We start from the raw sequence: 44,556 nt of genomic DNA, 5'->3' as shown, positions 1-44,556 counted from the left end.
GGCCGGGGGGCGGCCGGGGGGCGTCAGGAGGCGGTGCGCGGCAGTTCGCGGGTGCGGCCGAGGCCGCCGAGCCATACGGCGGACGGCCTGGGCGTGCGCTCGAAGGTGACCCGGTCGACCGCGATGAGACCGAAGGTGGCGGCGAAGGAGCCCCACTCGTAGTTGTCGAGGGCGCTCCAGGCCAGGTAGCCCCGGACGTCGAGGCCGTCCTCGATGGCGGCGGCGACCGCGGCGAGCGCTCCGGTGTAGTAGTCGACACGGCGGCTGTCGTCGCCGGTGGCGATGCCGTTCTCGGTGACGATCAGCGGCATGTCCGGGCCGATGATGTCGGCGGTGTGGCGCAGGGCGTGGCCCACGGCGGCGGGGTAGTACTCCCACTGCGTCAGCGTGCGCTCGGCGTCCTGGGGGGCAGGGATCGGGCCGTCGGGTCCGATCTTGGTGCGGGTGTAGGACTGGACGCCGATGAAGTCGTCGCCGCGGGCTGCCTCGATGAAGACGTCCTCGCGGGGGCGGCGGTAGGCGGCGGTGGCCTCCTCGGCTCCGGGAAGGGCCTGGTAGACCTGGTTGGCGATGGTCCAGCCGACCTGGATGTCCGGGTGGGCGGCCCGGACCGCCTTGACCGCGGCGTGGTGCGCGGCGATCACCGCGTCAGTGGTCTCCTCGTCCGGGAACGGCAGTCCGGCGGGCGGGAAGCCCTGCTCGCCGCGCTTGGCGAGGCCCGCCATCACGGCGATCATGTTGGGCTCGTTGATGGTGCACACATGGCGGACGCCGTCGGCGATGATCGGCGCGCAGTTCTCGACGTACCGGGCGAACAGCTCCACGGCGCCGTCGGCGGTCCAGCCGCCGCGGTCCTCGAACCACTGCGGCACGGTGAAGTGGTGCAGGGTCACCATGGGGCGCAGCCCGCGGGCCAGGGCGCCCTCCACCATGCGGCGGTAGTGCGCGATCTCGGCGCGGGAGAAGGCGCCGGGCGCCGGTTCGATGCGTGCCCACTCGACGCTGAAGCGGTAGTCGGTGAAGCCGAGGCGGGCGAGCAGGTCCATGTCCTGCTCCCAGCGGTGGTAGCTGTCGCAGGCGTCGAGGCTCGGTTCCGCGATCTTGGCCGCCGGGTCGTGTTCCTTGCGCCACCAGTCGCTGTTGACGTTGTTGCCCTCGATCTGGTGGGCGGCGGTGGAGGCGCCCCACAGGAAGCCGTCGGGGAAGGGGAGGGAGGTGTGGGTCATCGTCCGTTTCTGTCTTTGTGATGGTGGAGGGCGGGCCGTCCGCCGTGGTGATCGTGGAGGCGGGCCGGACGCGCGGGCGTGGCACGGTCGGCCCGTTCGCTCAAGGACAGCGCCGGGGGCTACTTCAGTCCGGCGGTCGCGATGCCCTGGGTGAAGTGGCGTTGCAGAAGGGCGAAGACGCCCAGGACGGGCAGTACCACCAGCAGGGAGCCGGCCATGAGCATGCCGTTGCCGCCGGCGACGGTGCGGTTGGGGTCGTTGGCGAAGGTCGCGAGTGCCACCGGCAGCGTGTACTTGCCCGGGTCGTTGGTGGCGACCAGCGGCCAGACGAAGTTGTTCCACGAGCCGAGGAACGTGAAGATCGTCAGCGTGGCGAGGGCGGGTCTGACCAGGGGCAGCACGATGCGCCAGAAGATGTACCACTCGCCGGCGCCGTCGATCCTGGCTGCCTCCAGCAGTTCGTCCGGCACCGTCTGCATGAACTGCCGCATCAGGAAGACACCGAAGGCACCCGCGGCGAACGGCAGGACGAGCCCGGCGTAGGTGTCGATGAGGTTCAGCCCGCTCATCAGCACGTACAGGGGCAGGATCAGCAGGTTGCCCGGCACCATCAGCGCGGCGAGCACGATGCCGAAGACCTTGGAGCGGCCCGCGAAGTCGAGTTTCGCGAGCGCGTAGCCGAGCATCGAGCAGAACAGCAGATTGCAGACGGTCACCATGACGGCCACGATCAGCGAGTTCACGAAGTAGCGCGGCATGTCCAGCTGGTCCAGCAGCGCGCTGAAGTTGCTCAGCGTCCAGTTCGACGGGATCCACACCGGCGGGCTGGCCGTCAGGTCCTGCCTCGACTTGAAGGCGGACAGCGCCATCCACAGGAACGGCGTCGCCATCACCAGCAGGCCCAGCGACGCGAGAACGTACAGCACGGGTCGGCGTACGCGGCCCTCGCGACGTCGGCCGGTCGGTGCGGAGGCGGTCGGGGCGCTCATCGGGTGTTGTCCTTCAGCAGTCGGAGCTGGAGCACCGTGATGGCCATGATCACCACGAACAGGACGTACGCCATGGCGCTCGCATAGCCCATGTGGAACAGGTTGAAGCCCTCCCGGTACATGTCCAGGGACACCGTCAAGGTGGCGTTGTCGGGGCCGCCCTGGGTCATCACGAAGGGCTCCTCGAAGACGTTGAGGTAGCCGATGGTGGTGATGACGGTGGCGTAGAGCATGGTCGGCCGCAGCAGAGGGACGGTGATGCGCCACAGCTCCTGCCAGCCGCCGGCGCCGTCCAGCCGCGCGGCCTCCCGCACATCGGTGGGGATGGCCTGCAGGCCGGCGATGAACAGCACCATGACGGTGCCCAGGTTGCGCCAGACGGCGAGCAGGATCAGCGACGGCATGGCCCAGGTCTCGGAGCCGAGGAAGTCCGGCGCCTTCGTGCCGAGTTCGGTGGCCAGGCCGGCGATCAGGCCGTCCGTCGGGTTGAGCACGAAGCGCCAGACGACGGCGACCGCCACGATGGAGGTGACGACGGGAGCGTAGAAGCCGACCCGGAAGAAGGTGCGGGCCCGGTCGATGCCGTTGTTCAGCAACAGCGCCACCAGCAGGCCGAGCACGATGGTCAGCGGTACGCCGACCACCACGAAGTAGGCGGTGTTGAACAGGGCCGTGCGGAAGGTGTCGTCGTCGAACAGCTTGGTGTAGTTGTCCAGGCCGACGAACTGCGCCTCCAGGGGCTGCCTGACGTCGCGTACCCCGAAGTCGGTGAAGCTCATCCAGAGCGTCGCCACGATCGGGAAGAGCATGAACACGCCGAACAGCACCAGGAAGGGGGTGGAGAACAGCCACCCGTGCAGCGTGTGTCGGCCCCGCGAACGACGTCGGCCGTGCCGCCGCGATCCCGCGGCCGGCGGCTGTGCGCCACCGGACCGCCGGGTCTTCGAGACGGCAGCGTCACCCGCGGCCGATCCGGTCACGAGAGGCATCCGGACTATCCCGCCAGGCTCTCGATCGAGGACTGCGCCTTGTCCAGGGCCGCCTTCGCGGAGGACTTGCCCTGGGTGACCGACCCGATGGCCTCGTCGAGCTTGGAGGTGATCTCGGTGAGTTTGGGGTGGGCGGGCAGAGCCTTGGCGGTTTCCATCTGCTTCCGGAACACCGCCAGGTTCGCGTCGGTGGCGAGCTCACCGCCGTTCCACGCCTGGGTGTTGGCGGGCAGGTCCTTGGTGCGCTCGTACCAGTCGGCCTGGCCCTTGGCGTCGGTGAGGTAGGTGATGAAGTTCTCGGCGGCGGCCTTGTGCGGACTGTCCGCGGAGATCGCGAGGCTGGATCCGCCGGCGTATGAGACCGATGCCTTGTCCGCCGGTACGGGGGCGACGGCCCACTTGCCCTTGATGTCGGGGTAGTTGTCGTTGAGCAGGCCCACTATCCACGGTCCGCTGAAGAACATCGGCACGGCTCCGGTGTTGAAGTCCTTGGTGACGTCGTAGCCGGGCCGGAACGTCTTTTCGCTCAGTCCCTTGCTGTAGTAACTGCCGTAGTTCTCCAGCGCCTTGACGGCAGCAGGGCTGTTGACGACGGGCTTGCCACTGTCGTCGAGGATGGCGCCGCCCGCCGAGTACAGGAAGGGGTAGAAGCTCTGCACGGCGTCCAGCCCGCTCGGCTGGATGGACAGTCCCCACTTGGAGCCGGCCTTGTCGCGGTAGGCCTCGGCCGCCTTCTGCAGGTCCGCCATGGTGCCCGGGGCGCCGCCCAGGCCGGCCTTCTTCGCCAGGTCGGTGCGGTAGTACAGGACGCGGGTGTCGACGTACCAGGGCACTCCATAGGACTTGCCGTCGTAGATCCCCTGATCCCAGGCGGCCGGGAAGAAGTCACCCTCCTTGAAGACCTTGGTGTCGACCGGCTCCAGAGCGCCCATGTCGGCGAACTCGCCCAGATAGCTCGAACCCATCTGCATCACGTCGGGCAGCTTGCTCGCGGCGGCCGCGGCGACCAGCTTCTGGTGCGCCACGTCCCAGCCGACCGGGGTCACCTTGACGGTGATGCCGGGGTGGGCCTTCTCGTAGGCCTTGGCCACGTCGGCGAGCTTCTCGCCCTCCGTGCCCATGGCCCAGACGGTCAGGGTCTGCTTCTCGTCGGCACCCACGTCCGTCTTCCCCGAGCCACCGCACGCGGTGAGGGTGAGAGCGGACGCCGCCACAAGGGCGAGCGAGGTGGTTCTGGCGGCGCGGTGCATGGGTGCTCCTCCTTGAGCATGGCCGAATGTATGCGCTGTCTGTAAGCGCATACAGAACCTTGTGGCACGCGGCGAAAGACTGGCAAGTGGGGTGCTGGTCACGCTCTCGTAACGGACTGGCCGAGGGTTTGCGGAAGCTGTGTGGTGATTTGCCCCAGTCGCACGGTCCCGTCTTCCGCACCCACCACGACAAGTGCCGGGCCCGCGGCAGGACCCACACCCGGGCTCCGCTCCGCCCGGCCCGCCACCGCATCGGTGTCCTGTTCGCGATGCTCCGCGACGGCACCCGCGAGATGCTCGGCTCGCGGGACGGGGACTTCCCGCGGTCTGCCACCCTTGAACGTGTCCCGGTTACTCGGGCACGAGGGCATCGAGAAAGCGGCGGACACGTACGGGCACGTCACCCCAGACTTGACGACTTGGTGCCGGCCGATGCGGCATGATCTAGCGTTCTCGCAGATCGGAGGGGTGGTTGGAGATGTGCGGACGGTATTCGGCGAGTCGTAGGCCAGAGGATCTCGCAGGAATCTTCGAGGTCGAGAAGTGGGAGCCCGAGGAGACGCTGGCGCCCGACTACAACGTGGCTCCCACCAAGGAGGTCTACGCGGTCCTCGACCGCCCTCTCAAGGACGTCGAGGACAAGCGACCGGTCCGCCAGCTCCGCAGGCTGAAGTGGGGCCTCGTCCCCTCCTGGTCCAAGACGCCCGAGGGCGGCGCCCGCATGATCAACGCCCGCGCCGAGACCGTCCACGAGAAGCCCTCGTACCGCCGTGCCTTCGCCGCCCGGCGCTGCATCCTGCCCGCCGACGGCTACTACGAGTGGGTCACCAGCAAGCAGGAGCGCGACCTGGAGGTCGAGGGCAAGAAGAAGCGGCCCCGCAAGCAGCCGTACTTCGTGCTCCCTGCCGACGGCTCGGTGTTCGCGATGGCCGGGCTGTACGAGTTCTGGCGGGACAAGACGCTCCCGGACGAGCACCCGCAGGCGTGGTGGGTCACCTGCTCGGTGATCACGACCGAGGCGGAGAGCACCCCGCTCGCCGTCGCGCCCGCCGACGGCCCGTACGCCCTGGCCGACATCCACCCCCGGATGCCGCTGATGCTCACCCCGGACCGCTGGGACGCCTGGCTGGACCCGGCCCGCACCGGCGTCGACGACCTGCGTGAGCTGCTCGCCCCGCCGCCCGCCGGAATGATGCGGGCGTACCCCGTGACCACCGCCGTCAGCAACGTCCGCAACAACGGCCCGGAGCTGCTGAAGGAGCTGGAGGGGCCCGAGGAGGGCACACTTTTCTGATGTGACTTCCAACGTGACTTCTGATGTGACCGAGATCATCGAGACGATCGAGACGGACGCCGGGACGGCCCGGGTCACCTGGCGCACGGCAGGGAAGGCACGGCTCGTCCTCGCCGTCAGCCACGGCGCCGGCGGCGGCATCGAGGCCCGCGACCTCCAGGCACTCGCCCGGACCCTGCCCAGCCATGGCGTGACCGTCGCCCTCGTCGAGCAGCCCTGGCGGGTGGCGGGCAAGAAGGTCGCGCCCGCCCCGAAGACCCTGGACACGGGCTGGCGGGGCCTGTGGCCCGCGCTGGCGGGGCCCCGGCTGCCCGTGATCGCGGGCGGCCGGAGCGCGGGTGCCCGCGTGGCCTGCCGTACGGCGACGGAACTCGGCGCCGCGGCCGTCCTCGCGCTGAGCTTCCCGCTGCACCCGCCGGGCAGGCCCGAGAAGTCCCGTGCCGACGAACTGCTCGGCGCCGGGGTGCCCACCCTCGTGGTGCAGGGCGGCAATGACCCGTTCGGCCGGCCGGAGGAGTTCCCCGAGGGCGCGCACCAGCTCGTGGAGGTGCCGTACGGCGATCACGGCTTCGCCGTGCCGAAGCGGGCGCCCCTCGGTCAGGACCGGGCGCTGGAGATCGTCACCGACGCCGTCACACAGTGGAGTGCGTCACTCCGCTGAGGGCGGGCGGGAATGCCGGGCCCCGGGTGACTGTTGTGCGGATCAGACAGCGCGGAAACGCGCTGACCCGTTCGTACGAGAGGGAGTCCGCCGCATGGGTTCGACCATCTGCCCGAGCCGTCGCAGCGCCAGTGACCTGGACTGGACGGTGCTGCACGCGGCCAAGACCACCCCTGTTCGGACGGCAGGTGGAACGGAAGTGCAAGCAGTCCCTGCCGAAGGTCGTCTATTCTCCGATTCGAGTGGGATCGGTTTCGGTCCTGCCCAGACTCTGGAGGAGGTGGGTCCGGTCACTGGGACCGACGCAGGGACCGAAAACGGCCAGGCGGAGCAGCCCGAGGGCCGGGGTGGCGGCACGGAGACGACCGCCGAGCGCAGCGCGCGCTTCGAGCGGGACGCGCTCGACTTCCTCGACCAGATGTATTCGGCTGCGCTGCGCATGACGCGCAACCCCGCCGACGCCGAGGACCTGGTGCAGGAGACGTACGCGAAGGCGTACGCGTCCTTCCACCAGTTCCGTGAGGGCACCAATCTGAAGGCGTGGCTGTACCGGATCCTGACCAACACCTTCATCAACTCGTACCGCAAGAAGCAGCGCGAACCTCAGCGCAGCGCGGCCGAGGAGATCGAGGACTGGCAGCTGGCGCGCGCCGAGTCGCACATGTCGACCGGTCTGCGCTCCGCCGAGTCGCAGGCGCTCGACCACCTGCCCGACTCGGACGTCAAGGAAGCGCTGCAGGCGATCCCCGAGGAATTCCGCATCGCCGTCTACCTCGCGGACGTTGAGGGCTTTGCGTACAAGGAGATCGCGGACATCATGGGGACACCCATCGGTACGGTGATGTCCCGCCTCCACCGGGGCCGCCGTCAACTGCGCGGCATGCTGGAGGACTACGCCCGTGACCGTGGGCTGGTCCCGGCCGGCGCCGGGGAGTCGAACGAAGCGAAAGGCTCGGGCTCATGAGCTGCGGAGAGCCGCACGAGACGGATTGCAGCGAGATCCTCGATCATCTCTACGAGTTCCTCGACCGTGAGATGCCCGACGCCGACTGCACCAAGTTCGAGCACCACTTCGAGGAATGCTCGCCCTGCCTGGAGAAGTACGGGCTGGAGCAGGCCGTGAAGAAGCTGGTCAAGCGGTGCTGCGGGCAGGACGACGTGCCGACCGATCTGCGTGCCAAGGTCATGGGGCGGATCGACATGATCCGTTCCGGACAGGCCGTGCCCGAACACGACGTGACGGCGACTCCGCAGGAGTCGTGAACGTCCGGCCCGGAGCCCTGGCTTCCCGGACTCCGGGCCTACTGATCTTCGCGTGATCCCCGTGTGGTCCCGGGGCGATCCCCGTGGACGACGATGTGTGTCCGGGGCCGGGCGCGCCCCGTCAGACGTCCAGGCTGGTCTCGATCCGCTTCAGGCCGTGCCGGGCCAGGGCCAGGTTGCTGCGGGACCGGTCGAGCGCCAGGTAGAGGAAGAGCGTTCCCTTGCTGCTGGTGAGCGGCCGGATCAGGTGGTACTGCTGGCCCAGCGTGATCAGGATGTCCTCGATGACGTCGTTCATGTCCAGCGAGGCCAGCGTGCGCATCTTGGAGCGCACGACCTCGGTGTTTCCCGCCGCCGCGAGTTCCAGGTCGAGGCCCGGGCCACCACCGAGCGTGCCCAGCGACATGCCGCTTTCGTAGTCGACGAGGGCGATACCGAGCGCTCCCTCCAGGGCCATGGCTTCCTTGAGCGCGGTCTCGATGTTCATGGTGTTGCCTCAATTCCTCAGTGCTGCTGACCGGTGACTGTCCGGCCATCTACGATCGAACGTGTGCGACCCTGGGGTCAAAACGCGTCAACTTTGGTGAAGTTGTGGAAGCTGACGCTCAAAGTACTGTGCGACGAAGAAAGTTGGAGGGGGAATGGGGGAAACGACGACGGCACTCCAGGCTTCCCTGGACCGGCTCCTCGATTCCCCCGGGGTCACCGGCGTCGCTCTCGTCGACGCGGTCACCGGCCTGACCTACGGCGTCGCGGGGGACATCGCCGAGGCGGGGGACGGGACGGATGCCTCCGAACTCGCCACGCTCATCGCCGAACGACTGGGGGCGGCGGGGGCCGAGGGGGAGTTGGAGAGCGTGGTCACGACCAGCACGAAGCGCCAGCAGGTGCTCTTCACCGTGGCGCGGCCGACGGGTGATCCTCTGCTGCTGTCGGCGGGACTCGACCGGGACCGGGTCAATGTGGCGCTGGCGCTGCGGAGTCTGGGCGACCGGGTCGGAGAGGTGCTGGCGTGACGGCGCACGCGGCACGCAATGTGCCCGCGCTCCTGCTGGGGCTCCGCGACGAGGGCTTCAGCGGGACGGTACGTGTCTCGGGCCACCCGGGAGGAACGATCCACCTGCGGAACGGGCTGGTGGGCGCGATCGAGACGCCGGGCGCACCGACCGTCACGTCGGCGCTGCTCACCTCGGGCCGGATCGATGACGAGGCCTGGCTGGCCGTGTGCGCCACGGAACCGGACGTGGACCGGTTGGGCGGACACCTCGTGGCCGCAGGGCTGATCGGTGCCGCCGAACTGGAGGTCGTCTGCGCCGCGGCCGTGTTCGACGGCGCGTTCGCCATGGCCCTGAGCCCCCCGGGAAGCTGGGAGTTGAGCGACCGCGAGCCCGCGCTCGTCACCGAGCCGGGCGTGGAGCCGCAGCAACTGACCGAGGAGACCGCCCGGCGTGTGGCGCTGCTGTCCCGTTCCTGGGGCGCGCCGGGCGAATTGACTCGTGTACGTCCCGTGGCTGTGACGGGTTCGGGCCCCCGCCGGCCCGGCGTCCGGCTCACGCGCCGGCACCAGGGCGTCCTCGACCACGTCAACGGGCGCCGTACACCACGGGACCTGGCCTTCGCGCTGGGGCGCGGACTGTACGCCGTCATGCTGGACCTCATCCGCCTGGAGGCGCTCCACCTCGTCCGCTGGGACACCAGGGCCGCACCCGACAGCCGGCCGAGCACCGCCCCCCGCCCCTCACGGACGCCTCCGCCGACCGACGCCCCGGCGCCGAAGGTGGTGCCCCTGCCGAAACGCAGGCCCCGGGGCGGATCCCCCGGGCACGACGCCGCACCGAGGGGTGGGAGTTGAGTCCAGACGACGACCGGGCGGCGAAGGCCCGGCAGCGCACCACGGGTGCTCGATCCCAGCGAGCCCCCACGCGCAAACGCAGAGAGGCCAAGGCCCCCAAGGACCGGGAAGAGGCCGGGGCCGCGCAGGACCGAGCCGGACAGAACCAGGTCGCACAAGACCAAGCGGCGCAGGACCAATTCGCACAGGACCAAGCCGCGCAGGACCAAAAAGAAGCCGCGACACCACAGAACAACGAAGTCGCGCCACCACGGACCAAAGAAGCCGCGTCACCACAGATCGAAGAAGAACAGAACCAAGAAGAAGCGTCGACGGACGCACCCTCCACGCCGGACGTCGACCCCGGTTCCTTACCCGCACCGACAGCGTTACCGGTACGCCGACCGCTGCCCCGCCGCCGTGCGGTACCGGCTCCCGGGAACCCTCGGCCGGAGGCCAAGACCCCGCCTGCGCCGGTGCCCCTACCCGCGCATGCCCTTTTTTCGATGCTGTCGGCCGAAGAGCTGGCAGCCGACCAACCACCTGTCGAAACGCTGCAACGTGTCCGTGCGGCGCTGCGGGCCCTCCCGGAGTCCGACTGACTCCGTCGAGTTCCGTTTGGACCATACCAGTACCGGCATATGCCGGGAACAAGGAGCACCTTAAATGTCCGAAATCCCACCGCCCGAATCCCTGAACGGCATTCTGACCTCGCTGCGTGAACGGGTGATGGGGGTCTCCGAGAGCGTCCTGTCCACCGTGGACGGCCTCCTGGTCGTCGCGGACTCCGACACGGTCCATCCGGAGTCCGTCGCCGCTCTCGCCGCCGCGACCCTCGGTGTCAGCCGTCGTATGGCCGACACCACCGGCGTCGGCGCGCTCCGAGAGGTGGTCGCCCGCTGCGGCTCGGGCCACGTCATCGTCGTGGCCGTCGGTGACCGTGCCCTGCTCACCGTCAAGGGCGACGACGGCCTCGACCTGGCCGCGTTCCAGCGCGAGTCGCCGGCCACGGTGGAGCAGCTCAACAAGGTGCTCGCCTCCGACGTCGCCCACTGAACCATCGTTCCCAACCCGGATGTACGTACGAGCATCGGAGCGTCCGATCACCCGAACGGGGTAACGCGGGTCGCGTGTACCCGCCGATTCCGGCCATAGCCGCCCCCATGTGCCCCGCCCCGCCCTAGGCTCCGGAGCCGGAAAAAGGGAGGAGCACGATGGGGTCGGTTCCGGCATGGGCACGTGTGTACGTCGCCTGTGTCGTCGCAGGTGCTCTGGTCTGCCTCACTCCCGTGCCGGACGTTCACGTTCCGTGGTGGGCGGTGGGGCTGCTCGCGGCGCTGTACGCCGGGTGCGAGCAACTCGCCCGGTGCCGTCTTCTCGGGCGCCACGCGCCCAGGGGCATGGGTACGTTCTTCCCCGTCCTGCTGGCCGGGGCCTTCCTGTTGCCGCCCGCGGCAGCCGCGCTCGTGGCGGTTCCGGGTGCGCTCCTCGCGCGGGTCGAGCAGCGGCCGCGAGGGCTGAGGCGCGTGTGGCGGGCGGCCCGGCTCGGCCTCGCCGTCTGGGCGGCGTCCCGGGTGCACTGGGCGCTGGCCGGCCGGGACGCGGTCGCCCAGCCCGACTTTCCCGACGCGCTGGTGCCCGTGGGCGCCGCCGTCCTGGTGTTCTGCGCGGTCCTGACCGCCCTCGACGGCGGCATCCTGGCCCTGGCCGAGCGGGTGCCCGTACGGAACGCCTGGCGCGGGCTCTTCCTGCGGTCCCTCGCTCCCGTCACCGTGCACGGTCTCGCCGGGCTGATGATGGCGGTGCTGTGGCGCAGCCACTACGGGCCGGTCGCCGCGCTGCTCGTGCTGCTGCCGATGCACGTGTCCTGCTGGGTGTTCGAGCAGTACCACCGGGAGCGGGCGGCCCACCAGGCCACCATCCGCGCCCTGGTGCAGGCCGTCGACATCAAGGACGGGTACACGCGCGGTCACAGCGAGCGGGTCGGCCAGGCCTCCATGATGATCGCCTGTGAACTCGGCATGGACGACGCGCGGGTCGAGGTGCTCCGCTTCGCAGGGATCCTGCACGACGTGGGCAAACTCGGCGTCCCCACCCGGCTGTTGCGCAAGAACGGGCCGCTGACCCCCGAGGAGCGGCGGGTCATCGAGCTGCATCCCGAGTACGGGCACGAGATGGTGCGGGGGATCGGGTTCCTCGGAGAGGCCCGGTCGGCGATCCTGCACCACCACGAACGGCTGGACGGCAGCGGGTATCCCTACGGACTGACAGGTACTCAGATCCCGGAGTGCGCACGGGTGGTGGCCGTCGCCGACGCCTTTGACGCGATGACGTCGACCCGGTGTTACCGGCGGGCCCGCCCGGTCGCGGCCGCGCTGGAGGAGCTGGAGCGGTGCGCGGGAACGCAGTTCGATCCGGAGATGGTCGAGGCGCTCGTGCGGGCCCTCGGGCGGCACGGCTGGCGTCCGGCGGTCACCGCGGACGGTGACGATCAGCGCGGAAACGTCCCGCCACAGAGCGAGCCCCTGCGTGCGGAGGCCGGCTCGTGAGACACCCGATCCTCGTCCTCGTCCACGGAACCGCCGCCCTCGTCGCCGTCACCGGCCTCGCCCGCACCCTCTGGCAGGGCCTCGAAGAACCCGGAGCGGCCCTCGCCTTCGGGCTGCTCGTCGCCGTCGGCGAGCTCTCCCGGTGGCGCGGTACCGAAGGGCGGGAGTCGGCGCCGCTCGGAGCCGCCGGGGCGCTCGCGTACGCGCTGTTCGGGGTGGACGGCGGGGCGCCCACACAGCACGGCACGGCACAGGTCGTCGCCGTGGTCGTCGCGGCCGCGCTCGCCGGGTGCGTACCGCACGTCGCCCGGGGGCAGGGACCCACGGCCGACCACCTCGCCCGGCGCGTCCTCACGGTCGCCTTCGCCGCCGTCTGCTTCCAACCCCTGTGCAGCCGGGGCGCGTTACGGGAGTGGAGCGGGCCCGCGTACGTGCTGCTCGTCGTCGCGCTGCTGGTCCTCACCGTGCTGTGCGACGCCGTGCTCGCCGCGGTACTGGCCCGCTCGCGTACCGGCTGGCCGCTCAGCCCACTGCTGCGCGACGAGCTGCGGGCGTTGCTCGGCATCGGCTCCGCCGTGTGCGCCACCGGCGTGGTGATGTCTCTCGCGGTGGCCGTCGTCGGACTGTGGGCGCTGCCCGTGTTCTCGCTGCCGCTGCTGCTCACCCAGCTCTCCTTCCGTCGTTACGCGGGCGTGCGCGCCACCTACCGGCAGACCATCGCCTCCCTCGCGCGGGCCACCGAGATCGCCGGGTACACCCCCGCGGGCCACGCCCGGCGCGTGGCCGCGCTCAGCCGGGCCGTGGGCCGGGAGCTCGGGCTGTCCGGGCCGGAGCTGACCGTGCTGGAGCACGCGGCCCTGATGCACGACATCGGGCAGCTCTCCCTGGTCGACCCCGTCCCCGCCGGGGCCACCGCCGTCCTGCCCGCCGAGGAGCAGCGGCGGATCGCCCTGCTCGGCGGTGCCGTCGTCCGGCAGACCGGGGTGGACGCCGAGGTCGCGGTGGTCGTCGAGCGCCAGGCGGACCCGTACCGGGACCAGCCGGTCAGCGCACGGATCGTACGGGCCGTGAACGCCTACGAGGAGAAGACGCGCGACGCCGGTCCGGGCGGGCCGCTGCGGGCGCTGGAGGAACTGCGCCTGGGGACCGCCCGCGACTACCAGCCCGAGGTGGTCGAGTCACTGGCCCGGGTACTGCTGAACCAGCGGGGCACCGCGGCGGCGCCCTGGGGCGCTTAGCTCCCGGCGCGCTACCGGCGTGAGCACCCGGAGGACCTGATCGAACGCCCCGGAGGGGAAGAAACGGTGCGAGGGTGGGGAGAGAGGGATGGGCGGTCATACCCAGGCCAGGGCTGGGTAACCCATGGGTAATGAGCGTCCTTCCAGCCGTACGTGGTTGGATGCGAGGGAGAGGGTGTCCGGGGGCACAGAGCCAGCCCACTCCACCGAACGGGACGGAACTGGCAGGCGGGAATCGTGAGGATCTTCGGCAAGGGGGGGCACCGGCCCTCCGCCTCCTGGCGGCAGGCCACCGACCGCGCTTTCACGCTGATCGGTGACGGGCGGTACGAGGACGCGGGCGCGCTGTTGACGCGGGCCGCGGACCTGGAGCCGTGGCTGTCCGAGTCCTGGTTCAACCTCGCGCTGCTGCACAAGTTCCGGCACGACTGGGAGCAGGCACGGGCCGCGGGCCTCAGGGCCGTCGCGCTGCTCGACCGGGAAACCGGGGCGCCCGACTGGTGGAACGTCGGGATCGCCGCCACCGCCCTGCAGGACTGGCCGCTGGCCCGGCGGGCCTGGCAGGCGTACGGGCTTCGGGTGCCCGGCGGCCCCGGCGCCTCCGGTGAGCCCGTCGGCATGGAGCTGGGCAGCGCCGCGGTGCGGCTGTCGCCGGAGGGCGAGGCCGAGGTCGTGTGGGGGCGCCGGCTGGACCCCGCCCGGATCGAGGTGCTCTCCATTCCACTGCCGTCCTCCGGCCGCCGGTGGGGCGAGGTCGTCCTGCACGACGGGGTGCCGCACGGCGAGCGGACCACCGCCGCCGGGCACGCGTACCCGGTGTTCGACGAGATCGAGCTGTGGGCGCCCTCACCGGTGCCCACGTGGGTGGTGCTCCTGGAGGCCGCGACCGAGGACGACCGGGACGCCCTGGAGCAGCTCGCCGCCGACGCCGGCTTCGCCGCCGAGGACTGGTCGTCCTCCGTGCGGCTGCTGTGCCGGCTGTGCTCGGAGTCGCGCATGCCGTCCGACGAGGGCGACGGCGACCATCTCGACCCGCACGATCACAGCGAGCCCGGCCACCCCGGCCCGCTGGGCCACCGCACGGACGGGCAGCTGTGGGCGCCCGAGCGCGAGTGCGGGGTTGCTGCGCCGGCTTCGTTGGTGCGGGGGTTGCTGGACGGGTGGGTGGCGGACAGTCCTGACTCGCGGGACTGGCGCGATCTCGAAGAGGTGTGCTGATTCACGGTGCTCTGCTGGGAGCGCCGTTGTGACTTCGGCCAGATTTGACGCTGCGGGCCGGATGTGGCTGGTCGCGCAGTTCCCCGCGCCCCTATGGGGCGCGTAGCGCCCGTAGGCTGTACCCGCACCTTTTCTTGAGAACCCAGGAAGGCTTACGTCGGTCATGGCGCAGCAGGACACCGATCAGCAGCACGCGGGCGTGCTCCCCGTGGACGACGAGGGCTTCGTCATCGACACGGAGGACTGCGAGGAGCGCGAGCAGGCGTACCGCGAGCGCGGCACCTCGCGTCCGATCACCGTCGTCGGGAACCCGGTGCTGCACAAGGAGTGCAAGGACGTCACCGCGTTCGACGACGAGCTCGCGGGGCTGGTCGACGACATGTTCACCAGCCAGCGCACGGCCGAGGGCGTGGGCCTGGCCGCCAACCAGATCGGCGTCGACCTGAAGGTCTTCGTGTACGACTGCATGGACGACGAGGGCACCCGGCACGTCGGCGTGGTCTGCAACCCCAAGCTCGTCGACCTGCCCGCCGAGAAGCGCCGGCTGGACGACAGCAACGAGGGCTGCCTGTCCGTACCGACCGCGTACGCGCCGCTCGCCCGCCCCGACTACGCCGAGGTCACCGGGCAGGACGAGAAGGGCAACCCGATCAAGGTGCGCGGCACCGGCTACTTCGCGCGCTGCCTCCAGCACGAGACGGACCACCTGTACGGCTACCTCTACATCGACCGGCTCTCCAAGCGCGAGCGCAAGGACGCGCTGCGGCAGATGGCCGAGAACGAGCCGCGGTACCCGGTCGTCCCGAACGACTGAGACACCCCCGGCGCACGCTCAGGCGACCTCCGGCCCTCTGAACGTGCGCCGGTACGCCTGCGGGGTCGTCCCCAGGGACCGTACGAACTGATGCCGCAGCGCGGCCGCCGTGCCGAAGCCGGTGCGGTCCGCGATCGCGTCCATCGTCTCGTCGGTCGCCTCCAGCAACCGCTGGGCCTGCAGCACCCGTTGGCGCAGGATCCAGCGGTACGGCGTGGTGCCGGTCTCCTGCTGGAAGCGGCGGGCGAAGGTGCGCGGCGACATATGGCCGCGGGCGGCGAGCTGCTCCACGGTCACCTCCTCGTCGAGGTGCTCCTCCATCCACACCAGCACCTCGCCCACCGTGTCGCACCGCGACCGTGGCAGCGGCCGGTCGACGTACTGGGCCTGACCGCCGTCCCGGTGCGGGGGCACCACCATGCGGCGGGCGATGGCGTTGGCGACCTGCGGGCCCTGCTCCTTGCGGACCAGATGGAGACAGGCGTCGATCCCGGCGGCGGTGCCGGCCGAGGTGATCACCGGGTCCGCGTCCACGTACAGCACGTCGGGCTCGACGATCGCCCGCGGGTACTGCCGGGCCAGTTCCTCGGCGTGCCGCCAGTGCACCGCGCAGCGGCGCCCGTCCAACAGCCCCGCCGCGCCCAGCATGAAGACTCCCGAGCACACGCTCAGCACCCGGGCGCCGCGGTCCGTGGCCCGCCGTAGCGCGTCGAGGAGCTCATCCGGATAGTCCCGCCGTACATAGCCCTCCCCGGCCGGGACGGCGATCAGGTCCGCCTCCTCCAGCCGCTCCGGACCGTACGACGTACCGATCGTGAACCCGGCGGGCGTGCGGAGCGTCGGCCCCTCCGCCGAGGCCACCGCGAAGTCGTACACCGGCAGTCCCTCGTCACTGCGGTCGAGGCCGAACACCTCGCTCACCACACCGAGTTCGAAGGGATGCACCCCGTCGAGCAGGACGACGGCCACGTTCTTCAGCATGCTGCCAGTGTGCAACAGGCGTGGCAGGAATTCGAGGGCATGCGGCAGTCCTGCCACTCACGGTAAGGAGTATCCGGCGCCACAGTGGTGTCCATGGATACGACACACACGGAAGCCCTCACCGGAACGCTGACCGTCCTCGGAATGTTCGTCCTGCTCGTCCTCCCTTCGGCGATCGGAATCGTGCGCGAGCGGCGCATCGACCGTCAGCTCAGGGAGGCCGGGCAGGAGAACCGGCGTGCGGAGCAGTCCGAGGATCAGAAGTCCTCGTCGAAGCCGACCGAACCCTCCACCGCGACCTGGTACGCCGAGGGCCGCCGCTCGAAGAAGTTGGTCAGCTCCTGGACCCCCTGAAGCTCCATGAACGAGAAGGGGTTCTCGGAGCCGTACACCGGGGCGAAGCCGAGGCGCGTCAGACGCTGGTCGGCCACGCACTCCAAATACTGCCGCATCGAGTCGGTGTTCATCCCCGGGAGGCCGTCACCGCACAGGTCGCGCGCGAACTGCAACTCGGCCTCGACGGCCCCCCGCAGCATGTCCGTCACCTGCTGCTGAAGCTCGTCGTCGAAGAGGTCCGGCTCCTCCTTGCGGGCGGTGTCCACGACATCGAAGGCGAAGCTCATGTGCATCGTCTCGTCCCGGAACACCCAGTTGGTGCCGGTGGCCAGACCGTGCAGCAGACCCCGGCTGCGGAACCAGTAGACGTACGCGAACGCCCCGTAGAAGAACAGCCCCTCGATACACGCGGCGAAGCAGATCAGATTGAGCAGGAACCGGCGCCGGTCGGCCTTGCTCTCCAGCTGATCGAGCTTCTCCACCGAGTCCATCCACGTGAAGCAGAACTCGGCCTTCTCCCGGATGGAGGGGATGTTCTCGACGGCCGCGAAGGCCGCGGCGCGGTCCTCCGGGTCCGGCAGGTAGGTGTCCAGCAGCGTCAGATAGAACTGGACGTGGACGGCCTCCTCGAACAGCTGCCTGCTCAGATACAGGCGCGCCTCGGGCGAGTTGATGTGCTTGTACAGCGTCAGCACCAGGTTGTTCGCCACGATCGAGTCGCCCGTCGCGAAGAAGGCCACCAGACGGCCGATGAGGTGCTGCTCGGCGGGCGTGAGCTTCGCGAGATCGGCCACGTCCGAGTGAAGGTCGACCTCCTCCACGGTCCAGGTGTTCTTGATGGCGTCCCGGTAGCGCTCGTAGAAGTCGGGATAGCGCATGGGGCGCAGGGTCAGCTCGAAGCCCGGGTCGAGGAGGTTCTGCTGCTGGGAGGGGGTGGTGGTCATGCGGATTCTTTCTCGCGTTGTATGCCCGGGTCGTCAGACCGGGGTGTGACTTCGGAGCGGGTGGTGTAGCCGTATCCGTCTGCCCGTTGCAGAAGGCGAACGTGGCGGTGGTGGATGCTCTGGATGGTGCCGTGGGAAGTGGTGATGTTGAATCTTCCGGTCGCGCGAACCGCTACGCGGCCGGTGTGGGTGCCCGCGCTCTTGCCGTTTGGTACGACAGCGCGTACCAAATCGCCGGTGGCAAAGCCGAAGAAATGCTTCTGGCGCGGCATCCGCAATCGGGGGAAGCCGTGCTTGTCGGGGCGAGTACGCGCGTAGGTACCGCGTCCAGTGCACCTGACGACCAGAACCGGGGAGACGTATTCTGTGACGGTGCGGAGTTCGCCTACAGTCAGTGCGTCCAGTGAGTGAGATTTGGCCAGGCCACACCTGGTGCGGTTCCACTTCGTCCGGCCACCGGACGCCGTGCGCGTGGGAAGACGTGCATCGAGTGCGCGCCACAGCGCCCAGCGAGTGGCGTTGACCGCGGCGGCGTCACGCAGCGGCGTTCTGGCCTGCGCGAGGATCCGGGCGAGTAGCGCCTTGTCCTTGACGAACTCCTCGACCGGACGGTTGCCTTTGGCCTGGTTGCAGGGGACACACGCCAGCGTCAGATTGGAGATCCGGTCGGAGCCGCCTTTGCTGCGAGGTTGGATGTGGTCGATGTTCAGTGGTACGCCGCTGCGGCCGCAGTAGGCACAGCAGCGTTGCCACTTGGCCAGGAGGTATTCGCGGGCCTCGGTCCCCGCTAGCGTGCCGTGCTGGTATGCGACACCTTCGAGGGGCCCGTCGGCGGTCAGAGCATGGCTGTCGAACGCGACGCGCTCCACGTGGACCTCGCGTACGGGCGCCCAACGTGCGAGCCGGTCTGTCCAGGAGATAGCGGTGTCCACCCGGTGTTGGAGTGACGGAGCGAGCCGACCGGGCTTCCTGGACCGGTTTGAGAAACGGGGAGGGCGATAGCGCAGGTTCCGCGAACGGCACCCGTGCCGGTAGACCGTACGCTGCCCCAGCCTTTTCCTGATCTGGGGACCTCGGTGATCGAGTTGGAGCGCGTACCGGCAACGTCGCTCCCCTGCCCGCTCCGTGAACACGGCAATGCCCGTGTGCTTCGAGCCGGGATCGATGCCGAGCTCTACGCCATCGATCCCGGATTCGGCGAGGGTGCGGTCTTTCAGCCGAATGACGAACGGGGTGTGCCGGGCGACGACCGCCCGGCCGTTCCTGAGCAGCTTCCTGGCCCTGGCGGGCGTAGTGGGCTGCAGTGCTCTGCCGTGCTTGTCCAGGACGAACACGGCGGGGTGGCACTCACGTACCTCCTCCCCAACCGAAAGGTCGGGGGTGACGCGCCCGGCGGGAGGTGAACCGCCGGGCGTCTCCCCTCGCCCGTGTTCAGCACCAGTGCCCGACTCGGAAGCCGGGAGTCCGTGACCCGTTTCGTGCCTGCTCCCAGGCGTGTCTGCTGCCACGGATTCCAGAGCCCGCCGCTGAGGAAGCACGGAGGGGTGGGTCCTCTCACTCGGACTGAACGGAACCATCAGGTCACCTCCTTGCGATGGTTGGGCTGGACACTCAGTGCTGACTCCCGACGGAACCAGCTCCGGCTGTCAGGCCGGGGAGCGAGTGACTACTGGCAGGCCTCGCAGCTCTCCGGGTTTTCCAGAGAACAGGCAACCGCGTCGTTCATTTCATCCAACTGCTGTGAAGGGAAAGAAGTTACGGATGTCGAACGAGCGGCGCGGGCGATGCGGGTCGCCGGGCGGGAGCGTAGGTAGTACGTCGTTTTCAGGCCCGACTTCCAGGCGTACGCGTACATCGAGGAGAGCTTGCCGATGGTCGGTGTCTCCATGAACAGGTTCAGGGACTGGGACTGGTCCAGGAACGGGGTGCGGGCGGCGGCCATGTCGATCAGGCCGCGCTGCGGGATCTCCCAGGCCGTGCGGTACAGGGCGCGTACGTCGTCCGGGATCCAGCCGAAGTCCTGCACCGAGCCGCCCGACTCGCGCAGCGCCTCGCGGGTGCGGTCGTCCCAGACGCCGAGCTGCTTCAGGTCGTTCACCAGGTACGAGTTGACCTGGAGGAACTCGCCCGACAGCGTCTCGCGCTTGAACAGGTTGGAGACCTGCGGCTCGATGCACTCGTACACGCCCGCGATCGAGGCGATGGTGGCGGTGGGGGCGATCGCGAGGAGGAGGGAGTTGCGCAGGCCCGTCGCCGCGATCCGCTCGCGCAGCGCCGACCAGCGCTCCGGCCGGGTCAGTCGCACGTCGTAGTGGTCGGGGTGCAGGACACCCCGGGCCGTACGCGTCTTCTCCCAGGCAGGCAGCGGGCCGCTGCGTTCGGCGAGGTCGGCGGAGGTCTCGTACGCGGCGAGCATGATGCGCTCGGCGATACGGGTGGACAGGGTCTTGGCCTCGGGGGAGTCGAAGGGCAGGCGCAGTTGGAAGAAGACGTCCTGGAGGCCCATCGCGCCCAGGCCGACGGGCCGCCACCTGGCGTTCGAGCGGGCCGCCTGCTCGGTCGGGTAGAAGTTGATGTCGACGACGCGGTCGAGGAAGGTGACGGCCGTGCGGACGGTGGCGTCGAGCCGCTCCCAGTCGATGTCGCCGGTCGTCCGGTCGACGAACGCACCGAGGTTGACGGACCCCAGGTTGCAGACCGCCGTCTCCCCGTCGTCCGTGACCTCCAGGATCTCGGTGCACAGGTTCGAGGAGTGGACGACGTGGCCGGGCTCGGCCGTCTGGTTGGCCGTGCGGTTGGCGGCGTCCTTGAAGGTCAGCCAGCCGTTGCCGGTCTGGGCGAGGGTGCGCATCATGCGGCCGTACAGGTCGCGGGCCGGAATGGTCTTCCTGGCGAGCCCCGCCGCCTCCGCCTTCCGGTAGGCCGTGTCGAACTCCTCGCCCCACAGGTCCACGAGCTCGGGCACGTCGGCGGGGGAGAACAGGGACCAGACGCCGTCCTCGTTCACCCGGCGCATGAACTCGTCCGGGATCCAGTGCGCGAGGTTCAGGTTGTGCGTACGGCGGGCGTCCTCGCCCGTGTTGTCCCGCAGCTCCAGGAACTCCTCGATGTCCGAATGCCAGGTCTCCAGGTAGACCGCGGCCGCGCCCTTGCGCCGGCCGCCCTGGTTCACGGCGGCGACCGAGGCGTCGAGGGTCTTCAGGAACGGGACGATGCCGTTCGAGTGCCCGTTCGTGCCGCGGATCAGCGAACCGCGGGAACGGATCCGGGAGTACGCGATGCCGATGCCGCCCGCGTGCTTCGACAGCCGGGCGACCTGCTGGTAGCGGTCGTAGATGGAGTCCAGCTCGTCCTTCGGGGAGTCGAGGAGGTAGCAGGACGACATCTGGGCGTGCCGGGTACCGGAGTTGAAGAGCGTGGGGGAGGAGGGCAGGTAGTCGAGGCGGCTCATGAGCCCGTAGAGCGCGGCGACCTCGTCCACGGACCGGGGAGTGTCGTCCTCGGCGAGACCGGCGGCGACGCGCAGCATGAAGTACTGGGGCGTCTCGACGACCTTGCGGCTGATCGGGTGCCGGAGCAGGTACCGGCTGTGCAGCGTACGCAGCCCGAAGTAGCCGAAGCGGTCGTCGGCGGCCGGGTCGGCGAGCGCGTCGAGGCGGGTCGTGTGCAGCCGTACGAACTCGGCGGTGCGGTCGGCGATGAGACCTTCGCGGTGGCCCACGGCGACGGACCCGGAGAACGACGTGACGCCCTGCGAGGCGGCCTCGGCCGCGATACCGATCGTCAGCAGCCGGGCGGCCAGCTTCGAGTACGCCGGGTCCTCCGAGATGAGACCGGCCGCCGCCTCGGTGGCCAGCTCGCGCAACTCCGTCTCGTCGGCGTGCGCGGACCGGCCGCGCAGCGCGGCGGCGGCGACCCGCCCGGGGTCGGCGTCGGGGAGGTCGGCGGTCAGCTCGGTCAGGGTCCGCAGCAACGCCGTTCCGAGGCCGTCGGGCTCCGCCGTGGTCGCCTCGATCACCTTGCTTGCCGCGATCACCTTGCTTGCCGCGGTCGACTCGGCTTCCTCGGCTACCTCGGTCGCTGAAACCGGGTCGGCTGGCGCGATGGTCACGTGGGGGCACTCCCTCGCTCGGCACGGGGCCTTGCGGAGGGCAGGGGGCAGCTCACGAGCGCACACGGCGTCGCGTCCACCGGCCCATTCCACGAGGCCCGGACGTCAGGCACCCGGACCGGACGGCCGGGCGCACTGTCGGCAGGTCCTCGGACTGACCATGCGTGCGTGCCGGGCATGACGGACACACGCAAGTACACCGTTGCGGGACAGTTCCGGATTCGCACCGGATTCCCCTGCGGCGACAGCGAGCATGAGCATACATCTTGTGTCGGGTTGCGGAAGCAGCCCCACATGTTGTGTCGCAGCGGTGTCAGAGTGTCAACTCATAGGTGAGGAGAGTGATGTCGTCGAGGTGCGGGACCGGGTTCCAGTCGCGGTCGGGGGTGCGAGTGAAGCCCAGGCGTTCATAGATCCGGTGGGCCGTGTGCATGGAGCGCTGAGTGGAGAGGACGACGCCTACGCAGCCCGGAGTCGCCCGGGCGTGGTCGACACAGATGCGCACGAGACTCTCCCCGATTCCCCGCCCGCGAGCCTCGGTGGCCACCGCGAGCGTCCGTATCTCCGCCTCGCCGGACCGCGCGATGTCGGCCATGGGTCCGCCGGCCGGCACGAAAGTCACCCCGCCCAGCAGGCGTCCGTCCTCCACGGCGACGAGCACCTCGGCGGCAGCGGCCCGCTTGGCCACGTCGCGTAGTTCGGGCAGGTACGGGTCGGACTCCCCGTAGTCGAGCAGCCCGTCGCCCAGGTACGCCTGCGCGGTGATCTCCCCGAGCGCGTCGTACTCGTCGAGCCTCGCCTGCCTGATCGTGATGTCCATGGTGGGGAGTGTGCCGGACGGCTACGACAAGGGCCCGTGGATTTCCACCGCCCCGGCCCGTCAGGAGTTCAGCCCACCCCCGGCCACCGCGGCAACGTCGCGACGAAGTCCTTCGTGAAGTCGCGCGGGCCCGGGCCCAGGGCGACGCGGCCCGTGAGGGCCATGCGGGCGGTGAGGGTGGGGGAGTCGGCGTAGAAGACGCGCGAGGCGGCCGAGGGGACGAACACGGTCTTGCCGCGGGTGAGTTCGCTCGTGGACTCGACGATGACGGCGCCCTCCGCGGTGGTGAGGTACGACTCGTCCGCGCACGCGCCCACGGCGAGCGGATCGTGCAGCGGGCAGGCGTCGTCTCCGCCGTGGCGCTGGTAGGCGTCCATGTAGGCCCGCAGCAGGCGGGCGGCCAGCGCCGTGCCCGGGCCCGCCGCCTCCAGGACGGCCAGGTCGGCGGGGCGGACCAGCCAGTGGTGCGAGGCGTCCAGGTCGACCATGGTGAACGGGATGCCGGAGGAGAGGACCACCTCGGCGGCGTCCGGGTCGGCCCAGATGTTGAACTCGGCGACCGGTGTGATGTTCCCCGGTACCTGTGCGGCGCCGCCCATGAACACGAACTTCCTGACGCGGTGGGCGAAGCCCGGGTCCTCCAGGAGCGCGATCGCCACGTTGGTGAGCGGGCCCGTGGCGCATACGGTGAGCTCGCCCTCGTACTGCCGGGACAGCCGGAGGAGGGCCTGCGCGGAGGACTCCGGCAGGCGGGCGGCCGTGGAGTCGGGCAGCGTCTCGTTGCCGAGGCCCGCGGGCCCGTGGAAGGCGGTCGCGGCCGTGTACGGGAGACGGGTGAGGGGGCGGCCGGCGCCGCGGTGGACCGGTACGTCGGCGTCGATGCCGAAGGCTCTGGTGAGGGCGCGGGCGTTCAGGTACGTCTGCTCGGCGGGGAGGTTGCCGCCCACGGAGGTGTAGGCCTTCAGGTCCCATCGTCCCGTGCCGAGCAGGTACTGCAGGGCGAGGGCGTCGTCGATGCCGGGGTCGCTGTCGAGGACGATCGGGGGTCGGGGCGTCATGGTGCACCTCCGGGTGACGGCGGGTGAGGCCGCGTCGTCTGCTGCAGCGGCGTCCCGGCTCACGGATGTTTCTCGCCCCCGCCGCTCCTACCCATACCCATCCCTGGGGGCTGCCGCCCCCGGACCCCGCTTGTCGGCCTGAACGGCCTCGTCCTCAAACGCCGGACGGGCTGACAATCAGCCCCTCCGGCGTTTGAGGAGCGGGGTCCGGGGCGGAGCCCCGGGATGGGACGGGTAGGGGCGGCGGGGGCGGAGAAAACCCCTGCTCGCCCCTGCTCGCGGCTAGTGGGCCGAGCCGGCCGTGGCCGGAGGCAGTTCCACCTGCACACCCGCGTCGCCCGCGTCCGCCGTGTAGTCCTCCGGCCTCGTCTCGTCGATGCCCTCGGGGGCCTTGGCCGCCTTCAGGACGAAGGTGAGGACGACCGTGACGATCACATTGAGCACGAACGCCGTCAGACCGATGTAGCCGATCTCGCCGAGGCCCGGAATCTCCGCGTTGGAGCCGCCGAAGTGCTGCTGGGTCGGGGAGGCGACGCCGTACGCGGCCACCGTGCCGTACACCATGCCGACCGCCCAGCCCGCGAGCAGCGCCCAGCGGTGGAACCAGCGCGTGAACAGGCCGCCGACCAGGGCCGGGAAGGTCTGCAGGATCCAGATGCCGCCCAGCAGCTGGAAGTTGATGGCGACCGTCTTGTCCATCGTGAGGACGAACGCCAGGGCGCCCACCTTCACCAGCAGCGACACCAGCTTCGAGACCTTGGTCTCCTGCTCCGCGGTCGCGTCCGGCTTGATGAAGTCCTTGTAGATGTTGCGGGTGAACAGGTTCGCGGCCGCGATGGACATGATGGCCGCCGGAACGAGCGCGCCGATGCCGATCGCCGCGAAGGCCACGCCCGCGAACCAGTCCGGGAACATGTCCTCGAACAGCTGCGGGATGGCCAACTGCCCGTTGCTGACGTTGACGCCGGCCGCGATCGCCATGAAGCCCAGCAGCGCGAGCAGGCCCAGCATCAGGGAGTACAGCGGCAGGATCGTGGTGTTGCGGCGGATCACCTCACGGCTCTTCGAGGACAGCGTCGCCGTGATCGAGTGCGGGTACATGAAGAGCGCGAGCGCCGAGCCGAGGGCCAGCGTCGCGTACGTCCACTGGGAGGCCTCCGGAGGGACGACGGCACCGCGTGGCTTGTCCGTCGCCGGGTTGACCTGCGCGTACGCCTCCCCCGCCTTGGCGAAGATCTCGTCGAAGCCGCCCAGCTTGATCGGGATGTAGATGATCGCCACCGCGATGACGAGGTAGATCAGCGTGTCCTTCACGAACGCGATCAGCGCCGGGGCACGCAGACCCGAGGAGTACGTGTACGCGGCCAGCACACCGAAGGCGATCAGCAGCGGCAGGTCCTTGATGAACCAGTGGGTGTTCTCGCCGCCGCCGACACCCATCACGTCCAGCACGGCCTGGATGCCGACCAGTTGGAGCGCGATGTACGGCATTGTCGCGAGGATGCCGGTGAGGGCCACCGCCAGCGACAGGCTCTTCGAGCCGAACCGGCCGCGCACGAAGTCCGACGTCGTGACGTATCCGTGCTTGTGGGACACCGACCACAGGCGGGGCAGGAAGGTGAAGATCAGCGGGTAGATCAGGATCGTGTAGGGCACGGCGAAGAAGCCGGCCGCACCCGCCGCGTAGATCGCCGCCGGCACCGCCACGAAGGTGTAGGCGGTGTACAGGTCGCCGCCGAGCAGGAACCAGGTGACCCAGGTGCCGAACGACCGTCCGCCCAGGCCCCATTCGTCGAGGCTCTGCTCGTTCTCGGCCTTGCGCCAGCGGGCGGCCAGGAAGCCCATGACCGTGACGGCCAGGAAGAAGAAGATGAAGACGGCGAGCGCTACGCCGTTCACGCCGTCCTTCACGCGTCCGCACCACCCTTCGACGCGGCACGGGCACGCTGTTCGCGCTGGTCACGCTGCCACAGCTTGTACGCGGTCGCGGTGAGGGCCGTGGAGATGAGCACCCAGGCCATCTGGTACCAGTAGAAGAACGGGATGCCGATGAGCGTGGGGTCGGTCTTGGCGTACGAACCGACCCAGAGCATCGCCACGAACGGGGCGAACAGACAGAGGGCGATGACCACTCTCACCGGTGTCACCACCGGCGGTTTCACTTCAGGCGCATCCGACATGTTCCGGCTCCGTCCCCTCACTGATCACCTGTGCAACGCGCAGGAAATGTAAGGGACGTTCACGCCGTACGGAACCCCCCGTCCGGATATCGGATGCGGAGGTTGTGTGCTCGGCACAACACTCGGCACGAACTCGGCACGCATGCGGCACCCGGGGCGAACTCAGCAGCAGCGGAAACCCTGTCGGGGATCCGACTCCTGCCGGTCGGTCCGCATGCGCTCGAACTCCCGCCGGGACGGCACCGGCGCGTCCGGGTGGCCGGTGCGCAGGTGCGCCACGTAACGGTCGTACGCCGACTCGTCGGTCAACTCCCGTACGTACCAGCGCACGCCCCTGACCATCTCAGCCGCCCTGCCCAGCACCGACCGCATCGTGGGCCTCCTCCTTCTCCTCACGTGTCGGGAACAGCCCCGCCGGGGCGACGATCTTCGACTCCACGTACCTGGCCTCGCTCAGCGTGGAGAGCGCCGGGCGTCGTACATGGCGGACGCAGACACGGGCCGCGTCCACGATCACGACGACGACGAGGAGCGCGAGGACCGCCGAAAGGACGCCGTCCACTGTGGAGTTGGTGACGATGGTGTGCATGTCGTCCATGCTCTTGGCGGGTGGGAGCACCTTCCCCGCGTCGATGCCGTCCTGGTAGACCTCGCGCTGCTGGAAGAAGCCCACGCGCGGGTCGCTGGAGAACACCTTCTGCCAGCTCGCGGTGAGCGTCACCGTGGCGTCCCAGGCGAGCGGAACGCCCGTGATCCAGGCCCACTTCAGGCGCCCGGACTTCACCAGCAGTGTGGTGCACACGGCGAGGGCGACCGCCGCCAGCAGCTGGTTGGAGATGCCGAAGATGGGGAACAGCTGGTTGATGCCGCCGAGGGGTTCGTGGACGCCCACCCACAGGAAGTAGCCCCACAGCCCGCAGACGATGCCGCTGGTGATGACCAGGCCGGGCTTCCAGCTGACGTTCCTGAACGGCTTGTAGACGTTGCCCAGCGTGTCCTGGAGCATGAAGCGGCCCACGCGCGTGCCGGCGTCGAGCGCGGTCAGGATGAACAGCGCCTCGAACATGATCGCGAAGTGGTACCAGAAGGCGCGCATCCCGTCCCCGGTGACCTGGGCGAAGATCTCCGAGACACCGACCGCGAGCGTGGGGGCGCCGCCGGTGCGGGACAACAGCGACGACTCCTCGACCTGCCGCGCCGCCTCGGCCAGGGCCTGCGGCGAGATCTGGTAGCCCCAGCTCCCCACCACCTGTGAGGCGTTCTGCACGGTGTCGCCGATGACCCCGGCGGGCGCGTTCATCGCGAAGTACAGCCCGGGGTCGATGACGGAGGCCGCCACCAGCGCCATCACGGCCACGGAGGACTCCATGAGCATCGAGCCGTAGCCGATCAGCCGGACCTGGGTCTCCTTCTGGATCATCTTGGGCGTCGTACCGCTCGATATGAGCGCGTGGAAGCCGGACAGCGCGCCGCACGCGATGGTGATGAACACGAACGGGAAGAGCGAGCCCGCGAAGACCGGGCCGTCGCCCCGGGTCGCGAAGTCCGTGACCGCGTCCATCTTCAGCGTGGGCAGCGCGAACACGACGCCCAGCGCGAGCAGCAGGATCGTGCCGATCTTCATGAAGGTGGAGAGGTAGTCGCGGGGCGCGAGCAGCATCCACACCGGCAGGATCGAGGCGATGAAGCCGTACCCCACCAGCCAGACGACCAGCGTGGACGGTGCGAGCGTGAAGGTGTCGGCCCACGACGACTCGGCGACCCAGCGGCCCGCGACCAGCGCGAGCAGCAGCAGCGCGACCCCGATCAGCGAGACCTCGGTGACCCGTCCCGGCCGCAGCACCCGCAGGTAGAAGCCCATCAGCAGGGCGATCGGGACCGTCATCGCGATGGAGAACGTGCCCCAGGGCGACTCCGCGAGGGCGTTGACGACGACCAGCGCCAGCACCCCGAGCAGGATGATCATGATGGCGAACGCGGCGAGCAGCGCGGCGGCCCCGCCGAACGGGCCGATCTCCTCACGGGCCATCTGCCCGAGGGAGCGTCCGTCCCGGCGCGTCGAGAAGAACAGCACCACCATGTCCTGCACGGCGCCCGCGAAGATGACGCCGGCGACGATCCAGATCGTGCCCGGCAGGTAACCCATCTGCGCCGCGAGCACCGGGCCGACGAGCGGGCCCGCGCCCGCGATCGCCGCGAAGTGGTGGCCGAGCAGCACGCGGCGGTCGGTGGGGTGGAAGTCGATGCCGTTGTTGAGGCGCTCCGCCGGGGTGGCCCGGTTCCGGTCGACCTTGAGCACCTTGTACGCGATGAACTTGGCGTAGAAGCGGTAGCCGATGGCGTACGAACCGAGGGCCGCCGCGACCATCCAGGCGGCCGACACGTTCTCGCCACGGGCCAGCGCGAGCACGGCCCAGCCGGATGCGCCGACGAGGGCGACGACGGTCCAGACGACGATGGTTCGCGTTCGTGGGGTCGTACGGCTTGTACGGGGACTGTTCTGAGCGTTCTCGGTGCGCACCGGGTAGTCCTCCCGTCCATACGGAGACGGCAGGAACGTAGAGCAGGAAGAGGGCTTGCGCCACACCGCGTGCACGAGTTCAAGTGGCTCGTTTCCGCGGTGGGTTGAGCTCTACTCCGCGGGGCGCTTGAGCCGTGCCACGAACTTGTACCGGTCACCTCGGTAAACGGACCGCACCCACTCCACCGGCTTGCCCTCCTTGTCCAGGGAGTGCCGGGAGAGCATCAGCATCGGCAGGCCGACGTCCGTGCCGAGGAGGCCGGCCTCGCGGGGGGTGGCCAGGGACGTCTCGATGGTCTCCTCGGCCTCGGCGAGGTGGACGTCGTACACCTCGGCGAGCGCCGTGTAGAGGGACGTGTACTTGACCAGGGACCGGCGCAGCGCGGGGAAGCGCTTGGCGGACAGGTGGGTCGTCTCGATCGCCATCGGCTCGCCGTTCGCCATGCGCAGCCGCTCGATGCGCAGCACCCGGCTGCCGGCGGTGATGTCGAGCAGCCCGGCGAGTGTGTCGTCGGCGGTGATGTAGCCGATGTCGAGGAGCTGCGAGGTGGGTTCGAGGCCCTGGGCGCGCATGTCCTCGGTGTAGGAGGTGAGCTGGAGGGCCTGCGACACCTTCGGCTTGGCGACGAACGTGCCCTTGCCCTGGATGCGCTCCAGACGGCCCTCGACGACCAGTTCCTGCAGGGCCTGCCGCACGGTCGTGCGCGAGGTGTCGAACTCGGTGGCCAGCGTGCGCTCCGGCGGCACGGGGGTGCCCGGCGGCAGCGTCTCCGTCATGTCGAGGAGGTGCTTTTTCAGACGGTAGTACTTGGGCACGCGCGCGGTACGGACGGTGGTCCCGTTCTCGTTCTCCGCACTGCTGACGTCGGTGCTCATGCTCCGCCTTCCCGGCTCCCGGTGCCGACGCGACCCGACGGATCTCGGTCACGGCTCACATCGTGGCACGGCTTCGGGTGCGGGTGTTCCCCGCACACTGCGTGATCCCTCTGTATACCTTCACGCCCCTTGCTGGTCTAGTCCACCGCGGCGCAGTGGTCTACCCGATTGTGCGCGCGGGGCTCGCTGGTTTCGTCGGCTTCTTACTTAAAGGTCCCTGCATATGTAGGTCCCATAACGGCTGGTGAGGGTGCACTCCCACACCCTTGACACACCTATTGGTCTGGGCCAAGCTCGGCGCACTGGTCTACACCATTGGTCCAGTGTCCCGGCCCCACGGGCAGTACCTCGTCGTATGTCACCGCGGTGGGCAGGGGGGTACGTGGCATCCCTGAGGAGGGTGGCGTGAAGCGCAAGCTGACAGCCGCGATCGGTATCGCGGGCATGATGGTTTCCGTCGCTGCGTGTGGGGGCGGCAGCAAGGCCGAGGGGTCCGGCCAGGGGGCGGATGCCAAGGAGCTGACGGTCTGGCTCACGGTGGACGCGCAGAACAACTGGCCGGAGCTGGTGAAGGCCGCCGACGCGGCCGTCAAGAAGAAGCACCCGGGCATCACGATCAAGCACGAGTACTACGGCTGGCCCGACAAGAACACCAAGCTCGACGCCGTCCTCGCCACCGACAAGGCGCCCGACGTGGTCGAGATGGGCAACACCGAGATGCTCGGCTACATGGTCAAGGGCGCCTTCGCCCCCCTGGAGCCGTCCGAGTTCGACAACGCGGACGCCTGGCTCGACGGCCTCAAGGCCTCCGTGACCTACGAGGGCAAGACGTACGGCGTCCCGTACTACGCGGGCGGCCGCGTCGCCAACTGGCGCAAGGACATCGCGAAGCAGTCCGGCATCACGTCCCCGCCCACGACGTACGACGAGCTCACCGCCGCCCTCGACAAGATCCAGAAGGAGCAGGGCGGCAAGTTCAACGCCTGGTACCAGCCCACCCGTGACTGGTACGCGGCCATGTCCTTCGTGTACGACGCCGGCGGCGCCATCGCCAAGGAGGAGGGCGGCCAGTGGAAGGCCACCCTGTCCTCGCCCGAGTCCGTCAAGGGCCTGGGGGAGTTCAAGAACGTCATCGACACCTACATGAACGGTGACAAGACCAAGGACGAGTCGGACCGCTACATCGTCTACGGCCAGGGCAAGTCCGCCATGATCTTCGCCGCCGCCTGGGAGGGCGCGACCGCCGCGGACCCGAAGAACGACAAGACCGGCAAGCTCAAGGACAACCTGGAGAACTTCGTCATGCCGGGCCCGTCCGGCAAGAACATGCCCGTCTTCCTGGGCGGCTCCGACCTCGCCGTCCCGGTGAAGTCCGACGCCCAGGCCGTCGCCGCCGAGTGGATCAACGCCTTCACCGGCCCCTCCGGTCAGAAGGGCCTGATGGCCAAGGGCAACCTGCCCAACAACAAGACGGACCTCGCGACCCTCAAGAGCGACCCGGCGACAGCGGTCCCGGCCACCGCGGCCGAGTCCAACTGGTTCGTCCCGATGGCGCCGGGCTGGGGCCAGGTCGAGAAGGCCCAGATCCTGCAGACCATGCTGCAGAACATCGGCACCGGCAAGCAGTCGGTCGAGGCGGCGGCCAAGGAGGCGGACGCCGCGATCGACAAGGTCATCAACACCAAGTGACCCGCGAGCGGGGCTCCGTCACCGGCGGAGTCCCGCTGCCCGTACGACCTGGCTGCCCGTACGACCTGAGGGACCGCTGAGGAGCGCGCGATGAGTGCCGCAGACACGACCACCCCCGCCAAGGTGCCGCCCCCGCGGCAGGCACCGCCGACACCGTCCCCGGCCGCCAGGGAGACACCACGCGCGCGGCGCACCCCGGGCGGGGCCGCCGTACCCTGGGCGCTGCTCGCGCCCTGCCTGCTGATCCTCGTGCTCGTCCTCGGCTATCCGCTGGTCCGGCTCTTCACCCTGTCCTTCCAGAAGTTCGGCCAGTCCCAGCTGTGGGGCTTCCAGCCGGCCGAGTCCGTCGGCTTCGCGAACTTCACCGACGTGCTGGGCGACGGCGAGTTCTGGGCGGTCGTCGTACGGACCGTCGTCTTCACGGCCGGAGCGGTCGTCTTCACGATGGTCATCGGCATGCTGATCGCGCTGCTCCTCCAGCAGGTCTCCGGCTGGGTGAAGACGCTGATCAACATCGCGCTGGTGGCGAGCTGGGGCATGCCCATCATCGTGGCCACCACGGTCTTCAAGTGGCTCTTCGACTCCGACTACGGCGTCTTCAACGCGCTGCTCAGCAAGCTGCCGGGCGTCGACATGATCGGCCACAACTGGTTCGCGAGCGGACCGCAGGGCCTGGCCGTGATCATGCTGCTGGTGGTGTGGGGCGCGGTGCCGTTCGTGGTGATCACGCTCAGCGCGGGCCTCACCCAGGTGCCGAAGGAACTGCAGGAGGCGGCCCGGCTGGACGGCGCGGGCGCGTGGGGCGTGTTCCGCTACGTCACCCTGCCGATCCTCAAGCCGATCATCGTGATGCTCACGACCCTCTCGGTCATCTGGGACATGGGCGTCTTCCCCCAGGTGTTCGTGATGCGGAACGGCCACCCGGAGGCCGAGTTCCAGTTGCTCACCACCTACTCCTACGACAAGGCGTTCGTCGTGAACGACTACGCCCAGGGCTCGGCGATCGCCCTGCTCACCGTGCTGTTGCTGCTCGGCGTCGTCGCCGTCTACATGCGGCAGATGCTGAAGATCGGAGACGTCGAATGAGCAGCATGAGCGGCATGACCGGCACCACCCGCGTGACCGGTACCAGCGGCCTGACGGGCATGAGCACCCCCGCCCCCGCGGGGCCGCGGAAGTCCAGGCTCGGCTGGAACCTGCTCGGCCTGCTGGTCTTCGTCACCGTGGGCTTCCCCGTCTACTGGATGCTGAACACGGCGTTCAAACCGGCGAAGGACGCCATCGACCCGGATCCGAGCCTGCTGCCGACCGGACTCACCGTCGCCAACTTCAAGCGGGCGCTGGACGTCGCCGACTTCTGGGGCCCGGTCGCCCGCAGCCTCGTCGTGTCCCTCACGGTGGTCGTGATCGGCGTCGTGGTCGGCATGCTGGCGGCCCTGGCCATCTCCCGCTTCGCCTTCCGCGGCCGGAAGGTGGTGATCGTCGGAGTCCTGGCGGTGCAGATGGTCCCGCTGGTAGCGATGATCATCCCGGTCTTCCTGCTGCTGAACGACCTGAACCAGTACGACAGGCTGTCCGGCCTGATCATCACGTACCTCACCTTCATCCTCCCGTTCACGGTGTGGACGCTGCGCGGCTTCATCGTCAACATCCCGCGCGAGCTGGAGGAGGCGGCCATGGTCGACGGCTGCTCACGCACGGGTGCGTTCGTCCGGGTGGTCTTCCCGCTGCTCGCGCCCGGTCTGGTGGCCACCTCGGTGTACGGCTTCATCCAGGCGTGGAACGAGTACCTGTACGCCCTGATGCTGATGAGCCAGCAGAACCAGACGGCGACGGTCTGGCTCGGCAACTTCACCACCAAGCACGGCACCGAGTACGCCCCGATGATGGCCGGCTCCACGATGATGGCGGTGCCGATCGTCGTCCTCTTCCTCCTCGTCCAGCGCAAGATGGCCGCGGGCCTCACCGCGGGCGCCGTGAAGGGATAACGCACCCATGACGACGATCGCCGGTGGCACCACCGTGCCCGGTTCCGGACAGGACACCCTGACGCGGGACGCCCTGACCGTCCTCCAGCCCGGCTTCCCGGGCACCACCGCCCCCGACTGGCTGCTGCGCCGCCTGGGCGAGGGCCTCGCCTCGGTGGGCCTGTTCGGCCGCAACGTCGCCTCGCCCGAGCAGCTCGCGGCCCTGACCGACCAGTTGCGTGCCGAACGCGAGGACGTCCTGGTCGCGATCGACGAGGAGGGCGGTGACGTGACGCGCCTGGAGGTGCGCACCGGCTCCTCCTTCCCGGGCAACCACGCGCTGGGCGCCGTGGACGACGTGGACCTCACCCGCGAGGTGGCCCACGAGCTGGGCCGCCGCCTCGCGGAGTGCGGCATCAACCTGAACTGGGCCCCGTCCGCGGACGTCAACGCCAACCCGTCCAACCCCGTGATCGGGGTGCGCTCCTTCGGCGCGGACCCCGACCTCGTGGCCCGGCACACGGCCGCCTACGTCTCGGGGCTCCAGGCCGCCGGAGTCGCGGCCTGCACGAAGCACTTCCCCGGGCACGGCGACACGGCGGTGGACTCCCATCACGCGCTGCCCCGCATCGACGCGGATCAGTCCCTGCTCCGGGCCCGCGACGTGGCCCCCTTCCGGGCCGCGATCGCCGCCGGCACCAAGGCGATCATGAGCGCGCACATCCTGGTCCCGGCCCTGGACGGGGAGTACCCGGCGACCCTCTCCCGGCGCGTCCTGACAGACCTGCTGCGCGAGGACCTCGGCCACGACGGCCTGATCGTCACCGACGGCATGGAAATGAAGGCCATCGCCTCCACCTACGGCATCGAGCGCGGCAGCGTCCTCGCCATCGCCGCGGGCGCGGACGCGATCTGCGTCGGCGGAGGCCTCGCGGACGACGAGACGGTACGCCGCCTGCGGGACGCCCTCGTCTCGGCGGTTCGCTCCGGCGAACTGCCCGAGGAGCGCCTGGCCGACGCGGCGGCCCGGGTACGGAAGCTGGCGTCCTGGGCGGGCACACGTACCGCCGAGAGCGGTGGCACGCGTACCGACGACGTCGGCCTCACGGCCGCCCGCCGTGCGCTGACGGTGACACGCTCCACGACGTACGAGCCCGTGAGCGAGCCGCCCTTCGTCGCGGCCTTCACTCCGGTCGCCAACATCGCCGTCGGGGACGAGACCCCGTGGGGCGTCGCGGCGGAACTGGCGCGCCTGCTGCCCGGTACGGAGACGGCGAGCTTCGCGGGGGAGGGAGCGGCACAGGCGGCCCTGGCCTCCGCGGGCGCCCGGCGGATCGTGGCCGTGGTCCGCGACGCGCACCGTCACGCGTGGATGGACGCGGCCCTCGACACGCTCCTGGCCGCCCGCCCCGAAACGATCGTCGTCGAGATGGGCGTCCCCCAGTCCCCGCCCCGCGGCGCCCTCCACATCGCCACCCACGGCGCGGCCCGGGTGTGCGGACGCGCGGCGGCGGAGGTCATCGCGGGGGAGTGACGGCGGGCCGGCCGGTGGGGAAGGGCGCGGCCGCGCCCCGAAGGGGCGCGGGGAACTGCGCGACCAGCCACGTACGACTGCAGACCGCAACTCTCGTCAGTCCCGTGCTCTGATCGGCATGTCCACGCTGCAAGCGCAGCGCCCCGTTCAGATCCCCTGCCACTCCGGCTTGTTCGCATACGTGTGCCGGAAGTAGTCCGCGAGCTTCAGCTCGGACGCCGCGGCCTCGTCCACGACGACCGTGGCGTGCCGGTGGAGCTGCAGTGCCGAGGCCGGGCACACCGCGGCGACGGGCCCCTCCACCGTCGCCGCCACCGCGTCCGCCTTGCCCTCACCCGTCGCGAGCAGGACCAGGTGCCGCGCCTCCAGGATCGTCCCGATGCCCTGGGTGATGACGTGGTGCGGCACCTGCTCGATGTCGCCGCCGAAGAACCGCGCGTTGTCGATCCGGGTCTGCTCGGTGAGTGTCTTGATCCGCGTCCGGGAGGTGAGCGAGGAGCACGGCTCGTTGAACCCGATGTGCCCGTCGGTCCCGATCCCGAGCAGCTGGAGGTCCACCCCTCCGGCCTCGGCGAGCGCCTTGTCGTACGCCTCGCACGCCCCCTGCACGTCCTCGGCGGTGCCGTCGGGCCCCATGAACGCGTCCATGCCGATGCCCAGCGGCTGGAGCACCTCGCGCCGGAGCACGGAACGGTACGACTCGGGGTGCTCGGCCGGCAGCCCCACGTACTCGTCGAGCTGGGCTATGCGGGCTCGCGACACGTCCACCGCGCCGGAGCCCACGCGTGCCGTCAGCGCCTGGTAGACGGGCAGCGGTGTGGAGCCGGTGGCCACTCCGAGCAGGGCGTCGGGCCTGCGCCGGAGCAGCTGGGCCATGGCCTCGGCGATGACTTCGCCGCCTGCCTTCACGTCCGGGACGATGACAACTTCCACGCTGGGCCTGCCGATCTGGAGAGGGACTCAACTGGGACCCGGAAGGGCACGATGTGGTTTAGACCAATCTAGCAGAAGCGCCTTCTGGCGAGTGTCTCGATCGGGTCCCCCACGTGAACCGAAGAGGGCTACTCTGCGTGGAGGGCGTCAGCGGATGTTGGACAATGCGACAACAACAAACATCCGTCAACGCATGGACACACGTGGTGGTCTAGTCCACAATGCCTAGGTAGAGCGTGTAACCACCAAGCATGCGAACCACAAGCCTCCGTCTTCCCCGCACAGGAAGGCGGACCGAGGAACCGGCGCTCTCTGCCCTGACTGCTCCGGCTCCTCATCCTTCGGCCGACCGGGACCGCACACCCCGCGGCCGATGCTGCTCCGGGCTGCGGTGCCGGGAGGGTTGAGGGTCCCTCTCAGGCGCCGCGGCCCGCGGGTGTCTCCGGGGCCGTGCCAGAGGGTGCTCCCACGGCCTGGCGGTCCTGTCCGAACCGCCAGGTACGCTCGCACACGTGCCCTCCATGAACGAACTCGTACGCCAGCACACCGCCCTCAGCGACTCCGACCTGGAGTGGCTGCACCTGCTGGTGTCGGAGTGGCAGCTGCTCTCGGACCTCTCTTTCGCCGACCTCGTCCTGTGGGTCCCCACCCACGACGGCACCCGCTACGTCTCCGTCGCCCAGATGCGCCCCAACACGGGCCCCACCTCGTACCAGGACGACATGGTCGGCCATCTCGTCCCGCGCGGCCGCCGACCCCTCCTGGACGCGGCCCTGGACGAGGGCAGGATCGTGCGCGAGGGCGACCCGGAGTGGCGTGAGGAAGTTCCCGTACGGGTCGAGTCCATTCCTGTGCGGCGGGAGGGCCGCGTCCTCGGTGTCATCGCGCGCAACACCAACCTGCTGACCGTGCGCACCCCGAGCCGCCTCGAACTGACGTATCTCCAGAGCGCGTCCGACCTCGCCCAGATGATCGCTGCCGGATCGTTTCCGTTCCCGAACCAGCAGGTTGAGATGGACGCCTCGCCGCGCGTGGGCGACGGACTGATCCGGCTCGACGCCGACGGCCTCGTCCAGTACGCCTCCCCGAACGCCCTCTCCGCCTACCACCGCCTCGGTCTCGCCGCCGACCTGGTGGGTCACCACCTCGGCCTGACGACCGCCGAACTCGCGCCGTCCCGGGGCCCGGTGGACGAGGCGCTCGCCAAGGTGGCCAGCGGCTGGGCGCCGCGCGAGTTCGAGATCGAGGCCCGCGACGGGGTCATCCAGTTCCGCGCGATCCCGCTCAAGCCCAAGGGCACCCGCATCGGCTCACTGGTCCTCCTCAGGGACGTCACCGAACTGCGCCGCCGCGAGCGCGAGTTGATGACGAAGGACGCGACGATCCGGGAGATCCACCACCGCGTCAAGAACAACCTCCAGACGGTGGCCGCGCTCCTGCGCCTCCAGGCCCGGCGCATCGAGTCGGAGCGCGGCCGCGCGGCCCTCGAAGAGGCCGTACGGCGGGTCGGGTCCATCGCGATCGTGCACGAGACGCTGTCGCAGAACCTGGACGAGCGGGTGGAGTTCGACGAGATCGCCGACCGCGTCCTCGCCATGGTCGCGGAGATCTCCCCGGGCAAGGTCACGGGCCGGCGCAGCGGCCGGTTCGGAATCCTGGACGCGGAGGTGGCGACCCCGCTCTCCATGGTCCTCACGGAAATCCTGCAGAACGCCCTTGAACACGGCTTCCGTGAGGGTGAAACCGGCACCGTGGAGGTCTCGGTGGTGCGCGGCGGCACGACGAAGGAGGCCCGCCTCCTGGTCACCGTCCAGGACGACGGCGTCGGCCTCCCCGAGGGCTTCGACCCGCACAGCTCGGGCAATCTCGGCCTGCAGATCGTACGGACGCTGGTGGAGGGGGAGTTGGGCGGCACGTTCGACATGGTGCCGGCGCCGGAGCGGGGGACGCGGGTGCTCCTCGACGTGCCGGTGCGGGCGCAGAAGTAGCGGGCGCTGAAGTAGGCGTACGTAGGACGTTCACATTCATTGCGCACGCGAACGGCTCCGCGACTGCGGGTGGCGTACGGAACACACGTACAGAACGCACCTACAGAACCGGCGTACGGGAACGGCGTACAGGAGCGGCGTCGAATAAGCGATGAGCCCCGGACCAGGAAATCGGTCCGGGGCTCAGATGCTCTGAATCATGCGCATCGGGGGCACTGCGCGCTGCGGCTCGGGGGCGGGAGATGCGTACTCGCTGTACGCGCCGCCAAGCTCAGGCTATTGCTGGGTGGGATGTCAGGCGGAGGCCTGACGGGCCCGGTTGCGGGCGGCGCGGCGCTTCATGGCGCGGCGCTCGTCCTCGCTGAGACCACCCCAGACGCCGGAGTCCTGACCGGACTCAAGCGCCCACTGCAGACACTGCTCGATCACCGGGCAGCGACGGCAGACAGCCTTGGCTTCCTCGATCTGCAGCAGCGCAGGACCGGTGTTGCCGATGGGGAAGAACAGCTCGGGGTCTTCCTCGCGGCAAACGGCGTTGTGACGCCAGTCCATGGCTGCTACCTCTCTTGGTGTTACTTGCACGTTGCTTGTGAATGTGAACGCTTTCACGAATCCCTCAACAAGTGAAGGGCCGATCACCAGACGGACTGGTGTGGTCCTTGGGTTTGAGGAGGGGTTCCGGTGCTCTGTGGGGCCGATGTTGCGGGCTGTCCCGAGCGCCACGTAGAGACTCGCAAACCTCAGCGGCGGATACAACCCCTTCCGGAAAGTTTTTTTTGATTCCTCGGTGTCGACTAGGTCACAGCCGTACTTCCATGGGGTGGACCCTGGGCTAAACGTTCGAGTGGAAGGACTTTTGCGTGTTCCGCTCACACAATCACACGCAGTGCACGGCGTACGCCTGTGAACGTCACGCTCGTACGCAGCCCGAGGTGGTCGCCGTCCATCTGAAGCGGGAGTGGCACCTTCGAATGCAAGGTGAAGTCGGTCAGGTCATGGAGGGATGTCGCATGCCTGCCGTGAGGTCCCCGCGCGGGGGACGAAGTGAGCAACTGGGTGCCATACCGGGCAACCGCGACCGTCGACATACGGCTGAGGCCGAGTACGTCGAGTCCCTTATCGAACGAGGCCTTAGGTGACGCGTACACCGGGCGATTGCCCAGATACGTCCACGGAGTGGTGTTGCAGACTATCGAGAGCACCAAATCGGTCACCGGGTCGGCGCCGGGGCGCTCCAGTGTGATGGTTCCCTGGCGGCGGTGGGGTTCCCCGAGGAACTGGCGTATCGCCTGGCGCAGATAGAGGGAGTGCGTGGAGCGTTTGCCGCGTTCGCGGTGCTGTTCGACACGGCCGACCACGCCGGCGTCGAAGCCCAGGCCGGCGTTGAAGGTGAACCAGCGGGCGGGGACGCCCTCGTCCTCGCTGCCCGGGGCTCCGGCGGCGAGACCCAGGCCCACCGTGCGCTCGCTGCCCTGACGCAGGGCGTCCAGGAGGGCGCCGGTCGCTTCCACCGCGTCGTTGGGAAGGCCCAGGGCGCGGGCGAAGACATTGGTGGACCCGCCGGGGACCACGGCGAGGCGCGGGAGGCGGTCGGGGTCGGGGCCCTCGTGGAGGAGGCCGTTCACGACCTCGTTGATCGTGCCGTCGCCGCCGAGCGTGATGACCAGGTCGATATCCTCGTCCGCCGCCTGCCGACCGAGGTCGCGTGCGTGCCCGCGGTACTCCGTCGTGACCGCGTCGAGCTTCATCTCGCTCGCGAGGGCGTGGATCAGGACATCGCGCGTACGTGCGCTTGTGGTGGTTGCCGCCGGATTGACCACGAGAAGTGCACGCATGCGATGCAGCGTACCCACAGGGTGGTACTCGGCCCACTTCGAGGTAGGGGGTGGGTGGGAGAACGTGGAGTGATGGGCTTTTTGGTGCTGGTTGGCCCGGTTCGTCCGCTGTGTTGGTGCCTGTCCGCAGAACCCGGCAGACGGGACCGTCAGCCCGCACCCCCGGAGGGATACGCTTCCTCAGGTGAGCTCTGAGCAGAACCGCAACCCTGAGAACTCCGACGCCGAGCCCCGCCCAGGACGGCTGACCGCCGCGGCAGCGCTGGCCGCTTTGGAGGGGCTGGCCCTCGCCGTGGGAGGCGGAGCCATGCTCGTGCTGGGGCTCGCGGGTGACCCGGACGATCGTCAGCAGGCCGTCACCGGGGGAGTCACCCTGATCGTGCTCGCGTTGCTGCCGCTGCTCGCCGCGCGGGGACTGTTCCTGCGGCGCAGCTGGAGCCGGGGGCCGGCGGTCATCACACAGATCATGGCGCTCCCGGTGGCGTACAACCTCCTCCAGGCCGACAGCTTGGCCATCCCGGCTGGGATCGTCCTCGCGGTCGTCGCGGTCACCGCGCTGGTTCTCCTGGTGAACCCGGCGACGACCCGGGCTCTCGGCATCCGAGGGCCGGGGGACGTGCAGGACCAGAAGTAGCGAGGAGCGCCCCGGCGGAGCGGTACGCCCTGGCGGAACGGTGGGCGCCGCGAGGGGGCTACTCCTCGACCAGGAGTTTCTCCCGGAGCTGGGCCAGGGTGCGGGCCAGCAGACGGGAGACGTGCATCTGGGAGATGCCGACTTCCTGGGCGATCTGCGACTGGGTCATGTTGCCGAAGAAGCGGAGCAGGAGGATTCGCTTCTCCCGTGGGGGGAGATCCTCCAGGAGCGGCTTGAGCGACTCGCGGTACTCGACGCCCTCCAGCGCCTCGTCCTCCGCGCCCAGGGTGTCCGCCACCGCGGGTGACTCGTCGTCCGTGTCGGGGACGTCCAGAGAGAGGGTCGAGTAGGCGTTCGCCGACTCCAGGCCCTCCAGGACCTCTTCCTCCGAGATGGACAGCTTCTCGGCCAGCTCGTGGACGGTGGGGGAGCGGCCGTGCTGCTGGGAGAGCTCCGCCGTGGCCGTGGTGAGCGCCAGGCGCAGCTCCTGGAGCCGGCGGGGGACGCGGACCGCCCAGCCCTTGTCGCGGAAGTGGCGCTTGATCTCGCCGACCACGGTGGGCGTGGCGTAGGTCGAGAACTCGACTCCCCGGTCCGGGTCGAAGCGGTCCACCGACTTGATCAGGCCGATGGTGGCGACCTGGGTGAGGTCGTCCAAGGGCTCGCCGCGGTTGCGGAAGCGGCGCGCGAGGTGCTCGACGAGCGGCAGGTGCATCCGGACCAGCTGGTTGCGCAGCTCCGCGTACTCGGCGCTGCCCTCCTTCAGCGCGCGCAGCTCGACGAACATCGCCCGCGCCCCGCTGCGGTCGTGGGGGTCGTGCTGCGTGCCCTGCACGCTCTGCTCACCGTTCCGCTCGTGCTCGCTCATAGTCCCGCCCGCCGTCACCCGACGCCGCCCTTCCGAGGACGTGGTGCTCCGTACGGCACCCTCCGGATTCCTTCGCCCGTCGGAGAGCTCCCCGTGCTCCTGGTCGTCGGTCGGCTCTGCCCGCTGAGACGCGCCGACCGCCGCCGAGGAGTCGTCCTCGGGGTGCGGCCGGGCCTGCTCGGGGATGCCGTCGACGCCGTCCGCCCAGTGCCGCGGCCCGCCCGGGCCATCCGTGCCCCCGGCGGGAAGTTCCCGTGTGCCGCGCTCTTCGTCCCGCACCGGCCCTTCCCCGTTCTTCACGCCGGCCCGGGTCCCGCGCCGCGCTGTTTGTAGAGGCTGATCGAAACGGTTTTGTCGTCGTCGACGGCGGACGACACCTTGCCCGCGAGGGCCGAAAGGACGGTCCAGGCGAAGGTGTCCCGCGAGGGGGCGTGGCCGTCCGTGGTCGGGGCGGAGACCGTCACCTCGAGCGAGTCGTCGACGAGTCGGAAGACGCAACTGAGCACCGAGCCGGGCACGGCCTGCTGAAGCAGGATCGCGCAGGCCTCGTCTACCGCGATGCGCAGGTCCTCGATCTCGTCGAGGGTGAAGTCCAAACGGGCCGCGAGGCCGGCCGTGGCCGTACGCAGCACCGACAGGTAGGCACCCGCAGCCGGCAGCCGGACTTCCACGAAGTCCTGGGTCGCGGGCTCGCCTGCGATCTGGGACACCCTCACCTCCAAGGTGGTACAAGCTGTTTCGGGGTCCGAGGGTCGCCCCCCGGGGTAACGCGCTATGTGGTTCAGCGGTGACGCTACCGCGCTCCCACGTTCCGTGTCCCGGTGACCCCGTCTCGTGCTGTCACTCATAGTAAGCACATGAACACGCTCGGTGGCTAGGGGTCTGCGGGCCTCAAATAGGAAGAGCGCGCGCCGCATTGACGTACCCACACGTCAGACCGTCGAACCGTGTCACATGACTACGCCATCGCGGCGCCTGTGTCATGCGCATTACGGTTCTTTGGTCGCGTGCCCGGTGGACGCGCGTCACGCGAGTACGTGGTCGACAAAGCACCATCGCCAGCTCTCGCCAGGTTCGAAGGTCCGCATGATGGGGTGGCCGCTCTCCTTGTAGTGCTCGGTCGCGTGCCGGCCGGGCGAGGTGTCGCAGCAGCCGACGTACCCGCACGCCAGACACAGCCGCAGTTGCACCGGGTGCGTACCGGCGGCCAGACACTCGGGGCAGGTGTCGCTCAGCGGCACCGGCTCCGGACTCGGCAGCGCGTCGACGTGCGTGCACTGTTTCATGATTGCCAGGTTACGACGGTCGCGCGGAACGCGGCGCGGAAAAGAGGACGGCGAGGATCATGGACGTGTTGCCACTGCTGTTGCTGGTCGCGGGCAGTGTCGCCGTCGCCGGCGCCGCCCGTCGCACACCGGTGCCGCCGCCGCTGCTGCTCGTCGCGGCCGGCCTGGCCGTCTCGTACGTGCCCGGGGTGCCCGAGTACACGCTCGACCCGCATGTCGTGCTTCCGCTGATCCTGCCGCCGCTGCTCTACACGGCGGCCACCGAGAGCTCGTACCTCGACCTGCGGGCCCAACTGCGGCCGGTGGCGTTGCTGTCCGTCGGATACGTGCTGTTCGCGACACTCGTCGTCGGCTGGGCCGCGTACCTGATCGTGCCGGGGCTGCCGCTGACCGCCGCACTGGTGCTCGGGGCGGTGGTGGCGCCGCCGGACGCGGTCGCGGCGACGGCGGTCGCGCGCAGGGTGGGGCTGCCGTCGCGGATCACCACGATCCTCCAGGGCGAGTCCCTGGTGAACGACGCCACCGCGATCACCGCGTACCGGGTGGCCCTGGCGGCCGCCATCGGCGAGGGCGCGACCTGGGCGGGCGCGATCGGCGAGTTCGTACTGGCGGCGTTCGGCGGGATCGCGGTGGGGCTGCTGCTGATGGTGCCGATCCAATGGCTGCGCACCCACTTGAAGGAAGCGCTTTTGCAAAACACCCTCTCCTTGCTGATCCCGTTCGTCGCGTACGGGCTCGCCGAGTGGGTGCACGCCTCCGGAGTGCTCGCCGTGGTCGTTGTCGGCCTCTACCTGGGGTTCCGCAACTGGCAGGTCGACTTCGCGACCCGGCTCCAGGAGGAGGCGGTCTGGAAGATGGTCGGCTTCCTGCTGGAGTCGGCGGTGTTCGCACTGATCGGACTGCAACTGCAGGTCGTCCTCAGAGGGCTCGGCGAGAACGAGGGGACACGCGCCGCCTGGTATGCCGCAGTCCTCTTCGTCGTGGTGGTCGCCGCCCGCTTCGTATGGGTGTACCCGGCGACCTTCCTGCCACGGTTGCTCTCGCGACGGATCAGGGAACGGGAGGAGAACCCCACCTGGAAGGCCCCCTTCATCGTCGGCTGGGCCGGAATGCGAGGCGTGGTGTCGCTGGCCATCGCCTTCTCGATCCCCGTGACGGTGAACGGTGGCGGGCCCTTCCCCGAGCGCAATCTGCTGCTGTTCCTGACCTTCACCACGGTCATCGGCACCCTGGTGCTCCAGGGGCTCACCCTGCCCCCGCTGATCCGCCTGCTGCGTCTGCCCCGGCGTGACTCCCAGGCCGAGACCCTCGCCGAGGCCAACGCCCAGGCCCAGGCGTCCCGGGCCGCCGACGCACGCCTCGACGAGCTGCTCGCCGACGAGCGCAACGCGCTGCCGCCGCCGCTGGCCGACCGGCTCCGCTCGGTCCTGGAACGGCGCCGCAACGCCGTATGGGAGCGGCTGGGCTCGGTGAACCCGTTGACCGGTGAGACCGCCGCGGACACCTACGGCCGCCTCTCGCGGGAGATGATCGGCGCCGAGCGAGCCGTCTTCGTGAGGCTCCGGGACGGCCGGTACATCGACGACGAGATGCTTCGGACCCTGCTGCGCAGACTGGACCTGGAGGAGGCTGCGGCCTACCGGGAGTCGGAGGAGTGAGAACGGGCGCGTGCGGGCAATCCAGGTGTGCCCCTGGGGCTGGGTTCCGTCCGGAACGACTCGGTCCGCTCAGGTGGCGAACGGCGCTCCGGTGATCACCGCCGCGAGGGTGGTCCCCCAGGGGAAGGTGCCCTCCTCGGCGAGGGTGACGAGCCCGTACAGCATCTTGGCCACATAGAGCCGCTCGACCGGCAGTCCGTGGCGCTGCTCGAACGCCTCGGCGAAGGCGTCGAGTTCGGGGGTGGTGCGGGCGTAGCCACCGAAGTGGAAGCGGTCGTCGAGGGACCAGTCGCCGCGGGGGCCGCCGAAGGCGCGCTGCTGGAGGGTACGTATCTCGGCCTCCAGGAAACCGCCCCGCAGGACGGGCACACCCAGGGCGCGCTGTCCGGGGGTGAGACCCGCGGCCAGCCCGGCGAGGGTACCGCCGGTGCCACAGGCCAACGCCACGACATCGGCCCGGCCGCGCAGCTCCTCGCCGAGCTCCTGACAGCCACGCACCGCGAGGGAGTTGCTGCCGCCCTCGGGGACGACGTACGCGCCCTCGGCGCCCACGGTACGGAGAATCTCGGCCAGCGTCGCCGGGTCGGTCTTGCGGCGGTACACCGACCGCGCGACGAAGTGCAGCCGCATTCCGTCGGCCGCGCACCGGGCCAGCGACGGGTTGAGGGGGCGGTCTGCCAGCTCCTCGCCCCGCACCACCCCCACGGTGGGCACACCCAGCAGGCGGCCGGCGGCGGCCGTGGCCCGCAGATGATTCGAGTACGCGCCGCCGAAGGTGACCACAGGGCGGCCCGCCGCGGCCCGCAGGTTCGGGGCGAGCTTGCGCCACTTGTTCCCGACCAGCTCCGGATGGATCAGATCGTCCCGCTTCACCACCAGCCGCACCCCGCGCCGCCCGAACCGCTCGTCGTCGATGTGCTGCACGGGGGACGGCAGGTCCGGTCGCAGGGTGTCGAGGCTGGTCACCTGCCCATTGTCGGACAGGGGGAGCGGGGGCGAGCGGGGGGTGTGGTGG

General features: G+C 69.7%; 42 protein-coding genes, 1 pseudogene and 1 riboswitch. Of the genes and pseudogenes, 20 read left to right on the top strand and 23 right to left on the bottom strand.

The features are described from left to right. Positions 1–23: 23 nt before the first annotated feature. From FPZ41_RS17375 to FPZ41_RS17360, 4 genes are all read right to left on the bottom strand, one after another. Entirely contained in the window at positions 24–1,226 is a 1,203-nt protein-coding gene (locus FPZ41_RS17375) for a glycoside hydrolase family 1 protein (protein WP_131564666.1), read from the bottom strand. 119 nt (positions 1,227–1,345) lie between these two features. Beyond that, positions 1,346–2,215 (bottom strand): carbohydrate ABC transporter permease, encoded by an 870-nt coding sequence (locus tag FPZ41_RS17370; protein WP_152863604.1) that lies wholly within the window; start codon positions 2,213–2,215, stop codon positions 1,346–1,348. Next, a complete protein-coding gene (locus FPZ41_RS17365; protein WP_152863602.1) occupies positions 2,212–3,204 on the bottom strand; it encodes a carbohydrate ABC transporter permease in 993 nt (330 codons plus the stop codon). The genes FPZ41_RS17370 and FPZ41_RS17365 overlap by 4 nt, the downstream gene beginning before the upstream one ends. Positions 3,205–3,209: 5 nt before the next feature. Then, complete coding sequence (locus tag FPZ41_RS17360) at positions 3,210–4,454, bottom strand: sugar ABC transporter substrate-binding protein (RefSeq protein WP_152863600.1); 1,245 nt, start codon at positions 4,452–4,454, stop codon at positions 3,210–3,212. Positions 4,455–4,615: 161 nt separating this feature from the next. Here FPZ41_RS17360 and FPZ41_RS50565 point away from each other — a divergent pair. From FPZ41_RS50565 to rsrA, 5 genes and pseudogenes are all read left to right on the top strand, one after another. After that, positions 4,616–4,741: pseudogene (locus FPZ41_RS50565) on the top strand (IS110 family transposase); the annotation flags it as partial. Between the two features lie 191 nt (positions 4,742–4,932). Continuing rightward, complete coding sequence (locus FPZ41_RS17350) at positions 4,933–5,748, top strand: SOS response-associated peptidase (protein WP_152863596.1); 816 nt, start codon at positions 4,933–4,935, stop codon at positions 5,746–5,748. Between the two features lies 1 nt (position 5,749). Beyond that, a complete protein-coding gene (locus tag FPZ41_RS17345) occupies positions 5,750–6,409 on the top strand; it encodes an alpha/beta hydrolase family protein (RefSeq protein ID WP_407698789.1) in 660 nt (219 codons plus the stop codon). A 280-nt stretch (positions 6,410–6,689) separates the two neighbouring features. After that, positions 6,690–7,373, top strand: coding sequence for an RNA polymerase sigma factor SigR (gene sigR / locus FPZ41_RS17340; protein ID WP_309505070.1), 684 nt, complete (start codon positions 6,690–6,692; stop codon positions 7,371–7,373). After that, complete coding sequence (gene rsrA, locus FPZ41_RS17335) at positions 7,370–7,672, top strand: mycothiol system anti-sigma-R factor (protein WP_131564655.1); 303 nt, start codon at positions 7,370–7,372, stop codon at positions 7,670–7,672. Before sigR ends, rsrA begins: the two co-directional genes overlap by 4 nt. 121 nt (positions 7,673–7,793) lie before the next feature. On the opposite strand, the gene FPZ41_RS17330 is transcribed toward rsrA, so the two are convergent. Then, positions 7,794–8,159 (bottom strand): hypothetical protein, encoded by a 366-nt coding sequence (locus FPZ41_RS17330; protein WP_131564653.1) that lies wholly within the window; start codon positions 8,157–8,159, stop codon positions 7,794–7,796. A gap of 154 nt (positions 8,160–8,313) precedes the next feature. Here FPZ41_RS17330 and FPZ41_RS17325 point away from each other — a divergent pair, with 154 nt between their 5' ends. From FPZ41_RS17325 to def, 7 genes are all read left to right on the top strand, one after another. After that, positions 8,314–8,688, top strand: a complete 375-nt coding sequence (locus FPZ41_RS17325) for a hypothetical protein (RefSeq protein WP_228022783.1) — start codon at positions 8,314–8,316, stop codon at positions 8,686–8,688. Continuing rightward, entirely contained in the window at positions 8,685–9,524 is an 840-nt protein-coding gene (locus FPZ41_RS17320; RefSeq protein ID WP_322620352.1) for a hypothetical protein, read from the top strand. The genes FPZ41_RS17325 and FPZ41_RS17320 overlap by 4 nt, the downstream gene beginning before the upstream one ends. Positions 9,525–10,169: 645 nt before the next feature. Next, a complete protein-coding gene (locus tag FPZ41_RS17315; protein WP_131564649.1) occupies positions 10,170–10,559 on the top strand; it encodes a roadblock/LC7 domain-containing protein in 390 nt (129 codons plus the stop codon). A gap of 158 nt (positions 10,560–10,717) precedes the next feature. Next, positions 10,718–12,052, top strand: a complete 1,335-nt coding sequence (locus tag FPZ41_RS17310; protein ID WP_152863592.1) for an HD-GYP domain-containing protein — start codon at positions 10,718–10,720, stop codon at positions 12,050–12,052. Beyond that, positions 12,049–13,290 (top strand): HD-GYP domain-containing protein, encoded by a 1,242-nt coding sequence (locus FPZ41_RS17305; protein ID WP_322620351.1) that lies wholly within the window; start codon positions 12,049–12,051, stop codon positions 13,288–13,290. The genes FPZ41_RS17310 and FPZ41_RS17305 overlap by 4 nt, the downstream gene beginning before the upstream one ends. 237 nt (positions 13,291–13,527) lie before the next feature. Next, positions 13,528–14,508, top strand: coding sequence for a tetratricopeptide repeat protein (locus FPZ41_RS17300; protein WP_322620350.1), 981 nt, complete (start codon positions 13,528–13,530; stop codon positions 14,506–14,508). Between the two features lie 163 nt (positions 14,509–14,671). Beyond that, complete coding sequence (def, locus tag FPZ41_RS17295) at positions 14,672–15,322, top strand: peptide deformylase (RefSeq protein WP_152863590.1); 651 nt, start codon at positions 14,672–14,674, stop codon at positions 15,320–15,322. Positions 15,323–15,340: 18 nt separating this feature from the next. Here def and FPZ41_RS17290 read toward each other — a convergent pair whose 3' ends face one another. Continuing rightward, positions 15,341–16,303: a GlxA family transcriptional regulator gene (locus tag FPZ41_RS17290; RefSeq protein ID WP_152863588.1), complete on the bottom strand. Its 963-nt coding sequence runs from the start codon at positions 16,301–16,303 to the stop codon at positions 15,341–15,343. 93 nt (positions 16,304–16,396) lie between these two features. On the opposite strand from FPZ41_RS17290, the gene FPZ41_RS17285 reads away from it, so the two are divergent. Then, positions 16,397–16,657, top strand: a complete 261-nt coding sequence (locus FPZ41_RS17285; RefSeq protein ID WP_152863586.1) for a hypothetical protein — start codon at positions 16,397–16,399, stop codon at positions 16,655–16,657. Here the strand turns inward: FPZ41_RS17285 and FPZ41_RS17280 are convergent. The 10 genes from FPZ41_RS17280 to FPZ41_RS17235 all read right to left on the bottom strand — a co-directional run bounded on the left by FPZ41_RS17280 (position 16,561) and on the right by FPZ41_RS17235 (position 29,149). After that, positions 16,561–17,583: a ribonucleotide-diphosphate reductase subunit beta gene (locus tag FPZ41_RS17280; RefSeq protein WP_152863584.1), complete on the bottom strand. Its 1,023-nt coding sequence runs from the start codon at positions 17,581–17,583 to the stop codon at positions 16,561–16,563. The genes FPZ41_RS17285 and FPZ41_RS17280 overlap by 97 nt on opposite strands. Next, positions 17,580–19,160: an RNA-guided endonuclease IscB gene (iscB, locus tag FPZ41_RS17275; protein ID WP_152863582.1), complete on the bottom strand. Its 1,581-nt coding sequence runs from the start codon at positions 19,158–19,160 to the stop codon at positions 17,580–17,582. The genes FPZ41_RS17280 and iscB overlap by 4 nt, the downstream gene beginning before the upstream one ends. An 89-nt stretch (positions 19,161–19,249) precedes the next feature. Beyond that, positions 19,250–21,694: a ribonucleoside-diphosphate reductase subunit alpha gene (locus tag FPZ41_RS17270; protein WP_407698788.1), complete on the bottom strand. Its 2,445-nt coding sequence runs from the start codon at positions 21,692–21,694 to the stop codon at positions 19,250–19,252. 123 nt (positions 21,695–21,817) lie between these two features. Further along, positions 21,818–21,955: riboswitch (cobalamin riboswitch) on the bottom strand. Positions 21,956–22,007: 52 nt separating this feature from the next. Further along, positions 22,008–22,514, bottom strand: coding sequence for a GNAT family N-acetyltransferase (locus tag FPZ41_RS17265; protein ID WP_152863580.1), 507 nt, complete (start codon positions 22,512–22,514; stop codon positions 22,008–22,010). Between the two features lie 68 nt (positions 22,515–22,582). After that, positions 22,583–23,572 (bottom strand): nucleoside hydrolase, encoded by a 990-nt coding sequence (locus FPZ41_RS17260; RefSeq protein ID WP_152863578.1) that lies wholly within the window; start codon positions 23,570–23,572, stop codon positions 22,583–22,585. A 282-nt stretch (positions 23,573–23,854) separates the two neighbouring features. Further along, complete coding sequence (gene mctP / locus FPZ41_RS17255) at positions 23,855–25,483, bottom strand: monocarboxylate uptake permease MctP (RefSeq protein WP_322620349.1); 1,629 nt, start codon at positions 25,481–25,483, stop codon at positions 23,855–23,857. Then, on the bottom strand, positions 25,480–25,752 hold the full coding sequence (locus tag FPZ41_RS17250; protein WP_152863576.1) for a DUF3311 domain-containing protein: 273 nt from the start codon (positions 25,750–25,752) through the stop codon (positions 25,480–25,482). The genes mctP and FPZ41_RS17250 overlap by 4 nt, the downstream gene beginning before the upstream one ends. 162 nt (positions 25,753–25,914) lie before the next feature. Next, positions 25,915–26,124 carry a YbdD/YjiX family protein gene (locus FPZ41_RS17245; protein ID WP_152863574.1) on the bottom strand — a complete coding sequence of 70 codons (210 nt, stop codon included), beginning with the start codon at positions 26,122–26,124 and terminating at the stop codon, positions 25,915–25,917. Next, positions 26,096–28,273, bottom strand: coding sequence for a carbon starvation CstA family protein (locus tag FPZ41_RS17240; RefSeq protein ID WP_322620348.1), 2,178 nt, complete (start codon positions 28,271–28,273; stop codon positions 26,096–26,098). The genes FPZ41_RS17245 and FPZ41_RS17240 overlap by 29 nt, the downstream gene beginning before the upstream one ends. A 111-nt stretch (positions 28,274–28,384) precedes the next feature. Beyond that, a complete protein-coding gene (locus tag FPZ41_RS17235) occupies positions 28,385–29,149 on the bottom strand; it encodes a GntR family transcriptional regulator (RefSeq protein WP_152863572.1) in 765 nt (254 codons plus the stop codon). A gap of 405 nt (positions 29,150–29,554) precedes the next feature. Here FPZ41_RS17235 and FPZ41_RS17230 point away from each other — a divergent pair, with 405 nt between their 5' ends. The 4 genes from FPZ41_RS17230 to FPZ41_RS17215 all read left to right on the top strand — a co-directional run bounded on the left by FPZ41_RS17230 (position 29,555) and on the right by FPZ41_RS17215 (position 34,339). After that, the gene (locus FPZ41_RS17230; protein WP_322620347.1) at positions 29,555–30,838 is read left to right on the top strand and encodes an extracellular solute-binding protein; all 1,284 of its coding nucleotides are present in this window, start codon (positions 29,555–29,557) and stop codon (positions 30,836–30,838) included. Positions 30,839–30,928: 90 nt separating this feature from the next. Then, positions 30,929–31,924 carry a carbohydrate ABC transporter permease gene (locus FPZ41_RS17225; protein WP_152863570.1) on the top strand — a complete coding sequence of 332 codons (996 nt, stop codon included), beginning with the start codon at positions 30,929–30,931 and terminating at the stop codon, positions 31,922–31,924. Positions 31,925–31,983: 59 nt separating this feature from the next. Further along, a complete protein-coding gene (locus FPZ41_RS17220; protein ID WP_152863615.1) occupies positions 31,984–32,826 on the top strand; it encodes a carbohydrate ABC transporter permease in 843 nt (280 codons plus the stop codon). Positions 32,827–32,833: 7 nt separating this feature from the next. Beyond that, positions 32,834–34,339, top strand: a complete 1,506-nt coding sequence (locus FPZ41_RS17215; protein ID WP_152863568.1) for a glycoside hydrolase family 3 protein — start codon at positions 32,834–32,836, stop codon at positions 34,337–34,339. Positions 34,340–34,486: 147 nt separating this feature from the next. On the opposite strand, the gene nagB is transcribed toward FPZ41_RS17215, so the two are convergent. Then, positions 34,487–35,272, bottom strand: coding sequence for a glucosamine-6-phosphate deaminase (gene nagB / locus FPZ41_RS17210; RefSeq protein WP_322620346.1), 786 nt, complete (start codon positions 35,270–35,272; stop codon positions 34,487–34,489). A gap of 512 nt (positions 35,273–35,784) precedes the next feature. Between nagB and FPZ41_RS17205 the strand changes: the two genes are divergently transcribed. After that, positions 35,785–37,260: a sensor histidine kinase gene (locus FPZ41_RS17205; RefSeq protein ID WP_131564613.1), complete on the top strand. Its 1,476-nt coding sequence runs from the start codon at positions 35,785–35,787 to the stop codon at positions 37,258–37,260. Between the two features lie 294 nt (positions 37,261–37,554). On the opposite strand, the gene FPZ41_RS17200 is transcribed toward FPZ41_RS17205, so the two are convergent. Beyond that, positions 37,555–37,812, bottom strand: a complete 258-nt coding sequence (locus FPZ41_RS17200; protein ID WP_003992873.1) for a WhiB family transcriptional regulator — start codon at positions 37,810–37,812, stop codon at positions 37,555–37,557. A gap of 317 nt (positions 37,813–38,129) precedes the next feature. Then, positions 38,130–39,095: a diacylglycerol/lipid kinase family protein gene (locus tag FPZ41_RS17195; protein WP_152863566.1), complete on the bottom strand. Its 966-nt coding sequence runs from the start codon at positions 39,093–39,095 to the stop codon at positions 38,130–38,132. 184 nt (positions 39,096–39,279) lie between these two features. On the opposite strand from FPZ41_RS17195, the gene FPZ41_RS17190 reads away from it, so the two are divergent. After that, positions 39,280–39,729, top strand: coding sequence for a hypothetical protein (locus tag FPZ41_RS17190; RefSeq protein WP_322620345.1), 450 nt, complete (start codon positions 39,280–39,282; stop codon positions 39,727–39,729). 58 nt (positions 39,730–39,787) lie between these two features. Here FPZ41_RS17190 and FPZ41_RS17185 read toward each other — a convergent pair whose 3' ends face one another. The 3 genes from FPZ41_RS17185 to FPZ41_RS17175 all read right to left on the bottom strand — a co-directional run bounded on the left by FPZ41_RS17185 (position 39,788) and on the right by FPZ41_RS17175 (position 41,883). After that, on the bottom strand, positions 39,788–40,897 hold the full coding sequence (locus FPZ41_RS17185; RefSeq protein WP_322620344.1) for an RNA polymerase sigma factor SigF: 1,110 nt from the start codon (positions 40,895–40,897) through the stop codon (positions 39,788–39,790). Then, positions 40,894–41,307: an ATP-binding protein gene (locus tag FPZ41_RS17180; protein ID WP_015657891.1), complete on the bottom strand. Its 414-nt coding sequence runs from the start codon at positions 41,305–41,307 to the stop codon at positions 40,894–40,896. The genes FPZ41_RS17185 and FPZ41_RS17180 overlap by 4 nt, the downstream gene beginning before the upstream one ends. A 315-nt stretch (positions 41,308–41,622) precedes the next feature. Then, complete coding sequence (locus FPZ41_RS17175; protein WP_152863564.1) at positions 41,623–41,883, bottom strand: UBP-type zinc finger domain-containing protein; 261 nt, start codon at positions 41,881–41,883, stop codon at positions 41,623–41,625. A gap of 59 nt (positions 41,884–41,942) precedes the next feature. Here FPZ41_RS17175 and FPZ41_RS17170 point away from each other — a divergent pair, with 59 nt between their 5' ends. Further along, positions 41,943–43,541 carry a Na+/H+ antiporter gene (locus FPZ41_RS17170; protein WP_152863562.1) on the top strand — a complete coding sequence of 533 codons (1,599 nt, stop codon included), beginning with the start codon at positions 41,943–41,945 and terminating at the stop codon, positions 43,539–43,541. 69 nt (positions 43,542–43,610) lie between these two features. Here the strand turns inward: FPZ41_RS17170 and FPZ41_RS17165 are convergent, their stop codons facing one another. Beyond that, entirely contained in the window at positions 43,611–44,507 is an 897-nt protein-coding gene (locus tag FPZ41_RS17165; protein WP_322620353.1) for a 1-aminocyclopropane-1-carboxylate deaminase/D-cysteine desulfhydrase, read from the bottom strand. Positions 44,508–44,556: the final 49 nt, after the last annotated feature.

The organism is Streptomyces acidicola (assembly GCF_009377235.1).
GTDB lineage: Bacteria > Actinomycetota > Actinomycetes > Streptomycetales > Streptomycetaceae > Streptomyces > Streptomyces acidicola.
This window is presented reverse-complemented; position numbering and strand designations above follow the sequence as displayed.

Excerpts from the sequence above, each read along its gene's own strand:
- FPZ41_RS17260 (WP_152863578.1), bottom strand. The coding sequence starts at position 23,572 with ATGACGCCCCGACCCCCGATCGTCCTCGACAGCGACCCCGGCATCGAC.
- FPZ41_RS17265 (WP_152863580.1), bottom strand. The coding sequence starts at position 22,514 with ATGGACATCACGATCAGGCAGGCGAGGCTCGACGAGTACGACGCGCTC.
- FPZ41_RS17215 (WP_152863568.1), top strand. The coding sequence starts at position 32,834 with ATGACGACGATCGCCGGTGGCACCACCGTGCCCGGTTCCGGACAGGAC.
- FPZ41_RS17325 (WP_228022783.1), top strand. The coding sequence starts at position 8,314 with ATGGGGGAAACGACGACGGCACTCCAGGCTTCCCTGGACCGGCTCCTC.
- FPZ41_RS17330 (WP_131564653.1), bottom strand. The coding sequence starts at position 8,159 with ATGAACATCGAGACCGCGCTCAAGGAAGCCATGGCCCTGGAGGGAGCG.
- FPZ41_RS17280 (WP_152863584.1), bottom strand. The coding sequence starts at position 17,583 with ATGACCACCACCCCCTCCCAGCAGCAGAACCTCCTCGACCCGGGCTTC.
- rsrA (WP_131564655.1), top strand. The coding sequence starts at position 7,370 with ATGAGCTGCGGAGAGCCGCACGAGACGGATTGCAGCGAGATCCTCGAT.
- FPZ41_RS17370 (WP_152863604.1), bottom strand. The coding sequence starts at position 2,215 with ATGAGCGCCCCGACCGCCTCCGCACCGACCGGCCGACGTCGCGAGGGC.
- FPZ41_RS17315 (WP_131564649.1), top strand. The coding sequence starts at position 10,170 with ATGTCCGAAATCCCACCGCCCGAATCCCTGAACGGCATTCTGACCTCG.
- FPZ41_RS17310 (WP_152863592.1), top strand. The coding sequence starts at position 10,718 with ATGGGGTCGGTTCCGGCATGGGCACGTGTGTACGTCGCCTGTGTCGTC.
- def (WP_152863590.1), top strand. The coding sequence starts at position 14,672 with ATGGCGCAGCAGGACACCGATCAGCAGCACGCGGGCGTGCTCCCCGTG.
- FPZ41_RS17290 (WP_152863588.1), bottom strand. The coding sequence starts at position 16,303 with ATGCTGAAGAACGTGGCCGTCGTCCTGCTCGACGGGGTGCATCCCTTC.
- FPZ41_RS17195 (WP_152863566.1), bottom strand. The coding sequence starts at position 39,095 with ATGCGTGCACTTCTCGTGGTCAATCCGGCGGCAACCACCACAAGCGCA.
- FPZ41_RS17220 (WP_152863615.1), top strand. The coding sequence starts at position 31,984 with ATGAGCACCCCCGCCCCCGCGGGGCCGCGGAAGTCCAGGCTCGGCTGG.
- FPZ41_RS17225 (WP_152863570.1), top strand. The coding sequence starts at position 30,929 with ATGAGTGCCGCAGACACGACCACCCCCGCCAAGGTGCCGCCCCCGCGG.
- FPZ41_RS17200 (WP_003992873.1), bottom strand. The coding sequence starts at position 37,812 with ATGGACTGGCGTCACAACGCCGTTTGCCGCGAGGAAGACCCCGAGCTG.
- FPZ41_RS17175 (WP_152863564.1), bottom strand. The coding sequence starts at position 41,883 with ATGAAACAGTGCACGCACGTCGACGCGCTGCCGAGTCCGGAGCCGGTG.
- FPZ41_RS17170 (WP_152863562.1), top strand. The coding sequence starts at position 41,943 with ATGGACGTGTTGCCACTGCTGTTGCTGGTCGCGGGCAGTGTCGCCGTC.
- FPZ41_RS17350 (WP_152863596.1), top strand. The coding sequence starts at position 4,933 with ATGTGCGGACGGTATTCGGCGAGTCGTAGGCCAGAGGATCTCGCAGGA.
- FPZ41_RS17285 (WP_152863586.1), top strand. The coding sequence starts at position 16,397 with ATGGATACGACACACACGGAAGCCCTCACCGGAACGCTGACCGTCCTC.
- FPZ41_RS17245 (WP_152863574.1), bottom strand. The coding sequence starts at position 26,124 with ATGCGGTCGGTGCTGGGCAGGGCGGCTGAGATGGTCAGGGGCGTGCGC.
- iscB (WP_152863582.1), bottom strand. The coding sequence starts at position 19,160 with ATGGTTCCGTTCAGTCCGAGTGAGAGGACCCACCCCTCCGTGCTTCCT.
- FPZ41_RS17250 (WP_152863576.1), bottom strand. The coding sequence starts at position 25,752 with ATGTCGGATGCGCCTGAAGTGAAACCGCCGGTGGTGACACCGGTGAGA.
- FPZ41_RS17365 (WP_152863602.1), bottom strand. The coding sequence starts at position 3,204 with ATGCCTCTCGTGACCGGATCGGCCGCGGGTGACGCTGCCGTCTCGAAG.
- FPZ41_RS17360 (WP_152863600.1), bottom strand. The coding sequence starts at position 4,454 with ATGCACCGCGCCGCCAGAACCACCTCGCTCGCCCTTGTGGCGGCGTCC.
- FPZ41_RS17375 (WP_131564666.1), bottom strand. The coding sequence starts at position 1,226 with ATGACCCACACCTCCCTCCCCTTCCCCGACGGCTTCCTGTGGGGCGCC.
- FPZ41_RS17235 (WP_152863572.1), bottom strand. The coding sequence starts at position 29,149 with ATGAGCACCGACGTCAGCAGTGCGGAGAACGAGAACGGGACCACCGTC.